Below are 56,156 nucleotides of genomic sequence, written 5' to 3'. Positions count from 1 at the left end.
GAGTCCGATGCCGTGCGTGCGGGCGATGTCCGCCAGGCGACGCCGGATGCTCGGAAGCGTTGCGAAATCCAACTCCGCGTGGAGCCTCAGCGGCGCGTACCCCACAGGGAAGAGCTCGGGGGTCAACAGCAAGGCAGCGCCGGCCGCGGCAGCGCGTTGCGCCGCCGCATCGACCGTCTTTAGATTGGCGTCGATGTCCAGGACAACAGCGTTGGCCTGCAGAACGGACAGCAGCATCATTACCACCTCGATAGAACCTTGCGTCCCCCGTCGGGCGTTCTTGGGAGACACGCCCGGGATTACTCGTGGTTCCAGCCTAGCCAGCCGCCGTCCGCTCCCACAGGACAAATGGACCTGCGGACGGCCCGCGGGGGATGGATCGTACAAATTGGCGGCACAGTCCATGACGAAGATGCAACTTCACGCCGTTGCGTTAACTTCTTGACTGCAACTGTGATTTGAGGCACGCTTCATGTCATGCCTGCAACATCCAGCTCGACGAAGAGCCACCGCAAGAACCCCGGCTCGCAATCAGCGCTGCGCCACCTGAACCAGCAGCGGCTCATCGAATGCCTGCTGAGCGGCCCATCCACCCAGGCCGAACTCGCCAGGCAGACGGGTCTTTCCACGGCAACGGTGTCCAACATCGTCAAGATCATGCAGGACGCGGGACTCGTCTCCACGGAACCGATCACGAGCTCCGGACGCAGGGCGCTGAACGTCAGGCTCAACAGCAACGGCGCGGTCGCCGTCGGGATCGATTTTGGCCGTCGCCACCTGCGGGTGGTCCTGGCCTCACTGGGTTATCACATCATCGTCGAGGAAACGGTGACGCTGCCCCTTGGCCACCACGCCGAACAAGGCATCAGCGCCGCCGTCGCACTCCTCAACAAACTCTTGCTCGAAAGCGGGGTTGACCGAAGCGCGGTAGTCGGCGCGGGCGCCGGCATAGCGGGCCCGATCGACCGCCGTTCCGGCACTGTGGCACAGGGAGCCATCCTCCCCGAATGGGTGGGGATCCAGATTCTCGAACGACTGGAGGAAGCCCTCGATCTCCCCGTATACGTTGACAACGACGCCAATCTGGGCGCCCTCTCCGAGGTCACATGGGGGCCCCACAGCGGGATCAATAACCTCATGTTCCTCAAGATCGGTTCCGGCATCGGAGCGGGCCTCATCATCAACGGGGCGCCCTACTACGGGGCGGTGGGAATCACAGGAGAAATCGGCCATGCGACCATCCACGAATACGGCGCCATCTGCCGCTGCGGCAACCGGGGCTGCCTGGAAACGATGGCTTCCACCACCACCATGATCGAGCTGCTCGGAAAGGGATCGGGACTGCACCTCGAGCCCGAGGACATTGTCCGGAACGCCCTGGCGAGGGACCCTGCAACCCTTCGCGTGGTGGACGACGCGGGGCTCGCTGTGGGGCGAGCACTGGGCAATGTGGCGAATCTCATCAACCCGGAAGTCATCGTGGTGGGCGGCCCCTTGGCCGGCCTCGGCGACATCCTCCTGGACCCGATCCGACGCGGCCTCGTCCGCCACGCAGTGCCCGTAATCGGCGAGACAACGCACTTGGCGATGTCTTCGCTCGGCGCCCGGGCGGAGGCCCTTGGGGCGGCCGCTTTGGTGTTCCAGCACGCCGGTATCAAGCAGTCCTGAACATTTCGTTACCACGCTGTTATCGCCGTCTTGCGTTAAAGTCTTGACGACAAGCGGTGTGATCCAGTTTACTTTCTCATCAGATAGGCTCGCCATCCCCGAGCCGACAACGACGTCAAACATTGGAGGCGCGAGGGTATGTCGACCCCCATAACGCACCAGGATCCGGTTCTCCTCGAGATGCGGTCCATCACCAAGGAATTCCCCGGAGTCAAGGCGCTCTCGGACGTTAGCCTCCGGGTCAAGGTGGGCGAAATCCACGCGATCTGCGGCGAAAACGGTGCAGGCAAGTCCACATTGATGAAGGTGCTCTCCGGGGTTTACCCCTACGGCAGCTACGACGGCGACATCGTGTACCAGGCGGAGGTCCAGCAGTTCAAGGACATCCGGGCCAGCGAACACGCGGGAATCGTGATCATCCACCAGGAACTGGCGCTGATCCCCGAGCTGTCCATCATGGAAAACATCTTCCTCGGCAACGAACCCGTCCGTCGCGGCATCATCGACTGGGCCGAAGCACGCAAGCGGTCAATCGAACTGCTCGCACGGGTTGGTTTGCGCGAGGACCCGGATACCCCCATCAAGGAAATCGGCGTCGGCAAGCAGCAATTGGTGGAAATCGCCAAGGCCCTGAACAAGTCCGTCAAGCTGCTCATCCTGGACGAGCCCACTGCCGCCCTCAACGAATCGGACTCCCAGCACTTGCTGGACCTGATCCTTGGCCTCAAGGGCCGGGGCATCACGTCCATCATCATTTCCCACAAGCTCAATGAGATCGAGCAGATCGCGGACGAGATCACCATCATCCGCGACGGCAAGTCCATCGAGACGCTCAACGTGGTGGAAGACGGCGTCGACGAGGACCGGATCATCAAGGGCATGGTCGGGCGGACGCTCGAGTCCCGCTTCCCCGACCACACGCCGAAGATCGGCGAGGTGTTCTTCGAGGTCAAGGATTGGACCGTCGGGCATCCCCAGATCCAGGACCGCTTGGTCTGCAAGAACTCCAGCTTCCATGTGCGCCGCGGTGAAATCGTCGGCTTTGCGGGCCTGATGGGCGCCGGACGCACCGAGCTCGCCCGCTCCGTCTTCGGCCACTCCTACGGCCGGTTCATCTCGGGACAGGTGTACAAGGACGGCAAGCCGATCACCATGCGCAGTGTCCGCCAGGCGATCGACGCGGGTCTCGGCTACGTCACGGAAGACCGCAAGAGCCTGGGACTGAACCTCCTGGACGACATCAAGACCACCACGGTGTCTGCCAACTTGAAGAAGATCAGCCGGGGAATCGTTGTGGACACCAACAAGGAATTCATGGTGGCCGAGCAATACCGGAAGTCACTGCGCACCAAGACCCCCTCGGTGGAGGAAGGCGTATCGAAGCTCTCCGGCGGAAACCAGCAGAAGGTGGTGCTCGCGAAATGGATGTTCACGGATCCGGACCTTCTCATCCTGGATGAACCCACCCGCGGAATCGACGTTGGGGCCAAGTACGAGATCTACGGAATCATCCAGCAGCTGGCCAACCAAGGGAAGGGCGTCATTGTGATTTCGTCCGAACTTCCCGAGCTGCTGGGCCTCTCCGACCGTATCTACACCATCTTCGAGGGCTCCATCACTGGCGTACTCAACAAGGACGAAGCCAGCCAGGAAAGCCTCATGAAGCTCATGACATCCAGCCGCAAAGCTGCCTGACCCCGGTCATCTCCAGAACCACACGGACACAAGGACCCAAAACAATGAACGCGCTCAAGAAGCTATTCGGTGGCAACACCCGCCAATTCGGCATGATCTTCGCCCTGGTTGCACTCGTCATCTTCTTCCAGATCTTCACCTCGGGCCGCACTCTCACCCCGGGCAACGTCATCAACCTCTTCAACGGCAACTCCTACATCCTGATCCTGGCCATCGGCATGGTCCTGGTCATCATCGCCGGCCACATCGACCTTTCCGTAGGTTCGGTAGCGGCCTTCGTCGGCATCTCGGTGGCCCTGGCCATCAGGGACTGGCACCTGCCCTGGTACGCAGCAGTCCTGTTCGGGCTCCTGCTCGGAGCCCTGATCGGAGCCTGGCAAGGATTCTGGACGGCATACGTCGGCATTCCGGCATTCATCGTGACCCTTGCGGGCATGCTGCTGTTCCGCGGTTTCAACCAGTTCGTCGGCAAGTCCAACACCGTTCCGGTCCCCGAAGACTTCCAGTACCTGGGCTCCGGGTACCTGCCCGAGATAGGGCCGAAGACGGGGTATAACAACCTGACAATCCTGCTGGGCCTTATCGCCGTCGCCTTCGTGATTATCAGTGCGATCCGTTCCCGCCGCACCGCCCAGGCACTGGGCGCCGAAGTACAAGAAGGCTGGGTCATGGTCACCAAGCTCGTGCTGGTGAACGCAGCCATCCTCTACGCCACGTACCTGTTCGCGACTGGCCGCCCCGGCACCTCGTTCCCCATCCCAGGCCTCATCCTGGCCGTGCTGGTCCTGATCTACGGTTTCATTTCCGCCAAGACTGTCATTGGCCGCCACATCTATGCAGTCGGCGGCAACCGCCACGCGGCCGAGCTCTCCGGAGTTCAGTCCAAGAAGGTCAACTTCATGGTCATGATGAACATGTCCATCCTTGCCGGCCTCGCCGGCATGATCTTCGTGGGCCGCTCCACCGCTTCGGGTCCGTTCGACGGCGTCGGCTGGGAACTGGATGCGATCGCTGCAGTATTCATCGGTGGCGCAGCGGTCACCGGCGGCGTGGGCACCGTGATCGGCTCCATCGTTGGTGGCCTCGTTATGGCTGTCCTCAACAACGGCCTCCAACTGCTCGGCGTCGGCGCGGACCTCACCCAGATCATCAAGGGCCTCGTTCTGCTGGCAGCAGTTGCCTTCGACGTCTACAACAAGACGCAGGGCAAGAAATCGATCATCGGAATGATGATGAAGAACTTCGGCCGGAGCAGCGAAAACGCCCCGGACGAGACAACCTCAACCAAGGAAGTCATCTCCAAGGAAGCCTGATCGGCTTCAAGACGACTTGTTCCATCCACAACAAAGAAAGCGAACCAAGATATGCGAATGTTTGGTAAAGCAGGAAAGGCAGCAGCAGTAGCTGCGATCGCGGCACTGGCGCTGACGGCCTGCGGCCGTACGGACAGCGGCAGCTCCGGTGGTTCATCCAGCGGCAGCGAGGCATTCCCCAAGGGATCCTCGATCGGCGTCGCACTCCCCCAGAAGACCAGTGAGAACTGGGTCCTGGCGGAGAAGCTCTTCAACGACGGGCTCACGAGCGCAGGTTTCAAGCCGGATGTGCAGTTCGCCAACGGTGGCGTTTCGGAGCAGCAGAACCAGATCAGCGCGATGATCACCAAGGGCGACAAGCTCATCATCGTCGGCGCCATTGACGGCGCCCAGCTGGGCACGCAGCTCAAGCAGGCCAAGGACGCCGGCGCAACGGTCATTGCATACGACCGCCTGCTCCTGAACACCTCCAACGTGGACTACTACGTGGCCTACGACAACTTCAAAGTCGGCGTACTGCAGGGCCAGGCCCTACTGGACGGACTCAAGGCCAAGAAGCCAAACGGCCCGTACAACATCGAGCTGTTTGCAGGTTCCCCCGATGACGCCAACGCGAAGGTCTTCTTCGACGGCGCCATGAGCATCCTGCAGCCGAAGATCGATGACGGAACCCTCAAGGTGGTTTCCGGCCAGAAGTCGTTCGAGCAGGCCGTCACCCAGGGCTGGAAGGCAGAGAACGCCCAGAAGCGCATGGATACCCTGCTCGCAGGTACCTACACCAGCGCTTCGCTGGACGGTGTGCTGTCCCCGAACGACACCCTGGCCCGCGCCATCCTGACCTCGGTTAAGGCGGCCGGCAAGCCGCTTCCGGTCGTGACCGGCCAGGACTCCGAAGTTGAGTCGGTCAAGTCCATCCTTGCAGGTGAGCAGTACTCCACCATCAACAAGGACACCCGCAAGCTCGTTGAGCACGCCATCACCATGGTCCAGGACGTCCAGTCCGGCAAGACCCCGGAGATCAACGACACCAAGTCCTACAACAATGGCGTCAAAACCGTGCCGGCCTACCTGCTGCCCCCGGTCATCGTGACTCTAGCCAACGTGAAGACGGCCTACGTGGACGATCCGGTCCTCGGCCCGATCACCAAGTAGTAGTTCTCATCTAGGCACCAGCGACGGCGGCCATCCCCACTCGAGGGGGTGGCCGCCGTCGTCGTGTCCGGTTCAAACCGCGGTGGCGCAACGCTTCACAGGCCCCGCATAGCTTCAACTGCGCAGCCGCACAGCCCCGGTGAGCACTGTTAGGTGAGCAGGCGCGCCGCTGGGGCGGGCCAGGTCCCTAAGGAGAATCGTGAGCGTCCTCGCCCGGAGTGTAGGCAATGCCTTCCGCAACAAGATAAGAACTGCGGCTGTAGTGGCAGTCCTGGCCGTCGCGATCGGGCTGGCGCTGGCCATGCTCGTGGCCAACCAAGCCGTTGGCGGCAAAGTCCAGGAGCTCAACGCCTCCGTGGGCACGGTTTTAACCGTAAACCCCGCCGGTGCTCAGGGCTTCGACGGCGGCGGCGAGCCGCTCACCACGGCCCAGACCGCGACGGCGGCTGCGGTACCAAACGTCGTTTCCGTGGTGGGCACCAAGGCGCTGCGGCTCGAGACCGCAACGGCGGCCTCCACGACCTCAACCACCGGCACGACGACGCAGCAGGCCGGACCAGGTGGCGGTCCCGGCGGCGGCACGAGCGTCACCACAAACCTTCAAGCAGCGATCGACGCCGGAACGCTCGGCAATCGCAACAACACCAGCGGCAGCACCGGCTCGGGAAATACGGGCACCGGCTCGGGTAGCACCGGAACCGCGCCGGCGTTCTCGCTGCCCATCACGGCTACCGGCGTCGGCGCCGAAGTGGACACTTCCGGCAAGGCACTGAACATCACGAGCGGCACGGGCTTGGGCGACTACACCGTGGCCAGCACCAAGGCCCTCGTCGGAACCACGCTCGCGACAAAGAACAACCTCAAGGCCGGCTCAACCTTCACCATCGCCGGCAAGACGTTCACGGTCGCAGGCATCTTCGACGCCGGCACCACCTTCGGCAACAACGCCGTGTACACGACACTCGCCGAGGCCCAGGCCCTCGCCGCGACTCCGGGCGAGCTCTCCAGCATGGTGGTCACCGTCAACAGCATGGAAAACGTGGACGCTGCCAAGACGGCGCTTCAAACTGCACTCGGCTCCAGCAAGGCCGACGTCACACAGGGCCAGCGGAACCTCGAAACCGCCGTCAGTTCCCTGGACAGCGTCAAGAACATCTCACTCGTCGCCTTCATCGCAGCCCTCGGCACCGCCGGCCTGATCATCCTGCTCATCATGGTCATGCTGGTCCGCGAGCGCCGCCGTGAGATCGGAGTCCTGAAGGCCATCGGAGCCCGCAACCGGACCATTGGCCTGCAGTTCGTGCTCGAAGCCCTCGTCCTCGTCGCGCTCGGCAGCGTCGTCGGCGCAGCCATTGCCTCCTTCGCCAGCGGCGGCATCGCATCGGCATTGATCAGTTCCAACACCTCGACGTCGGCCGCGAGCCAGCGCGGCCCCGGCGGCGGAGGCTTCGGCGGCGCTGGTCTTCCCGGCGGGGGCGGCCCCTTCGGCGGAGCCTCCCAGCTACTGACCTCGGTCACGGCGATCGCCTCCCCCGGCGTCATTGCGGCCGGCGTTGCCGCAGTTTTCGGCGTCGCCGTCGTGGGCGCCCTGGTACCAGCGCTGCTCACAGCCCGCATCCGTCCCATCGAAGTCCTCCGAGGAGAATAGCCATGATTGAAGTCAAAGACCTGGTCCGCCAGTTCAAGTCCGGCGACCGCACCATCAAGCCCGTCAATGGCGTGAGCTTCGAGCTCGAAAAGGGCACCCTCGCCTCGATCGTGGGTAAGAGCGGCAGCGGCAAGAGCACCCTGCTCTCCTTGCTCGGCGCCCTCGACAAGCCCACCAGCGGGGATGTCGTAGTGGATGGGGTCAGCCTGGCCGGTCTGCCCGCCGGCAAACTCACCGAATACCGACGCCGGGACATCGGCTTCGTTTTCCAGCAGTTCAACCTCATCCCCAACCTCTCCGCTGTGGACAACGTGATGCTGCCCATGGAGTTCGCCGGAATGCGGAAGGCTGCCCGCCTGGAGCGTGCGCGGTCCCTCCTGGAGCAGGTCCAGCTGGATCCTGACAAACAGTCCCGGCGCATCAACAAGCTCTCGGGCGGCGAGCAGCAGCGGGTTGCCATTGCCCGGGCGCTGGCCAACGAGCCGAAGCTCATCCTGGCAGACGAACCCACCGGCAACCTGGATGAGCAGACCGGCGAGCACATCATCGAACTGCTCAGTTCCTTGAGCCGGAACCACAACACCACCATTCTGGTGGTGACGCACGACCGGAGCCTGGCTCAGAAGACCGAGCGCCGCTTCAGGCTTCAACAGGGCAAACTGAGCGAGGAAACTGTGCGTCCACGGGTGGTTGCCGGGGCCTGATGCTATCTCTGACAAATCATTGAGGGACAGAAGGGCCGGGAATCGAATGGTTTCCGGCCCTTCCGTCTGGCCTGCTGGTGGCTGCCGAGGGCGCCCGGGCGACGCCGGGCTGCGAGCCCCGGGCAGCCCTCAGAAGCGAATCGCGTCAATAACCTTGACGCGCACGGCCACAAGGGCCGGGATGGCGCCGGCCAACGCGCCCACCAGTACGGCAGCTCCGAAACCGAGCATGGCCGCTTCGATGGGGAACGGCGGGTACTGGCTCAGGGCCGGGGCAACCTTTGATTGGATCCAGGGGTGCTTGACCACCGCCACGGCCACCATGACACCGGCGAGCCCGGCCACTGCGGTGGCAACGACGGACTCCATCATCACCCCCAGGAAGATCCGCCCCGAGGTAGCTCCGAAGCTCCTTCTGATACCGATTTCCCGCACCCGGTAGCGGACTGTGACCATCGAGATGTTCAACATCCCTACGGCGCCCAATAAGAGGACCAGGCCTGCGATACCGCCCACCACCAGCTGCACCGGGGCGAGCGGATCTCCGTGGGCGGCAAAGTCCATCCGCTGCGCCGTGATGTTCATTTCGGGGAACTGTTGCGCCAAATCGGCTTGGATGGCTGCTGAGAGCATTTCTGCTTGCCCGTCCTGTACCCATACACTGAACTGCCCACCAAGCTGGTTGACTCCCATCTGCTTGGCGGCGCCGGACAGGATGTACGCCGTCGGAGGCGCGTCCGGCCAGGTGTTCGGCACGACGCCGATGATCACCGTATTCGATTCCTGCTCGCCTGCCGTCTTGACACCGGGTTGCAATGCAAGATCGGGCCTGCCTGCCGCGTTGTAAAACGCTTCAGAGACGACAACGGCGGGCGCCAGCCGCTGTTCGTCGTCGCTGGCAAACCAAGACCCTTGCTGTAACTCCAGACGGTGGATGACGCCGTATCCGGGGTCCACCACAACCATTTGGACGGACTGGACGCCGCGGGGGAACTGGAACGGCTGTTCGGCGTGGCCCTCGTGGGAGGAGAAGGCAATACCGTAACGGTCAACGATGGACTGATAAGCCACATCCAGGCGCGCGGGATCCGGCTGGGTTGGACCGTTGACCCCGAGTGCGAGCGTGGCTGAGCGTCCGCCGGTGCGCTCGGACGAGGCTTTGAATCCCTCGCGGGCGAGGTTGCCGACGCCCACCACGGAAGTGAGTGCCGCGACGGACAACGCTACGCCCAGCAAAGCCAGCAGGATCCGGACTTTATTGATCCGCAATTCTTGCCAGGCTTCCACCATGGCTGACATGAAACCGATCATCGACGGACCTCCGACGATGTGGGTCCCAACGGAGCCGGTCCCGAGGAAACCAGTGCCGACAAGGCCGGTCCCGACAAAGCGATCCCCGGAGTCCCCTGGCCGTCAAGGGGATGGAGAACGCCCGAGTCCAGACGGAAGCTGGACCGTGCCAGTGCCGCCACATTGCTGTCGTGTGTGATGGTCACGAGTGCCGCGGCTGACTCCGCGGCCACTTGGTCCAGGAGTGCCATGACCGATTGCCCGGTCTCTACGTCGAGCGCGCCTGTGGGTTCGTCGGCAAGGATCAAACGGGGCCGCCGGACGAGGGCCCGCGCGATGGCCACCCTCTGCTGCTCACCACCTGAGAGCATGTTCGGCATGGTCCGGGCACGGCCAGCAAGTCCCACACGGTCCAACATGTCCATGGCCAGTTCACGTCGCCGCAAGAAATCGCGGCCGCGTGCGTAAAGAAGCGGCGTGATGACATTGTCCAGTGCGCTACGTCCGGGGAGCAGGTTGAATTGCTGGAACACGAACCCCACCGTGGAGCCGCGCAACCGGGCACGTGCGTTGCCACCGATTTGTAGCACAGGTGTGCCAAGAAACTGGATTTCGCCGTCCGTGGGTACGTCCAGCAGACCCAGGAGGTTCAGCAGTGTTGACTTCCCGCAACCGGAGCGGCCAATGATCGCGGTGTGGTCGCCTGCGGAAACCTCAAGGTCGATCCCACGGAGGATATGAAGCTTCTGATCATCAGGCAGCACCACGGTACGCGTGACGCCGCGCAGGCTCACGAGGCTTTCCATGCCTAGCCCCCCGCCGGACGGTACGCCGGGCCCGGCCCGTAACCTTGCTGGGAAGGAGCGGCCGGGGCGCCGGGGACGAATTCAAGCACCCGCTCCCCTTCGGCAAGGCCGGAGAGCACCTCCACCTTGTCGCCGTCGTTGAGGCCCAGCTTTACAGGCCGTTGTTCGGGTGCTTTACCCTCGGCTGCTGCAGCGGCCACCCAGACAATACCTTCTTTGACACTGCCCTTCACCGAGGTCAGGGGAACGGTCACCACGTCCTTGGCTTCGCCCGCGCTCACTGTCATGGTTGCTCCCAAGCCGGCGAAGACTTCCGTTCCGGCCGGCACAGGACAACCAAGCGTCCCCGTGCTCACGCTGTCACTTTGCGTTGCACCACCAGGTCCAGCCGCGGCCAACGGCAGCGCGCCGGCCGCCGCGGCCATTCCCGCGCCGCCGGTTCCGCTCCCGCCGACAGTAGCTCCGGCGTCGTTGGCGTTGTTCTTCAGCGTCACCGCAGGGCAGGTGAACGGAGCCGGACCACCCACCAGGGAGATCTGGGCTGAGCCCGGCTTGGCAAGAAGCCGATACTGTTGGGCGGCGTTGACCGGGCCGGAAACCGTGAATGTCCCAGGATCGACCTTGCCCACAGCCTGGCCCACGCTTAACTGCTGGTCAAGGAGGGCAGTCAGTTCATCGAGCTTTCCGGCGGCGGGAGCGAGCACGTCCGTGTATACGTAGACGGGTTCGGACGCGGTCTTCTCTCCCGGCGTTGTGGCAGCGCCGGCAGGCTTGACCCGCTCGGATTTGACCTGGAAGAGCTTGTCCCCCTTGGCCACTGTCACGCCCGGCTCCACGTGGATATGCACAACCGTTCCCGCCGCCGTGCTCCGGACACCGACAACGGCGTCGCTCTGAACGGTGGCTTTGATCTGCACAGTATTGGTGACCGTTGCGCGCGCGGCGGGCACAACGGGCGTCTCCACCCTGGCCATCGGGGCCGGTTCGGCACCCGCCGGCTTTAGCCCGTCCACGAAGGCGATCTTCACCAAGGCCACAGCGATCACTGCAAAAACCAGCAGCCATGCCACAGGCAAAATGACGCGTCGAAAAACACCCATCCCTACTCCATTCGGTAACTCCCCACAGAACCTCTCCGCGAGGGATGATGACCATCAGCTTAGGCGATGGCTCCGACGAAGTTCAGATGGCTCGTGACTTGAGCGTGTGCTGCATGACGCCTGCGGCGGAATGAGAAGATAGGCCGCATGAGTCTGCATATCGCCAAGCCGTGGTTGTTCAGCCAGCCGAACCAGGATCCCCGCGCAGCCACCGGCAAGGCCCTGAACTGGGGAATTGTCGCAACCGGAGGGATCGCCAAGACCGTGGCCGGCGACCTCGCGCAGCTCGAGGACGCAAACCTTTACGCCGTGAGTTCTCGGCGCCAGGAATCGGCGGACGCCTTTGCTGCCGGGCATGGGGTCACGAAGTCCTACGGGGACGACGGCGATGTGCCCGGCTACCAGCGGCTGCTCGCCGATGACGCCGTCGACGTCGTCTACGTGGCCACCCCGCACGCCCAGCACTTCGAGATTGTCAGGGATGCCCTCAACGCGGGCAAGCACGTCCTGTGCGAGAAATCCCTGACCATCAACGGCCGTGAAGCGGCAGAGCTCGTCGCTTTGGCCCGGGAACGGAAATTGTTCCTCATGGAAGCCGTGTGGAGTCGCTTCCTGCCCAGCATGCAGAGGGCCTTCGCCATTGCAGCGTCCGGCGAACTGGGCGACATCAAGTGGGTCAGCGCCGACCTTGGTTTCCCCGCCCCTTACGATCCTTCCGCCCGCATCTGGGCCCCGGCGGACGGCGGCGGAGCCCTTTTGGACCTCACGGTGTATGCCCTGCTGTGGCCCTTGGGCACCCTCGGTTTCCCGCAGTCGGTCAGCGCAATCGGCACTTTGACGGACGACGGCGTCGACTCCCAGAATGCGCTCACGCTGGCTTACGACGGCGGTGCTATCGCCCAGCTGACCTCTTCTCTGCTGGCCCATGGGCCACGATCGGCATCCGTTGCCGGCTCCAAGGGCTTCCTCCAGACGCAAGGGTCCATCAACAATCCGCGCGAGCTTCTGATTCGAACCGGCTGGGACGAACCCCGGATCGAACGCTTTGACGCGGTAGGGATCGGCTACACCTACGAGCTGCGTGAGGTGACCCGCTGTGTCCAGCAAGGACTGACCGAAAGTCCCGTGATGCCCTTGGACGATTCGCTGAACACCATGCGTCTCTTCGACGGGGTGCGATCCCAGCTCGGAGTCCGATACGCCAACGACGCCCGCTGAGCTCAATGACGAATCCGTCGTCCAACGTCTGGACTAGTTAACTAGGGAGGCCTAGGATGGGAGCGATCGTCGATCCAAGCTGACGCTGGGGGGTGTCGAGATGGAAGTCAAGCGAAATAAGCCGCGCGTTCTTCATATTCTCCGCTCCGTCATGCTCGCTGGTGCCGGCGCCGTTGTTTGGATGGCCCTCTCCTCCGCGGCAGCCAACGCCGATTCCGGAAGCACCAACAACCACACCCTTCTGGGCGGCGCGGGTTCCTCAGTGTCAAACGTCGTGCACAACGCTGCCAGGGACCTATCCGGGACCCTCGGCAACGCCGATCCGGCAGGTGTCGCGTCCGTACCTGCCCCGGCTGTGACGTCCGTTCCAGTCCCGGCGGTCCATCTGCCCTCGGTCCATCTGCCGGCGGTCCAGGGGCCGGCGGACCTTCCGCAGCTGGCTAGAAACGTCGACCAACTGGTGGCCAGCGCTCCCGTGGTCAGCGCAGTCCTTCCTGAGGGAACCGTTAGTGGCGTGACAACACCCGTTGTATCGCCAGCAGCCAGCGCGGTCGATGGGGTTGGGTCAAGCGTTGGCTCCGTGGTTGGCCGCGCCGTTACCCGTGCACTGGGAGTAGTCGGATCCACCGTGGAGACGCTTCCGGGTGGCAGCCTTCCAGTCATCATCCCCGAAATAGCCATAACGGTCCCTGCCATCCAGTTCCCCGATGACGTCGGAATTGCCGAAGCTCTTTCCGAGGGACCCCCTGTTCTTGGCACCGCTGGCGGGGTCCTCACAACGCCGGCTCGGGATGTCGCGGCCCAGTTGCTCGGCCTGGCTGGCGCCAGTGGCCCGCCGGGCCTGAATGGGACATCTTCGAAGGCGACAGTCTGGGCTAGCCGTACCGGGGATCCTTCCGCGCCTCCGTCCGACGGGACGTTCCCGCCCGGCACCCCGGGCGGCAGCGACACCGTGGGCGGCTCTGCAGTCCTTTCCAGCAATCCTTCGGGGGCTGCTGCTGCCTGGCTCCAAGGCACGAACCTGTTTTACCCCTTGGCCGGGACCCTCGTGTCCACGGCTGCTGCCGGCAGAGTTCCGGCTCCGGTGTCGTTTGACCCGGGTTCTTCCCCTGACTAGTTCCGAGCCCTGCCGCCTCCCCGAAAGACCGTTTCGGGCCGCGGCAAACGGCCGATCCGGGCGCTCCCGCAGTTTGCTGCGGACCGATGCGCCTTTGGGAACTACTCGTTCAGGAGAAAAACAAAATGCACAGCATGATTCGCAAGGGGCTGCTTGGCACCCTCTTTGCCGGTGGGTTGATAGCCCTCGGCGCAACTGCCGCGAACGCGGCAGACGCCACTATAAGTGCACAAGGCAATGCCTCGGGCACTCAAGTCGTTGCACCGGTGTCCATTCCGGTGAACCTCGGGTCGACGTCGCTCTCAATACTTGGAAATTCGGGCGCCACGACCACCACCCCTGCACTCGCCCCGGCTCCGGCCCCGGCGACCAATTCCGGCGGAGCAGCCGTCCCGTCCGGAACCCAGGTGGTGGCTCCGATATCGGTCCCTGTTAATATCGGAGCCACCTCACTGGCAGTTCTGAGCAATTCGGCCCCTGGAATAGCCTCCGGCACCCAGGCGACGGCTCCCGTCAGCGCGCCGGTCACCGTCGGCGACACCGCCGTCAACGTGCTTAGTACGACGCCGGCAGGCACCAGCGGAGGCACAGGCGTCACGGCACCGGTAACCGGGCTAGCGACGGTCGGCGACACCTCCGTCAACGTCCTCAGCACCACGCCTACAGGCACCAGCGGCGGAGGCACCGGCGTCACGGCACCGGTAACGGCTCCTGTCACCGTCGGCGACACCGCCGTCAACGTGCTTAGTACGACGCCGGCCGGCACCACCGGTGGCGGCACACCGGCAGGCACTGGCGTAGCGGCACCGGTAACCGGACTAGCGACGGTCGGTGACACCTCCGTCAACGTCCTCAGCACCACGCCTACAGGCACCAGCGTCACGGCACCGGTAACGGCCCCTGTCACCGTCGGTGACACCTCCGTCAACGTCCTCAGCACCACGCCTACAGGCACCAGCGTCACGGCACCGGTAACGGCCCCTGTCACCGTCGGCGACACCTCTGTCAACGTCCTCAGCACCGCCCCCGCAAGCGGCACCACCGGAGGCACTGGCGTCACGGCACCGGTAACGGCTCCTGTCACCGTCGGCGACACCTCCGTCAACCTGCTCGGCAGCACACCGATAGTCACCGGTTCGCTCTTGGGTGGGGGGCTCACCGCACCCTTGAATGTCCCGCTGACGGCCGGCACCGTCTCGATTGGCTTGGGCCTGCCTTCCGGCGTCGTAAACCCGTCGGTAGTCACCCCGTCCGTGGTCAATCCGCCAACCGTCACTCCGGGGATTGTCACCCCGCCGGTGGTGAACGCACCGAGCGATGCTCAAGGCTTCGTTGGCCCTGCCGCCGTTCCGTCAACCGGAACTGCGGTGCAAACCGGCGCCGCTTCAGTTCCTGCAGCGGTTGCTGGCGGAACTGGAGCAGCCGTTCTCGCAAGCACTGGCTTCAATGGCCTGTGGTTGCTGTTCGCGGCCGCTCTGGTGCTCCTCGGACTCATCGTGATGGTGGCCAGCCGGAAGATCCGGGCAACCATTCCCGCATAATCACCGGCTCGGGCTCCTCCACCGCACTGGATGTAGCCCGGTTCCCGGCTCCTCCGCAGGGCAACAGCCCCGCGGAGGAGCTCATGCGTGGTATCGCGGAATTGCGACCCTATGGCTCGCTAAATCGCAGTGACTTGGATCTGGGCAGCCGCCGGGGCATAGACCGGTGGAAACAGCTCGGAGGCATCGCGACGCCGGTAGTCGCGTTCGCCGTAGGCTTCCACCATCTGCCCAAAAAGTTGTTGACCCTCAGCGCGCAGTTCATCCAGGTCGATGCCGGGGAGTGAGCCGCCAACAACCACGGGGCGGCCCGCGACGTACGTGTCCGTGACGTTGCGTGCCGAGCCGTTGAGGATCAGCGTGCGCAGTGGATCTTCCACGACCCCGTCACGGAAGTCCCCCAGTGACGCGACCATGATGTCCGCTTGGGCGCCCGGACACAGGCGTCCCAGGTCGTCGCGCCCCAATGCCCTGGCACCACCCAGGGTGGCAGCGTCGAAAAACGCCGACACCCTGCCTGCGTCCCGGCGGCCCTCTGCAATGCGGGCCAGGTGGGTGCCGATGTCGATGCCCTTGATCAGATCCGGCGGGAACGAATCGGTTCCCAGGCACATGTTGACCCCCGCGGATGCGAAGGCGTCAAAGGACTTGAGCATGCCTGAGTAATGGAACGACGTCAGGGGGCAGTGGATGATGCTGACGTCATGCCAGGCGAGCACGTCCAACGGCCCGCCCTCTGCGCTGGAGGACGGGTCGGTGCCGTCAATGACAACCCCATGCGGAATGAGGAGCCGAGTGTCCAGCAGGCCTGAATCCGCAAGTTGTTCCAGGACGGTGCGCCCGCTGAGCTTGATGAGGAACCCGTCTTCATTGGTCCCCTGGAGGCAATGCAGGCGGACTAGTGCGTTGCGTTCGGTGGCCAGCTCGGCTGTCTGGCGCATCAGTTCGTCCGAGAGAGTCTCGATCCGGCACGGCAGCAGGACGCCGGTTAGCAACGGGTGTGCGAGTTCGTCGGTGTAGTCGAGGAACCGTTCGGCGTCGGCAAGTCCTCTGCGCCCCTCCTCCTCGTCGAAGAGGATCACGCGTTGACCATCGTCGTCGGTGACATTGATCCCTGAGCGGTACGCAGGGCCAAGGAACCCGCGCAGGCCGAGCCCGACGCTGGACTGCGCCATTCCTTTGAGTTCTTCGAAGGTTTCAGCCCATGAGCTGTGGATCTCCGAGGCGATCGGCATGTAGGTGGTCACGCCGTGCAAGGCCAGCTGCGCCAGTGCGAACTTACGCACGATCTGGCGCTGCGCCGCGGTGAAAACGTCGCGGCGGCGGTTGCGGAAGTAGTCCTCGGACCATTGCAATCCCGGAGCCGTCTCCTCCGTGGGCCAGGAGTCGAAGATCATGTGATCAATGTCCGTCAAGGCATCGAGATCGATGAGGCCAGGTGCGATCAGGCTCTGTCCAAAGTCCCGGCGTTCGTCCACTGGACCTGCGTAGTCGGTCCCGACGTAGATGATCTTGTCATCCCGCATCACGACGTGCCCGTCCGTGTGCATCACATGACTGGTCCCGTCATAGCCAAGGACGTACCGGGCAGAAAGCTGAGTGATCATAAAAACCCTCCAAGTTTGGTATCCCAGGTCAAATAGCCGCAGATCAAGCTCGAAGTCGACTGAGCGCATGGAAGCTCTCAGTTTCGGGACTTTTTGCAGCTTTTGTGACATGTCTTGCATTGCGATGTGATCCACCTTACCATTTTTGGTATACCAAATGGTGTGGGACACATCCGTCCTTCGCTTAGCAGCACACGAAGGGTGCACAACAATGAAGAACCAATCCACAACCACTCCGGAGGTGGATACGCCCGTAGTCAACGTCGACGACGGCCCGGCCCGCCTCTTCACCCCGACCGCGCGGCAATGGGCATCGATGATCCTGTTGTCGACAGCCGTCTGCGCCGTCGCCATCCTGGCCGGAACGCACAAGATTCCCCTGGGCAACGCCGCAATCGTACTTATGCCGGTCTTGTGGGCCGTGCTGATCGGCGCCGTCATCGGCGTGCAGAAGGTACGCCCCATGTCCGGCCAAAGCCGCGCCGTGGCCTCGGTGCTGCTAAACGTCAGCATCGTGATGTTCCTGGGGGCCTTGGGCACCCAGGTGGGGCCCTCCTTCGCCAAACTGACCTCCCTCGGCCCAGCCATCCTGCTCCAGGAAGTAGGCCACATTTTCGGAACGGTCATCATCGCGCTGCCGGTCGGCGTCGCACTGGGCATGGGCCGCACGGCTATCGGTGCCACGTGGGCAATCGACCGTGAATCCTACCTGGCCTACGCATTACAGCGTTTCGGGGTGAAGTCCCCGGTCTACCGTGGCGTGTTCTCCGTGTGGCTGTTGGGCAGCGTCTTCGGAGCAGTGTTCATCTCCCTGCTGGCCGGACTCCTCGGCGGGATGGGGATCTTCGACCCGCTTGCACTCGCGCTGGGCCTGGGTCTCGGCTCGGGATCCATGATGCTCGGCGGCGTGGCAGCCCTGTCCATCCTCCATCCGGGGCAGGCACCCGAGATCATGGCGTTGGCGGCCCTGTCGAACCTGGTGACGAACCTTGTCGGCTTCTACGCAGGGGCCTTCCTTTCGTTGCCGATGTCCCTGCGGCTCTACAAGTTCTGGTCGCGACTCTTCCGCCGCGATGACGAGGGCAAGCGCCTTGATCGCAACGGGAACGCCGTCGCGGCGAAGCTGCGCCGGCCACAGGCCCGAAACAAGGTGGACGTTTCAGCCGTGCTCCAGGACCCGGAGGTGCGCATGAAGCCTTCCACGTGGATCATCGCCTTCGTTGCAAGCATCGCGGCGGGCGTGGTCCTCAACGCCTTGGGTACCAAGTCCTTCAGTGTCAACGATGTGGTCGGCGTGGTGATCCTGGGCCTCCTTACCGCCCTGGCGTTCGTGCTCGCCAAGTGTGTGCCGGCTGTGCCGTCGAGCGTATGGGTCCTTGCCCTCGCCACCTTGGCAACGGCTCCGATCCTTCCTTTCAGTGGCATGATCGTCTCCTTCACCCACAACCTTGACCCCCTCTACGTGGGCCTTGGATCGATCGCCCTGCTCGGCATGAACGTGGGACGCGACGTCAACGCGCTGAAGAGCCTGAACTGGCGCACGGTGATTATGGCGACAATCACGTTCTCCGCGAGTTTCGTAGCGGCCGCAGCGCTTGCGCAATTCGTCATCCATGTCTGAGCGCTGACGCCGGACAACTGACGCCGGACAAGGGCGGTGGAATGGACTAGTCGTCCATTCCACCGCCCTCTCGCGTCTCTGCGCGCCCCCTCGTCGGCGCATTCAGGTGATATTCGACGCACCGCGATTCCTTCATGCCCCGAGGCGGCGCGACATACCGAGTCAGATGAACGACCGAAGGACACCAGACCATCTGTGGCTTGCTAAGATCTAAAGGCTCAACCGGTCCCCCGGAGAGCCTCCCCATCAAATGGCCCGGAAACGGACGCGTCCCCACGCGCCGGCACCGGCCCCTGCCCGACCCCAGGAGATCCCTGCTCTCATGACCGCATTGGCCGAACCAGACTATTTCGAGGTCCACGACGAGGATTACCGCAGCGAACTGGACTCGCGGTACGAAGAAGGTTTCGGGCACGGCCCCGAGCTCGACGACGACTACGGCAGCGGTTACGACGAGCTCGACAAACTCTTCGATGGTTTGTTCGACGACGATGATGACTTCGACGCCCCGGCCAAGGCCGAAAAGAAGGCTCCGGCCAGGAAAGTCGCTCCGAAGGCCGCTGCGGTAAAGACGGCGACGCCGAAGAAGGCTTCCTCAAAATCGATGCCCGAGGCCAGCCCTGTCATTACCCGCAGAGTGGTACCTGTGGCGGCTCCCGCGATTGAGGCACCGCGTGCCGACCCCGCCGAAGGTGGCCTTGTCGAGGTTCCCATTGCGGGAGAGCCGTCCGTAGCTCCCGCTCCAGCCGTCGAACCGACCGCCGTCGAACCTGCCGCCGTCGAAGAAGCCGAGGCTCCCGCGGTTCCGGACAGCCCCTTCTTCGCACCGCACATCGCCCCGGTCAACCAGCACGTGGAGTTCCTCCGCAAGCTCCGCCCGGGCTTCGAGGTCCCCTATGTGGACCCGATGCACTCAGTGGAGGATTGCCGGATTGTCACCCTGTTCTCCAACACCAGCGAGGCCTCCCCGCGGGGCGTTGTCTGGGCTGGCGACGACGCCGCCGCCACCCGGCTGCTGGGCCTGCAGTTCCAGCTCGGCCTGCGCCCGGAATGGATGATGCCGTGGAACACCCACCCGTGGTTCACTCCCGGCGAGGCGAACGGAAAGCTGACTCCTGAGCAGGTAAGCGCCGGCCTCAAGCCGCTCATCGCCTTCCTCAAACTCGTTCCGCGCGCTTCGGCGATCGTTGCCCACGGAACGGAAGCCAACCGCCTGGCGCAGATGCTCCTCAAGACTGACAACCAGCTGATCTGGCGCCGCGGCCTGAAGGTCTACAAGGCACGTTCGCTGCACGGGCGCGCGTTCGCCGGTTCCAAGGAACGCCAGACCGAATGGTTGATAGAAATGGGACGCTCCTACGCGGACGCAATGGCCCGCGCGGGTCTCCAGGCCGGTCGGCGGTAGGGCGCCTAGCGCCGTGACTTGCGGGCAGGCTTCCCGGAAAACAGTTTCCGGTCCAGCGAAAACGCCCCTGAACCGATGAAGGCAAACGCCAACGCCAACGCGATGTACAGGATGAGCAGCTCAGCGTTGATTCCGGGACTATCGCTCAGCAGCGGCTTGCCTGATTCGGTGACGAACCAGATCCCCGCGTACATGAGGGCTGCCAGGAAGCCGGCCACCCTGGTCAGGGCGCCGAGCACCAAAAGTGCGCCCAGCCCGGTTTCGCCCCAGATGACCAGCCAGGACATCAGCTCGGCTTTTTGAACACCCATCGCGGCGATGGTTGCCTCAAACGCAGGCTGCCCTGCGAGCAGTTTCTGGACTCCATGCAGCAGCAAAAGGCCACCGAACACTATCCTCAGAAACGCTGTGCCGCGCGAGGACGATGTCTGCGAAGGAAGGAGGAATTTCACCCGGTCCAATCTTCCATGCCGACGGCGCAGCTCAAAACGGCCGCTCCGAAGCAGCCCTCCGATGGATCGCGACGGCGGTCGCGCTTGCCGCCGTCTTAGTCCTCCACGAGCCGGCTATCCAGGGCACGGACAGTCAGGCCTGTTTCGGCTCGCCGAGCGGAAGAACGGCGAGCCGCGCGGCCAGGCCGGCGTCCCCCATGAGCTGCTTCACGACGTCGGGCCCTTCCGAGAAGTGCCGCCAACCTTCTGTGTGCACCGGGACCACAGTGGCAAGCGGGAAAAGTCGGGCCAGTTCCACAACGCCTTGCGAAGTGAGCGTCAACGGTGCGCCCCCGAAAAGCGGGGTTCGTGCGGCCCCTGCGAAAGCCACGGCAACGGCGGTGGCCGGAAACCGCAGGGAGATTTCGGCAACCAGTTCCAGCGATGCGTTGTCCCCGGAGACGTACATCGTCGGCCAGCCATCCGCCTCGAGCACGAACCCGGTGACTTCACCCGTGACAAGTTCGGCGCCACTAGGTCCGTGCAGCGCCGGCACGGCGGTGATCACCACGGGCGCGTCCCCCGCTACCGTCACCGGCTCCCAGGGCCGGAGTCCGCGGACCAGGGGCATCCGGCTCGCAGCTTCACCCGTACTCAGGACCATTTCGGCGTCCTTCAGTACCACCCTCCCGCTGTTGTCCAGATTGTCGGCATGCTGATCATGCGAAAGGAGGACGACGTCGATTCGGCCCAGGTCTTCTGCCGCCACAGCCGGACCGGTCAGTTTGTCCAGGGTCCGGCCCGCGCCTACCGGATACTGGCCTGGAGCATCGAAAGTGGGATCCGTGAGGAGGTTCAGTCCTGCATAGCGGATCAGGATGGTCGGTCCGCCAACATGCGTCAATACGGGCCGCTTGAAGTCTTGTGCAATGTTCATGAGGCAACTCTGCCCGTCCAGCTTGTGCTGAAAAAGTGGCCCGGAAGACAATTATCGCTAGGATCGGGCCATGATGGTTCACCGATCCCACAAGGTTGCAGTGCTTGCGATGCCAGGCATGAGCCCGTTCCACCTTGCAGTACCCCAGATGGTTTTCGAAGATCCCGACCCGTCCGGGGCTACCCCGCGCTACACGGTGCGGGTTTTCACGCCCCATCCGGGCCGCGTCCGGATGGGCCACGGCCCCGACATGGTGGTTGAACCCGGGTTGGAAACCATGGCGTGGGCAGACACTGTGGTCCTCCCGAGCTGGGATCCAGTGGTCGAGGTTTCGAGTGAACTCGTGGATGCAATCCGGATGGCTCATGGGAGTGGTAGCCGGGTTGTCTCACTGTGCCTCGGCGCATTCCTGCTGGCTGCTACGGGGCTACTGGATGGCCGCGAAGCAGTGACCCATTGGGGATACTCCGGGAAATTGCAGCAGCGTTATCCCGCCCTGCGGGTAGTGGAGAATGCGCTGTGGGCCGACCACGACGACGTCGTGTCCTCTGCGGGCGTTGCGGCCGGACTCGACTGCTGCATCCATCTGCTTCGAAAAGACTACGGCTCGGACGCAGCCGATCGCGTGGCGCGCGGGCTGGTCATGGCACCTCACCGCAGCGCCACTCAGGCGCAATTCATTCCGGCAAGGCTCCCCCGCGGCGCGGGCCACGACGGAATCGAACGCGCCATGACGCTAGCCCGCGAAAACCTCGGCCAGCCAATCGGCCTCGACGAGCTGGCGGCAGCTGCTTCGATGAGCCGCAGGACCTTCACAAGGCACTTTCGCAGCCGGACGGGAACAACCGTCCTTGATTGGCTCACCCAGCAGCGGCTGGACCAAGCACGAACCATGTTGGAATCAAGCAATGCTGGAATCGAAGAAATTGCCGGCTCCTGCGGGTTCGGCTCTTCGGCCGCCTTCCGGCAACATTTCCGTTCTGCTTTCGGTAACACACCAAGCCGCTACCGAGAGGAGTTCGCCTCCTGACCTCGGGGATCACCCGGCGGACGGCAGAATGGAAACCGCAGTAGGCCTCGCTGGGAGGCCCGCGGAACAGGATAGGTGAATCCGGGATGGATGTTGACGTCGTCGTAGTCGGCGGAGGCGCTATGGGATCGGCTGCAGCGTGGCAGCTCGCACTCAGAGGGCGATCGGTGGTCCTCCTTGAGCAGTTTGAGGAAGGGCACCATGTGGGCGCCTCCCACGGAGCGACGCGCAACTTCAACACGGCATACGCGGAGGACGACTATCTCGCCCTGGTCAGCGAAGCGAGGAACTTGTGGGACGGGCTCGCGGAGGAGACCGAAACGCAATTGTTGGATCTTGTGGGTTTGGCAAACCACGGAAATATTGCCCGGCTCCGGGAAGTCCGCACCGCGCACGCGGAGCGGGGCATCTCAAGCCATTTCATCTCCGCAAAGGAAGCGTCAGAGCGCTGGCCAGGCATGGTGTTCCGAAGCGATGTGCTCTTCGTTCCGGAATCGGGCAGGGTCCGGGCGGCCGAGGCTCTCAGGGCGCTCCGCTCATCGGCCGAGGCGCACGGCGCTCGCTTCACTTATTCCACCCCGGTTCGCGACATCCGCATCCTCGGTGACGATCGCGCCGTCGTCGTGACTGATTCGCTGGAGATCACCGCGCGCCGGGTAGTCATCACGGCGGGCGCCTGGACCAGCAAGCTTGTCGGGGCGCAGGTGCCACTCCCCCGTTTGGTGGTCACCCAGGAGCAACCTGCCCATTTCACGCCCGTCGATGATTCCCAGCCCTGGCCGAGCTTCAACCACGCGCCGGACCCCGGCGATCCCCGTGACGACTATTGGTACAGCCCTGTCTATGGCATGCTCACGCCGGGCGAGGGGGTCAAAGCGGGGTGGCATGGCGTAGGACCGGTCACCGATCCCGATGCCCGCACGTTCGAAGCCGAGCCGGTCCAACTGGAGGCCCTCCGCCGCTACGCCCGTGAATGGCTGCCTGGGGTCGACGCCGGATCGGCGGTGCCCATCAGCTGCACCTACACGAGCACGGCCAACGAAGACTTCGTGCTCGACCGTTTTGGACCGCTCGTTGTCGGGGCCGGGTTCTCCGGGCACGGATTCAAGTTCACGCCGGCTATTGGCCGCGTACTTGCCGATCTTGTCGACGGGATTGACGCGCCGCGCCGCTTCCGCCGCGCTTAAATGCAACTAGCTCGCAGTTGTTGTCGTTCTGAGCGCTCAAAACGACAACAACTGCGAGTTAGTTGGGTGGAGCGGGGCGCTTAGTTCAGCGTCGCGACAACCTCGTTGAGCTTTGCGGACGGACGCATCACGGCCTCTGCCTTCGCGGCGTCGGGGCGGTAGTAGCCGCCGATGTCGGCAGGCGAACCCTGGACTCCGAGCATCTCGGCAATGATGGTTTCCTCATTGGACGTCAAGGCCCCGGCGACGGCGGAGAACGCCGCGGCGAGCTCGGCGTCGTCGGTCTGCTGGGCCAGTTCCTGTGCCCAGTACTTCGCGAGGTAGTAGTGGCTGCCCCGGTTGTCGAGTTCGCCCACCCGGCGCTTCGGGGACTTGTTGTCCAGCAGGAACGTGCCGGTGGCGCGGTCGAGCGTGTCAGCGAGGACCTGTGCCCGTGCGTTGCCGGTGGTGGTGGCAAGGTGCTCGAAGCTGACGGCCAGGGCGAGGAATTCGCCCAGGCTGTCCCAGCGGAGGTGGTTTTCCTGCAGGAGCTGCTGGACGTGCTTCGGAGCCGAGCCGCCGGCACCGGTCTCGAAGAGTCCACCGCCATTGATCAGCGGGACCACGGAGAGCATCTTGGCGCTGGTGCCAAGTTCGAGGATCGGGAACAGGTCGGTGAGGTAGTCACGCAACACGTTGCCGGTCACCGAGATGGTGTCTTCGCCCTTGCGGATCCGTTCCAGGGTGAACGCGGTGGCCTTCTCCGGGGACATGATTTCGATCTGCAGGCCCTCGGTGTCGTGGTCCTTCAGGTATTCCTTGACCTTGGCGATCAGCTGGGCGTCGTGGGCGCGGGTTTCGTCGAGCCAGAAGACAGCCGGCATCTTGGAAGCGCGCGCACGGGTCACGGCCAGCTTGACCCAGTCGCGGATCGGCACGTCCTTGGTCTGGCAGGCGCGCCAGATGTCGCCCGGGGAGACCTGGTGTTCGATCAGCACGGTTCCGGAGGAATCCACAACCTGCATGGTTCCCGCGTACTCAACCTCGAAGGTCTTGTTGTGGCTGCCGTATTCTTCAGCCGCTTGTGCCATCAGGCCGACGTTCGGAACCGTACCCATGGTGGTGGGATCGAAGGCGCCGTGGGCACGGCAGTCATCGATGACCACTTGGTAGACATCCGCATAGCAGCTGTCCGGGATGACCGCGAGGGTATCGGATTCCTTGCCGTCCGGTCCCCACATGTGGCCGGAGCTGCGGATCATTGCCGGCATCGAAGCGTCAACAATGATGTCGCTCGGTACGTGCAGGTTGGTGATGCCCTTGTCGGAATCGACCATGGCCAGCGCCGGGCCGTCTTCCAGGCCCTTCTTGATGGCCGCCTTGATGCCTTCGCGGACGTCCTCCGGGAGTTCATCGAGGCCGTTGAGGATGGACGCGAGGCCGTTGTTGGCGCTCAGGCCGGCAGCAGCGATCTGCTTGCCGTAGGTGTCGAAAAGCTCGGAGAAGTACGCCTTGACGACGTGGCCGAAGATGATGGGGTCGGAGACCTTCATCATGGTGGCCTTCAGGTGCGCAGAGAACAGCACGCCTTCTTCCTTCGCGCGGACCACCTGGGCAGCCAGGAACTCGTCCAGGGCGGCGGCGCGCAGCACGGTGCCGTCCACTACTTCACCGGCGAGAACGGGGAAGGCCGGCTTGAGGACCTTGACGGTGCCGTCTTCGCGGACAATCTGGATCTTGATGGTGTCATCGGCGGGGATCACAACGGACTTCTCGTTGGAACGGAAGTCGTTCGCGGTCATGTGCGCAACATTGGTCTTGGAGTCAGCACTCCAGGCACCCATGGAGTGCGGATTCTGGCGGGCGTAGTTCTTCACCGACAGGGGCGCGCGGCGGTCCGAGTTGCCTTCACGCAGGACCGGGTTCACGGCCGAGCCCTTGATCTTGTCGTAACGCGAGCGGATGTCCGTCTCTTCGTCAGAGGAGGGGTTGTCCGGGTAGTCCGGAAGTGCGTAGCCCTGCCCCTGCAGCTCGGCAATGGCTGCCTTCAGCTGAGGAACGGATGCACTGATGTTGGGGAGCTTGATGATGTTCGCTTCGGGCTTCTTTGCCAGTTCGCCCAGTTCGGCCAGTGCGTCACTGATCCGCTGCTCTTCAGTCAGGTAGTCACCGAAGACTGCGATGATTCGGCCAGCCAGCGAAATGTCGCGGGTCTCGACCTCCACGCCGGCCGTCGAGGCGAAAGCTTCCACAATCGGCAGGAACGAGTACGTCGCCAGCATCGGCGCTTCGTCAGTGTGGGTATAGATAATCTTTGCCATTGGCGGGGCATCTCCCTGAAAGTCTGCAGATTTCAACATCTCTAACTTACCTGAGGGGGCCGGATTGGCGCGTACTGGGACGGCCCCAAGCGAGCTATTCAACGTCATACCCCATCGAACCTTATGTACCTCGGCGGCAAATCGGAGTAGGTTCATTGGGTCAAACTGTGGCCGACGACACGTGGCCGCCAAACGATTGGCAGGACAATCATGACAAAGAAATCACTCCCCATCACTGGTCTCCTGAGCCTCCTTACCTCCGCCGTTTTGACCCTCTGTGCCGCTGGAGGGGCGGCAGCCGCAACGCCTTCCAGTGCGGTTTCGAGCTTCGCAGCGCCTGGGACGCAGCAGCTCGTCAGCATGGCGACAACAAACACCGACCCAACGGGGTACTGGACTCCCGAACGGATGCAAGCAGCAATCCCTGGAGATGTCCTAGCAAGCAAAGCCCTCACTCGAGGCGGCGTCGCCGGCGGCACGGTCGAAACCGGCCCGCCCGTGAAGATCGCCGGCGCCAAGGGTGGCAGCGGGAGCCTGCATCAAGACGAAGACCCCATTGACCACGTCGGCAAGGTCTTCTTCACCATGGGTGCTTTCGCCTACGTCTGCTCCGGCAACGTCGTCGTGTCGGATAACGACAGCACTGTGGCGACCGCGGGCCACTGCGTCAACGAGGGTCCCGGAGCGTTTGTCCAGAACTTCGTATTCGTTCCGGCCTATCTCAACGGCACGGCCCCCTACGGCATCTGGCCTGCTAAAGCCCTCTACACCACACCCCAGTGGCGCACGGCGGGCGACATCCGCTATGACACCGGCTTCGCTGTCACTGCAACGGTGAAAGGCAAGCACTTGGCCGACGTCGTTGGCGCGTCCGGCGTAGAGTTCAACCAGGACCGGGGGCTCAGCTACCAAGCCTTTGGTTACCCTGCCGCCCCGCCGTTCGACGGACAATCGCTGAAGAGCTGTTCGGGTGACGCCACCAAGGATCCCATCAATCCACAGTTCAAGGCGCAGGGCATTCCCTGCGATATGACCGGTGGATCATCGGGCGGGCCCTGGATGGTCGACTCCGGCCGGGATTCCTACCAAAACTCCATTACGAGCTACGGCTACCCCGGCGGCCCGGCTGTGATCTACGGGCCTTATTGGGGCTCCGTCATCCGGGATGCCTACGATATGGCGTCCACTTCCTAGGTCTTTCGGCCACTCGGAAATAGGGCAGAATTCGCTTCTTGTCAAAACGAAAGTCAAATCTCACAAAACTCTTTACATACTTGTCACGGCTTGGGTAGTTTCGGTTCCGTCAATCGGCGGCCACCACAAACCGGCCGCCTTCCCCCGATATCTAGGACAACTGTGACGAGAACCAAAACCCTGGCCACAAGCCTGTTCAGCCTGACTGCGGCCGCCTTACTTGCGCTAGGCTCCGGCGGCGGGGCCACTGCGGCTCCGTCGATGGGCAACGGCACCGATGCGTCGACCGTCAGCAGCAATTCGGCGTCGGACGGCAACACCGCTGACTATTGGACTCCTGAGCGGATGAAGAACGCCGTCTCTGGCGACGTTCTGGCGAGCAAGGCACTTAGCCGGGCACGGGCTGCGGTTGGCCTTTCGGAGGTACCAATTTCTCCCGAGCAGGTTTTTCCCGAACTTGGCCACACCCTGACCGTCGAAGGCCAGCAGGCCAGCAGCACCGCGGCGCCGTCCCCCGCCCTGGACCGTAAAGCCAATGCCGGCGAGTCTCCCGTTTCGCACATCGGGAAGGTGTTCTTCACCCTCGGCGGGGTGAACTATGTCTGCTCCGGCAACTCCGTCACCTCGGCCAACCAGAGCACGGTGTCCACCGCCGGCCACTGCCTCAACGAAGGCCCCGGGGCATTCGCGAGCAACTTCACGTTCGTTCCTGCCTACCTGAACGGGGCTGCGCCCTACGGCAAGTGGACGGCCAAGGCGCTCTACACCACCAGCCAGTGGTCCTCGAGCGGAGCCATGCAGTACGACACCGGATTCGCCGTCATGAACACCCTCAATGGCCAGAAGCTTTCAGACGTGGTGGGTGCCTCCGGAGTCCAGTTCAATGCGGCCCGCGGACTGGCATACAAGTCGTTCGGCTATCCTGCGGCACCCCCGTTTAACGGCGAGTCGCTCAAGAGTTGTTCCGGCACGGCCGCCAACGATCCCTACAACCCCCAGTACAACACCCAAGGGATCCCCTGCAACATGACGGGTGGCTCCTCCGGTGGTCCGTGGTTCATTGGAACCAGCGCCAGCGGATACCAGAACTCGGTGAACAGCTACGGCTACGGCAGCAACTCCACCAAGATGTACGGCCCGTACTGGGGCACGGTCATCCAGGGCACCTACCAGACCGCGTCCACGGCCCCGTAACCTGCCCGGCACGTGAAAGCCCAGCGCGGAAGCAAGGGACATGCCCCCTGCTAGCTCCCAGGGCCGGACATATTGCGAATACGCCCAGTCCTGACCACAAAAAATGGACATGCCCCCGGGAAGGGAGGACATGTCCATTTCTTGGTGGAGCGCCCGGACTTGGTGGAGCGCCCGGAGCCAGTGGAAGCCCGGACTTAGTGGAAGAAGTGCCGTGCTCCCGTGAAGTACATCGTGATGCCGGCGGCGTTAGCCGCGGCAATGACTTCCTCGTCGCGCACTGAACCGCCAGGCTGGACGACAGCGCGTACACCGGCGTCGATCAGGATCTGCAGGCCATCGGCGAACGGGAAGAACGCGTCGGAAGCGGCCACGGCACCGCGGGCACGCTCGGGCGCACCGCTGGAATCGGTGTTTGAGGCACCGCCGGCGCCATCGACGTCGGACTCCACCTGAACGCCCAAGGTGTTGGCGCGCTCAACGGCCAGTTTGCAGGAGTCCAGGCGGTTGACCTGGCCCATGCCGATGCCCACTGCCGCCCCGTTGTTGGCGAGGAGGATCGCGTTGGACTTGGCGGCGCGGCAAGCGGTCCACGCGAACGCGAGATCGGCCAGCGTGGCGTCGTCGGCGGCTTCGCCGGCGGCGAGGGTCCAGTTGGCGGGGTTGTCGCCGTCGGCGTCCACCTTGTCGGCTTGCTGGACGAGGACGCCGCCCGAGACCTGGCGGATCTCCGTCGGGTAGCGGCCATAACCGTCGGGCAGTGCCAGGAGGCGGATGTTCTTCTTCTTGGACAGGATTTCAACGGCTTCCGGCTCGAAGCCCGGGGCGATGACAACCTCTGTGAAGATCCCTGCCACGGTCTTGGCCATACCGGCTGTGACAATGCTGTTGGCCGCGATGACGCCGCCGAAAGCGGACACCGGATCGCAAGCGTGGGCCTTGGCGTGGGCGTCGGCAATGGGGTCGGCGGCATCGGCCGAACCAACGGCCACGCCACAGGGGTTGGCGTGCTTGATGATGGCGACGGCCGGCTCGGAGAAGTCGAATGCGGCACGGAGGGCGGCGTCGGCGTCGACGAAGTTGTTGTAGCTCATGGCCTTGCCGTGCAGCTGGTCAGCCTGGGCGATGCCGGCGGGGGCTGCCTTGTCCACGTAAAGGGCGGCCTGCTGGTGCGGGTTTTCGCCGTAGCGCAGGACCTCGGAGCGCTCAAGGGCGAGGCCGGCGTAAGCGGGCCAGTCGATGACGCCGTCGCCGTCTTCGTCGAGGAACTGGCTGGCGGTCCAGGTGGCAACGGCGGTGTCGTAGGTTGCGGTGTGGGCGAAAGCCTTGGCGGCCAAGCGGCGGCGGGTCTTCAGGTCGAAGCCACCCGCGGCGGCGGCTTCCACCACAGCGCCGTAGAAGTTCGGGTCAACAACGATCGCGACGGCGGCATGGTTCTTGGCGGCCGAACGCACCATGGCGGGGCCTCCGATGTCGATCTGCTCGACGACGTCGTCCTGGGCCGCGCCGGAGCGGACAGTCTCCACGAACGGGTAGAGGTTGACCACTACGAGGTCGAAGGGCTCGATCTCCATCTTGGCCAGCGTTTCCATGTGGGCAGGAACGCGGCGGTCGGCCAGGATGCCGCCGTGCACACGCGGGTGCAGGGTCTTGACCCGGCCATCGAGCATCTCCGGGGAACCGGTGACTTCTTCGACTTCCTTGACCGGAATACCGGCTGCGGCGATCTTCTTCGCGGTGGAACCGGTGGAGACGATCGCGACTCCTGCTGCATGCAGGCCCTTCGCGAGCTCCTCCAGCCCCGTCTTGTCGTAAACCGAGATCAGTGCACGGCGGATGGGAACACGGTCAAGCTGCGTCAAGCTCACAAAAGTCTCCGTCTTATATCGCGGGATTCCGCGGTTGCTGGGGATACGGACGAGTTTATCGTGTTGTGGGTCGTCTTCGTTTTTCGAGACGCGGCGGCGCACGCAACATATGGTTGGGCCATGGATTCCGCTGATGTGATTTTGGTAGCCGATGTCGGGAAGAGCCGCTGCAGGGTTGAACTCAGGCAAGGCGATGAGGTGTTGGGCTCGGCGGACCAGCAGGGCTTCCCCGGCCTGGGCATGGACAACGGCGCCCGGCTCGCCTTCGAGCTGCTCGCGGACACCGCGGCCATGCTGCCGCGCGAGCTATCGGCAGCATTCCCGGAAGGTTCGTTGCGGGGAATCGGCGCCGCCGTCGCCGGGGTCGAGGCCTCGGCGGCGAACTCACACGAACTCGCCGCCCTGCTTTCCGAACGCTTCAAGGTCCCGGCCGCGGTCCTCTCGGATGCCACCGCGGCCCAGCTCGGCGCCCTGGACGGCGCACCCGGAACGGTGCTGATTGTTGGCACGGGGGCTGTTGCCTTCCGCTTCGACGACGCCGGGACCCTCCACCGCGCCGACGGTTGGGGACCGCTGTTGGGCGATCGCGGGAGCGGCCGCTGGATCGGCCAGCAGGGTCTTCAGGCCGCGTTGCAAGCCCACGACGGCGGAGCGGCCACGTCGTTGCTCGGCGCGGCCGCCGCGCTGCTCGGCTCGCCCGCGCAGCTTCCGGCGTGGCTCGCCGAATCCGACAACCCGGCCCGGACGATGGCGCGTTTCGCCCCCGTGGTGCTCGAAGACGCGGAGGCGGGAGACGCCGTCGCACGCTGCATTGTGGACGAAGCGTGCAGGCTCCTCGTGGACACCGTGGCCCTTGCTTCCGGCGACACGAAGCAGGTGGCTCTCCTTGGCGGCGTCGTGAAATCGGAGTTCTTCGGCGGGCTCTTGCACAACGCCCTCGCTTCGGCTGGGATTGAGGTGGTTGCGGCACTCGGCGATGGCATGGACGGGGCCGCCCTCGCAGCGAACCGCCGCGGGCTCCTCCAGGAAAGGTACATTCACCGTGACGGAACAGCCTGACCCATCTTCCCCCGGTACCCCTGATGGGCTCGCGGAACTCCGTTCCGAGCTCGCGGGCCTGCAAACAGAAGCGGCATCGCCCGCGCTCAGTGAGTTGGACACCATGGGTACGGCCGAGCTCGTCGCCGCCATGAACGAGCAGAATCGCGGCGTCCCGGCCGCCGTCGAACAAGCCAGCGGGGAGATCGCCGCAGTGGTCGATGCCGTTGCGGAGCGCCTCGCCCGCGGCGGCCGGCTGCTCTACGTCGGAGCTGGAACGGCCGGGCGGCTCGGGGTATTGGACGCGAGCGAATGCCCGCCAACCTTCGGCACTCCCCCGGGTCTCGTCGTCGGGATCATCGCGGGCGGCAACCAGGCCATCCAGAAACCGGTGGAGTACGCCGAGGACAACGCCACGGCCGGAGCCCGGGACCTGCACGACATCAGCGTGACCGAGGCGGACGCCGTCGTCGGAATTTCGGCTTCGGGACGAACGCCATACGTGATCGGGGCGCTCGAGGAGGCCCGCAGCCGGGGCGCCTTCACGGCGTCGCTCGCCTGCAACCACGATTCGCCCATCAGCAAATTGGCGGACGTAGCGATCGACGTCGTGGTCGGTCCCGAATTCGTTGCCGGTTCAACGCGGCTGAAGGCGGGGACCGCACAGAAACTCGTCCTCAACATGATCAGCACGCTCGCCATGGTCAAGCTCGGGAAGACCTACGGAAACCTGATGGTCGATCTGCGCGCCACCAACAACAAACTCCTCGCAAGGTCCCAACGGACCATCCAACACGCCACCGGCGTGGACGCGGAGACGGCGATTCAAGCGCTGGATTCCGTGGGCGGCTCGGTCAAGGCGGCCATCCTGGTGGTGTTGACTGGCATCGATCCGGGCCAGGCGAAGAGCGCTTTGGATGAGGCTGGCGGCTTCCTGCGAAAGGCGATCCAGAAGCACGGATAGAGTTTCCCCAGGAGGGGAAATGAATACTTACACAACCGTCCCGAGCGGCGAGCAGGTTGTCCAGGAGCTGCCGTGGAGGTGGAAGGTCCAGGGCAGGATTTTCCTGATTGGCGGCCTCGGCTTCATGTTCGACGCGTGGGACGTCACCCTCAACGGCATCCTCATTCCGCTGCTTTCCAAGCATTGGTCCCTCCAGCCCGCCGACGCCGGATGGATCGGCACCGCAAACCTCATCGGCATGGCCTTGGGCGCCTTCGCTTGGGGCACCATCGCGGACACGATCGGGCGTAAGAAGGCATTCACCGCTACCCTCCTGATCTTCTCCGTCTTTACTGTGTTGGGAGCTTTCGCCCCGGACATCGTGTGGTTCTGCATCTTCCGCTTCATGGCCGGTTTCGGGCTAGGCGGCTGCATTCCCGTGGACTATGCCCTGGTGGGGGAATTCACTCCGCGGAAGCAACGCGGCAAAGTGCTCACCGCCATGGATGGTTGGTGGCCCGTCGGCGCCGCCCTGTGCGGCTTCATTTCGGCCGGACTTGTTGCGGCTTTCGCGGACTGGCGCCTGACGATGCTCGTGATGGTCTTGCCTGCCCTGCTGGTGTTCTGGGTCAGGCGGAGCGTACCGGAATCCCCGCTCTTCCTCATCCGCAAGGGACGCCGCCAAGAAGCCGCCGAGGTCATCGACAGCCTCGTCTTGGCCACCGGAGCCGAGCCGCGCGCTTACAGCCTTCCCGCCCCGCAAGACGCGCCGCGCCTCTCGGCCGGCAGCGCATGGCAACAGTTGCGCCGCCTTTGGCAGTTCAATTGGAAGATCACGACGGCGGCCTGGGCCCTGTTTTTCAGCATCCTCCTGGTCTACTACTTGAGCTTGACGTGGATGCCGCGGATTCTGATCGGCGCCGGATTCGAGGAGTACAAGGCCTTCGTGACGACAGCCGGGATGGCCGGCGTCGGGCTCCTGGGCGTGGCGGTCGCGGCAGTGCTGGTGGAGCGCGTGGGCCGCAAATGGATCCTGGCCATCACCGGGCCGCTGTCGGCTTTGACCTTGGTGATCGTTTCGTTGGTGGTGGACATTCCCGACGCGGCGGTGTTCTGGCTCCTGGCGTTTGGCTTCGTCATCCAGGTGGCCATCCCGGTGCTCTATGCCTACGTGTCGGAGCTCTACCCCACCGAGCTTCGGGGCTCCGGCTTTGGCTGGGCGTCCACTTTCTCACGGGTTGGCGCAGGGATAGGGCCGCTCGTGTTCGCCTCGTATTTCTGGCCCGAGTTTGGCTTGGCCACGTCCTTCGCCTTGGCTGGCGGGCTGATCGTGGTGGCGGTGCTGTGGATGGCGTTGTTCGCGCCGGAGACCAAGCAACTCGAGCTCGACTGAGCCTGCCCCTTTCCGCACCCCCAACTAGTCCCCGCCGCCACCCTCGCCTGCCCAACTAGCTCGCATTAGTTGTCGTTTTGAGCCGTCATAACGACAACAAATGCGAGTCAGTTGGGTTGGGCGCCCTGGACTTAGGCGTGCTTTCCCGCCGCGAGCTCTGCGAGGGTCCGGACCAGAAGCTTGCGCTCCACCACCTTGATGCGTTCGTGCAGGGTGTCTTCGGTGTCGTCCGGGGCGATGTCGACGGCCTCCTGGGCGATGATGGGTCCGGTGTCCACGCCGGCGTCGGCCCAGTGGACCGTGCATCCAGTCACTTTCACGCCATAGGCCATGGCATCGCGGACTCCGTGGGCTCCCGGGAAAGCGGGCAGCAGTGCGGGGTGGGTGTTGAGATACTTGCCGCCAAAGGCATCGATGAATTCCGGGCTGACGATCCGCATGAACCCGGAGGAAACCACTACGTCCGGATCGAAGGAGGCAACGGCCTTGGTAAGCGCGGCGTTCCAATCGGCCCGGTCCGCGTAGTCCTTGAAGTCCACCACGAAGGTGTCCAGTCCGGCTTCGGCGGAGCGTTCCACTCCGTAGGTACCCGGCCGATCTGCTCCCACGGCTGCGATCTCAACATCCAGCTCGCCCGCCTTCACGGCGTCGATTACTGCTTGGAGGTTGGAACCGGTGCCGGAGACGAGGACAACAATGCGCATTGCACTAGCTTATGGCTGGCTCGCGTAGGCTGGAAAACATGAATTCCGGCGTTGGACCCACTCCGCAGCATCAGCCACAGAGCGAGGCTGCCAAATCAGCGCTTGCCGTTACCCAAACACTGTTCAGGACATTCCTGCTGACGGTGCTTGGCGCCCTCTTCGTCTACATCCTGAACATCAGCTACGTCTGGCTCAGCGCGATCCTCACCGTCATCGCGGGGGTGCTCGGAGTGGTGGTCCTCGTGCGGGCCATCAGGTTCAAGCAGCCGCGCATCGTACTGTTTGGCACCATTTCCGGACTGGTTGTCACGGCCATCATGTGCCTGCTGGTGCTCACCGCCGTCGTCTTCTTCCAGCAGATCCGCACCTTGCAGGACTGCGCACGAGGCGCGCTGACGCTCCACGCCCAGAACTCGTGCCAGGTGGATTTCCAGAACTCCATTCCCTCCGGATTGCGCTAGCCGGGCGCAATCCAAGGCGAGGCGGGCACCTTAGCGGTGGTCGCCGTCGTACACGGAATCGTCGAGGTCCGCTTCGCGGAGCTTCTGCCGCCTCTCGAGCCATGGCCCCACCCAGTAACCGATCACGACGCCGATCCCCACCTCCGCGGCGATCCAGACTGCCGTCCACCGCGGGTCCGGTCCGATCTCGGTGAGGCGACCGATTCCGGCGGAACCGCGTGCCAGCCACGCGAGGCCTCCGGCCAATGCCCCTGCCACCGCACCGACGAGCGCGCCAAGGAACAGCGTGGAAACAGGGGCCGTGAACCAGCGCGCCTTGATCTTGATGGAGAGCCATTCGTCGAAATGGTTCTCCCCCGCACGCAGGAACCACCAGCCAGCCAGCAGACCGGCGATCACCGGAAGGGCGAGGGCCGCGGCTCCGAATTCGAGCTGGCCGGTGGGAAGCGCGCCGAAGACAGGAATCGCAGGCAGGGGCCCGACGGCGGTGCCCAGCGGCCCGGCGTGTGAGCCGACACCGAGGGAGAACCCTGCGCCGGAGGACCAGGCCAGGGTGAATACCGCCAGATTGGGCAGGTAGCCGAGCTGGGCGATGGTCAGGACGCCACCGCCGAGGGCCCCGGCTTTCAGGCCTTCGTAGACGGCGATGATGTCCGTCCAGTGGATGACGAGGTCGACGGCGAGCAGCGTCGCTGAGAGTGTCATGGCCGCCATGATCGCCACGAATCCCGCCTTGATGGCGGAGCCAAAGTAGGAACCGGCCCAACGCGAATGTTGGCTTGTGCGCGCGAGCCAATCGACGGCGTCGACGCCAATGAGCCTGCTCCACGAGCCGGACTCACGCCGGGCGCCCACCACCATGCCGAGGCCGAACGGGATAAGCGGAAGTAATGCGGCAAACCAGATGTTGATCACTACGTCCTGCGTGCGGCACACGAATCCGGTAGCCGCGCCGAACGCCCCATAAACAAGCAACGCCCCGAAGAAGGCCTGCCACAGCTGGTCCGTGTACGAAGCCCTGGCCAGCCGGCGGCCAGCGCGCCACGCCAGGAGGAACGGGACCAGAGTCAGTCCGAGCGGGATAAGGGACAGCATGCCGGAACCGGGTAGACCCGCGGTTCCCAGGTTGACGGTGGCAAGCTGCAGCGGCACACCGTGGACCAAGAGCCAGGTTTGGCCGGCCAGGCGTGCCAGGAAATCGATGGTGTGGTTCTGGAATCCGTCAGTTGCCCAGACGCCGACCAGCGGCAAGACCACCACGAGCGCGGAGATGATGGCGGCCTGCGCCGACTCAAGGGCACCCTGCAGCCACAAAGGCATGGGCAGGCCACGGTTACCGGTCTGATCAGCGCGCAGTTTCATCGTGTCCTATCGTGCCACGGCGTGCCCCGCTCCCCCGGCAGGCGCCCGCACGGCCCGCCAATCCTCCAACCGTCGCTCACCAACAACCCCCTCCCGACCAACCCTCGCTCACCAACAACCCCCTCCCGACCAACCCTCGCTCACCAACAACCCCCTCCCGACCAACCCTCGCTCACCAACAACCCCCTAAAGCCAAACGCTCCTGCATGTCCGCCGCGCCGCCGTCGTCGTTTATGTGAGCGAGCATCAGCAGGAAACCCGACATACGTGAGCGCGCGTCAGCAGGAAACCCGACATATGTGAGCGCGCGTGAGCAGGAAACCCGACATAGGTGAGCGAGCGTCGGGGCCGCACCGGGGCAAGCCGCAGGCCGCACCGGGGCAGGCCGGGGGCCGCCGGGGGGGCGCCGGGACGCCCACGCTCCCAGCGCTTTTTGCATAAGTCAGACGTAAAATTGGAGTGTTCGCAATAGGTGGATGGAGGGCATAAATGACTACCGCAACCCCACATGCACACGGTGTTCACTTTGGACGGACGGACATCCAGAACATCGGCATGGGTGTAGGTATTCTGATGGCGCTGGTGGGCCTTCTCGGATTCATTCCGGGCATCACCATGCGGTACGGGGAATTGCAGTTCTTCGGGCCAAATTCGCACGCAATGCTCCTGGGTGTGTTCCAAGTGTCGCTGCTGCTCAACATTGTGCAGCTCCTCATCGGCGGAACCAGCTGGGCGATGTCCCGCTCGGGCGGCCATAGCGCACGCAATATCCTGATGAGCTTCGGTGCCTTGTACATCGTGTTCAGTGTGTACGGACTAAGTGTCGGGGTTGATTCGGCGGCCAACTTCCTGTCGCTGAACACGCTCGACAACTGGACGTTCATGGTCTTGGGCATCCTGATGGTCGCCGCGGGCTGGATGTTTTCACGGCATCTGGCTGACGACGCAAAGTAGCCCTATTCACAAGCCCGGATTGAGTTAGCCCGGGATTATAGGAGCCGCCAATGGGTAGGATCTACAGCCAAATCTGAATAGTCATACAAGCGGTTGGTGCAGTTCCTGCGGTGAAGAAGCCGGGAGCTGTGCCAACCTTCTTTGTGCCCGACGCCGTCAGATCCACTTGGGTGCCACCGGCACCTGCCCAGCGCCCGCGGTCACACCGTCGGTTCCGCGCCCGGTGGCCCATTGCACGACGCCGGCAAGAGGCCCGGCCACCACGACGGCGGCGTCCGGATCGCCGAACGTGAGGTTCGTGCCGGTGACCCGGACCAACAACCCGGCGTCGGTGCCGCGGGTGGCCCACGAACCGGTGATATCGCGTAGCAACCGTTCCAGCACAGACGGCGGGATGTCACCAAACGATGCTCCATTGTCGAGGTCAACGGCATGGACCCAGACTTCGCGGGTGCGCATCCAGACCGTTTCCGACGCCGGAACTTCCCTGCCCTGGATGGTCCGGACGGTGTGGTGCCAGGCGTCCTCGGGAAGGTCGCGCCATTCCACGCTTAAGTGCACGGCGGAGTGGTCGAAGAGGTTCCGCAACGCAATGGGCGACAGGGTGGCACCGAAGTTGATCTCCTCATCCCGCACCGAGACAGAGGGATACATCGGAGTCTCCACACCGGTCGAAGCCCACTCCACCAAGCGGGCGATGGCCCGGGCGTTGTAGCCGATGTGTGCTACAACGTGGCGGCGGCTCCAGCCGGGAAGCAGCGAATCGCCGTCGAGCTCGGCATCGGAGAGTTCGTTGAGCTTGCGGGCGAAGAACGCGGTCCCCCGCCGGGCCTGCAGGAGCTGTTCCTGCAGGCCCGGATCGGTGGTGAGGTCGTGGCGGGCGACCATCAGGCTTCCTTGACCACGCGATTGTTCAGCTGGCCCAGCCCCTCGATGGTGGTGACCAGGAGCTGGCCTTCCTGGAGGTACCGCTTGGGGTTCTGGGCGTGGCCCACTCCGCCGGGCGTTCCGGTCGCGATGACGTCGCCCGGGTTCAGCGTGATGATGGTGGAGATATAGGAGACCAGGAATTCGGGCGTGAACACGAGGTCCCCGGTGGGGGTGCTTTGCTGGATCTCGCCGTCGACGGCGGAAGTCATGAGCGGCCCGGCCCTGAACTCGTCCTTCGTGACCAAGGCGGGCCCGAACGGCGTGGACTTTTCCCAGGTCTTGCCTTGCAGCCACTGGATGGTGCGGAATTGATAGTCGCGCATGCTGATGTCGTTCAGCACCGAGTACCCGGCGATGTGATCGGCCGCGTCGGCTTCGCTGATGCGCCGCCCCTTCTTGCCGATCACGACGGCAAGCTCGGCCTCCCAGTCAACCGAGTCCGATTCCTGCGGCAACGCAAGATCGTCGTTGGGACCAATCAGCGATTCCTGGTACTTCGCGAACAAGGTGGGGTACTCGGGGATTTCCCGGCCCATCTCCTTGATGTGGTTACGGTAGTTGTGCCCGACGCAGATGATCTTGCCCGGTGAGGGCACGACGGCGGCGAGGTCGGCGCCGTCGTACGCGTGCGTTGCGCCGCTGGCCGCCTCCGCGATGGCCGCCCAGGCGGGTTCCTGCAGGAGGGCACCGACGTCGGAGAACCCGTCGATCTCGGTCAGGGTGTCGCCGTCTTGGCGTACGGCCACCGTGCCTGCAGCGGTGCGGAGGGTGAGGAGTCTCATTTGTTGCGTCCTTCGATGTACGTGCGGTTGAAATTCAGTCGTTCGAAAATGGGGGCGTCGCTGAAGCGGAAGAGATCGAACTCGCTCTCTGCCGCGATGGACCATTCCTGCCAGGACGGGACCACGAAGAGGTCGCCTTTCTCGAGGACCTTGGACTCTCCGTTCAGCACCACGGTGCCGCGTCCTTCAAAGACCTGCCAGACACTCGAGTCGACTTCACGCACGGCCTTGGTGGAAGCGCCTGCGCGCAGGCGGTGGAATTCGGCGCGGATGGTGGGCATCACGTCCCCGCCGGTGGTCGGGTTGGTGTAGCGCACAGCGGCGTGGCCCTGGGACACCGTGGCCGGGTGGCCCTCATCCTCAAGGAGCAGCTGCTCGCGAAGGGCGGCGTCGGTGTGCTCCCAACGGTAAGCCGCGATGGGCGAGTTCGTGGTGTCATCCAGCCCGGACAGTGGACGGAGACCCGGGTGAGCCCAGAGCCGCTCAGATCGCGAAACGTCCGGAGTGGCCTCATCCGTGACCCGCTCGGTGCCGAACTCGAAGAATCCGGCGTCGGCGTAGTGCACGAACGGGATGTCCAGTCCGTCGATCCACGCCATCGGCTGATCGGTGTCGTTGTGGTGGCCGTGGAAGTTCCAGCCCGGCGTCAGCAGGAAGTCCCCGCGGCGCATCGCCACCGGATCCCCGTTGACGACCGTCCAGACTCCTTCGCCCTCGACGACGAAACGGAAGGCGTTCTGCGAGTGGCGGTGCTCCGGGGCAGTTTCGTGCGCGCCCAGATACTGGATCGCCGCCCACAACGTCGGCGTCGCATACGGCGTGCCGGCCAGGCCAGGGTTGGCCAGCGCGATGGCCCGGCGTTCCCCGCCCCGGCCCACCGGCACAAGGTCACCGGCGCGGGCTGCCAAAGGGTACAGATCGTTCCAGCGCCACACATACGGCACAGCCTTCGGGGAAGGAACCATCGGCATCAGGTCCGCGATCTCGGTCCAGAGCGGAATCAGGTTCCCGGCCTCGAAATCCTGATACAGCTGCTCCAGCTGGGCAGCTTCTTCGGGGGTCGGCTCCGGAACCGCGTGCGCTGTGCCAACGGAATGATCAGTGGCAACTGATTTGTGGGTTGTGCTATCGGCGCTGATGGACACAGGGGCCTCCTCGGGGGTACGGGACAGTTTTGGCGTACTCCAGACCCTAGGGAAGCCCTCGAGTGATCTCCAGCATATTCTGCTAGACAGAATCCGCTGGCCCAACTGACCAGCAGGCGGCCCCAACTAGCTCGCAGTAGTTGTCGTTATGGGGCCTCAAAACGACAACAAATGCGAGTCAGTTGGGTGTGTCACGGCTTGGGTAGGTCAGGGCTGGGACTCGGCCGGATTGGCTGCGATATCGATCTCCAATTGGCGCTGGGTTTCCCGCATGATACCCACGAGTCCAGCATCGAAGAGCCTGCGGAACCTTGCCACCGGAGTCGCGACGCTCAGCGCGCCCACGGCAACGCCCTGACCGTTGTGGAGGGCCACCCCCAAGGCGCTGATCCCTTCCTCGGTGCCCTCGAAATTCGCGGCGAATCCATTGCCCCGGATTGTCTCGAGCTCGCGGAGGAAAGCCGGATATTCGGAGTCGGGAATGTTGTCGCCGCCGATCTCCGCATTGTGGCTGCGGAACAATTGCTCGATCATGGCGGGCTCTAGTTCGGCCAACAGCGCTTTGCCGCCCGAGGCCTTGTTGGCGGGCAGTACGGTTCCCTGCCTGTCGCCCACCCGCAGCGCGTTGGTCCCCTCCACGGTGGCCAGGAACCTCACCTTGGTACCCACGCGGACCATGAGGTTGACGGTCTCGTTGATCCGGCCACTCAGGAGTTCCATGTGCGGCTGCGCCACGGTGCGCAGCAAACGGCTCCAACTGAGTCCTGCTGGGCCAACCCCCATGGCCGGCCCGGGCACATAGCGGCGGGTCTCGTCCTGGACCGCGAACCCCCGGTAGACCAGCATGGCCAACAGCCGGTGGGCGGTGGAGGGGGCAACACCCAACTCCGCGGCGGCGTCCTTGAGGCGCAGGCTGCCGCCGTCGCGCAAGAGCTGAAGGAGTTGCAGGGCGTTGTCCACGGCCTCAATGGAATAGGCGGGTTTCTTGCGGGCCGGAAGATTCTGCACGACAGAATTCTATTGGTGCAAACGAGCGGCGGCCACACAGTGGTGGGATGAATCACACACCATCCGCTGCAGCGCCGGAGCGGACCCAAGACGGCGTTCACCACTTCCCCGGGGCCTCTGCCCGGTTCTCCAAGCGTTCCGCCGCCGCTGTCCTTGTCTGCTGGTTGCTGGTGGTTTTCGACGGCTACGACCTCATCGTCTACGGCACCGTCCAGAGCTCCCTCATCACCGACACCGGCTGGGGCCTCACCAAGGCAACAGCCGGAACGGTCGGCTCGATGGCTTTCCTGGGCATGATGATCGGAGCGATCTTCGCCGGCCGGATGTCGGACAGCTGGGGCCGCCGCCGGACCATCATTGCCTGCGCCGCACTGTTTTCGCTCTTCACTATCCTGTGCGCGTTCTCCCCAAACGCAGCAGTCTTCGGGGGTCTGCGCTTGCTGGCGGGCATCGGCTTGGGCGGACTTGTTCCCTCGGCAAACGCCTTGGTCGCGGAACTGGTCCCCGCCAAATGGCGGTCCACCATCGCCACGCTGATGATGTCCGGAGTGCCGATCGGCGGCTCGATCGCCGCTTTGGCAGGCATTCCGCTGATTCCCGCTTTCGGCTGGCCGGTCATGTTCCTGGTGGCCGCTGTGGCCCTGCTCGTGGTTGTTCCGCTGGGCATGCGCTTCCTCCCGGAAACCCTCCCGGAGACGCTTCCGGGAACACCTCCCACCGCAAAGGATGCGAAACAAGCAGCGGGTTTCAAGTCCTTGCTCCGTGCCCCGTACCTCGGCATGAGTCTCCTGTTCGCGATCTCCACCCTCGTCACGCTCTTTGCCTGGTACGGCCTGGGCACCTGGCTGCCGAACCTGATGCAACTGGCCGGCTACAACCTCGGGTCAGCCCTGACCTTCGCGCTGGCACTCAACCTCGGTGCCGTCGTCGGCTCGGTGGCCACGGCTTGGGCGGGAACCCGATTCGGTCCCATCCCGACGGCGATCGCGGCAGCCGCCGTCGCCGCCGTCGCGCTGGCCGTACTTGTGGCGGGTCGGCCCGTGGGGCTTGTCTATGTCATGTTGGTGCTGGCCGGGGTCGGCACCCACGGAACCCAATGCCTCATCATCGCGGCAGTGGCGAGCCATTACCCGGCGCATTTGCGGGGCACAGCGCTCGGCTGGGCACTCGGCGTCGGCCGCATTGGTGCGGTCGCCGCTCCCCAGGTCGGCGGGCTGCTGCTCGCGGCCGGGCTGGGCGTCAACTCGAACTTCCTGGCATTTGCCGGGGCCGCCGCCGTCGCGGCCATCCTGCTCGGCGCCATCGGCACGAAAATCAAGACCGCGAAGATCAACACCGCCAACATCCAATCCAAAAACACCACCTCTGTAGGAGCAAGCAATGTCTGACCGCAAACCATCCACTGAAGTCCTCGTTGTCGGCGGAGGAATGGCCGGCCTTGCCGGCGCCCTGGCCCTCCGCGCGAACGGCGCCGAGGTGACGTTGGTAGAGCGGGCCCCCGAGTTCGGCGAGGTTGGGGCGGGACTGCAGATGGCACCCAACGCCTCCCGCGTCCTGAAGCGTTGGGGCCTCCTCGAGAAGGCGCTCGAGATCGGGGTCCGGCCCAAGCACTTGGTGTTCCGCGACGCCCTGACCGGCGAGGAACTCACCCGTCAGACCCTCGGAGGCGAGTTCGAAGAGCGCTACGGCGCTCCGTACGTGGTGATCCACCGCAGCGACTTGCACCGGATCCTTTTGGAAGCCTGCCAGGACGCCGGCGTCCGGCTGGTGAACGACGTCTTCGTCGAAAGGGTCGAGACCGTGAACGCACGCGGCCTGGCGCACACCTCGAGTGGGGACGTTTACGAGGCCGACGTCGTGATCGGCGCCGACGGCCTCAAGTCCACGCTCCGCGCCGCCGTCGCACAGGACGGGCCGGTGTCGTCGTCGTACGTCGCCTATCGCGGAACGGTGCCCATCACGCCTGAAACCCCGGCGACCGACCTTGAGGACGTCGTCGTCTACCTCGGGCCGGACTGCCACCTCGTGCAATACCCGCTGCGCAAAGGCGAACTGCTCAACACGGTGGCTGTTTTCAAGTCGCCCTCGTTCGAGCGCGGCGAGGAGCAGTACGGCGGCGTCGACGAACTCGAGGCCGCTTACAAGGACTGCGTTCCGGCCGTACAGCTGGCACTGCGGAACCTTGCGACCGGCATCCGCTGGCCCATGTACGATCGCGATCCCATCGAGAACTGGATCGACGGGCGCCTGGTTTTGATGGGCGACGCCGCGCACCCCATGCTCCAGTACTTGGCCCAGGGAGCCTGCCAGGCGCTTGAAGACGCCGCGGTCCTCCAGGATTCCACCGTGGGTTCCGTGTTCAACGACGACGGCGTGGACACCGGTGCGTGGGACCGCGCCATCGGCGATTTCAACTCAGCCCGCGCAGCGCGCACGGCCCGGGTCCAGCGCACCGCGCGTGTCTGGGGAGAGTCGTGGCACGTGTCCGGCGTCGCACGCGTCTTACGGAACCTGCTGTTCAAGAGCCGCAAGGATGGCGACTTCCAGTACAACGACTGGCTGTACGGCCAAGATGGCGACGGCGTCCCGGCGGACGGTACCGCCGAGGTGAAAACCGAGTCGCTGGCGGGAACGCACGCCTAGGAGCATCCGTTGTGTCAATTGTAGGTAAACAAATTGCTGGACTCCTGGAGCAGACCGAAGCAGACTGACTACACGAGCCGCTTGGGTGCTTGCCGTTGAAAGGACAGTCATGTTCGACCTCGTTGCTTATCTCCCGATTCTTGTCACCGTATTGGGGGTAGTTGTCGCCGTTGCCGTCATTCGGCTGCTCATTAAATTGATGTGGAAGGTGGCTGAACCAAACGAGGCATTGATCATTTCCGGCCTGACTCGGGGAAGTTTGGACACCAGGGACGGAATGGATTTCAAAATCGTCACCGGGAAAGGCGCCTTGGTGGTTCCCGGGCTCCAAACCGTGAGGACTTTGTCCCTCACGCTGAATGAAACAGAACTCCAGGTCAACTGCGTGACCTCGCAAGGTATCCAGGTGATCGTGGAGGGTGTGGTTATTTACAAAATCGGTGACGCCGCTCCTTTCATTGCGAATGCCGCGAGGAGGTTTCTCGGCCAGCAGCCCAAAATGCAAAGCCAGGTCTACAACGTTTTTGAGGGGCATTTGCGCTCGATCATTGGCAGCATGACCATGGAAGAAATCATCCGTGAGCGCGACAAACTTGCGTCGTTGGTCCGCAGCGCCAGCGGCATAGAAATGGAAAAGCTTGGCCTAGTGGTTGATTCCCTGCAGATCAAGGATCTCCAAGACCCCACGGGCTATATCCAAAACCTGGCCAAACCGCACATTGCGCAGGTCAAAATGGAAGCCCGCATCGCTGAAGCCACCCGGAACCGCGAGGCCGCGGAACGGGAAGCCGAGGCAGCTGCGCAGATCGCGGATGCCCAGAGCATCTCGGCGATCAAGCAATCAGCGGCCCAAGCCAACGCCGAAACCGCCCGGGCCAATGCCGCGCAGGCGGGACCGTTGGCCGATGCCACGGCGCGCCAGCAAGTGGTGGTCCAGGAAACCGAGGTGGCCAAACTGGAGGCGGACCGCGAGGAGCAGAAGCTCCAGACGTCCATCCGAAAGCCTGCCGATGCAAAGGCGTACGCCCAGCGCACCGAGGCGGAAGCCCAAAAGGCTGCCGACATCAGCGCGTCCGAGGCGCGGGCACGGCGAACGGAACTCGAGGCCCAGGCGAACGCCCGCAAAGTGGAAGTCGAAGCGCAGGCCAACGCCACGGCGGCGGCCGCCATTGCGGGGGCAACGAAGATCACCGGTGAAGCCGAAGCGGCAGCCACCAAGGCGCGGGGTGACGCTGCAGCCTCGGCCATCAAGGCCAAATCCTTGGCGGAAGCGGACGGCATCAAGGCCCGTGCCGAGGCTCTCGGAACCAACCAAGAGGCCGTTATCTCCCAGCAGCTCGCGGAGAACATGCCTGCGATCGTGGCAGCCGCGGCTGAACCCTTTGCCCACGTGGGTAACCTGACGGTTCTGAACGGCGGCGAGGGCCTCAACAGCATGGTGGGTGGGATCCTGTCCCAGGTGGGCAACTACCTGCCATCGATCACAGCTGCGCTCAAGAACGGCAAGGAAGCGCCTAAGCGGCCGAGCAAAACTCCTGATGCGTAGGGACACCGATGCACAAAGAGGTTGATCGGAGCCTGACGGGCAAAATCGGCAGGGTCACGGGCCGTATTGGGCCAGGCACCGTGGGGGAAGTGATGCTGCCGTTCCACGGTGGCACAAGCGCCTTCCACGCGCATCCTTTCGACAAAAGCAGTGTTTTCAACGTGGGTGATGAGGTGCTTGTCATCTACTACGAACCGCCCGGAACTGTGTTCGTTGATGAGCTGCCGGACGTTCTGAAAGCTGCCAGATAAAACGACTGAGGGCGGCTAGTTAGCCGCCCTCAGCTTTTTGTCGCTGATGGATTGCTCACCCCAGCGGCGGGGCTCCCACGGTGTCATACATCGCATAGTCGTCCGTCGTGACCGATCCGTTGCTGAACAAGCTCAACCCGAAACTGATCGCAGTGGCCCCGGCAGGAAGTGCCGGCGTCGTGAAGCTTGCCTGGGTATAGGTGCTGGCGGCGGCCAGCCACGGTCCGGAGGTCCAATACACCCAGTTGTTTGAGGCGTCACGGTAATACAAGGCGAACTGTGTGACGGCTGTGGAGGTGTACCAAACACGCACCGAGTAGGTGTGTCCTGCGACCGCCGCAGGTGGGCAGGTACTGGCGTCCAGCGTCGGAAGCAGTTTCGCGTCACCGCTGGAGTAACCCGTGATGGTGAGTTTCTCCGCTTTGGTACCGGTGTGTGCGGTAGCCACCGTGCTGAACGTGGCGGTGTTGGTGCCGTATCCACCGGCCTGCCAGCACTGTGGGAACGGGCCCGTACCGGCCGTTTCAAGGCTGGGGTTTTGTACCAGGTTGCCGCCGGCTGGTGGTGGCGGCGGAGGCGGGGGCGGCGTGCCGACGTCGAACATCTCGTAGTCATCCGTGGTCAGGGTGCCGTTGCTGAACAGGTTGAGTCCGAAGCTGATGCCGCTCGCACCGGTAGGCAGTGGAGGCGTTGTCCACGTGGCCTTTTGAAAGGTCGTGGCCGCTGAGAACCAGGGACTTGATGTCCAGTACTTCCACGTGCCAAGGCCTGTCCGGTAATAGAGCTCGAACTGGGTATTTGTGGTCGATTTATACCAGGCACCTATGGAATAGGCGTTCCCGGGTGTGGCTGTGGGTGAGCACCCTCCCAGGTCAAGGGTGGGCAACAGCTTGGCGTCGCCGTCGACATATCCGCTCACCACGAGCTGTTCAGCGACTTTCCCCGTGTGTGCCTGCCTGACGGTGGAGAAGGTCGCCGTGTTGGTGCCGTAACCGGCTCCGGCCCAGCATTGGGGAGCTCCGCTGACCAAGGTTTCAAGGCTTGGGTTCTTGATGAGGTTGCCGGTACCTTCTGGCGGGGCCGGCGGTCCCGAGACGACCGGCTTGACGGTTCCGCCGATGACTTGGCGCACTGTCTTGACGCTTGTGGTTGCAGGACGGGACTTGAGCCACGTGGCGAACTGGTTGAACAGAGTTGGCGTGACGTTCAGCGGATCCGTGCTGGTAGCCGAAATGTGGTGGAAGGTGAGCTGGACCCACCCGCCTGCCGGCTCCGCCTGGGTGACGGACTTTTGCAGGTCCGCCAGGGTCCAGGTGTTGTCCACTTCATCCGGGGCCGCGGTGTTGTACGGGTTCGCAGGAGGGATGGTCTCGGCCAGCGGGCAGCCGGCGCAGCTGAACCGCGTCTTGATGTCGCCAAGGCCACGGGCGCTGTTCAAACCACAGTTCTTCACAATGGTTTCGATCGATGCGTTCTCGGCAGCGAAGGGATACGCGAAGTCGGTGATCGTGAATCCAAGGTTGCTGAGGTTCACCCTGTCGTTGCAAATCTGGCGAGTTGCCTCATCCGCCGTCACGGTGGTCAGATCCGGGTGGGTGACGGTGTGGCCGGCAATCTCATTGCCGTTCGCCACAAGGCCCTGCATGTCGCTTGTCGTCAAGTAATTGGGATTGTTAATGAATCCGGACGGAGTGAAGAAGGTACCCACCAAACCGAGGCTCTGCATGGTCTGCGCGGCGGTGAGCTGATCGGCATTTGCGTCGTCAAAGGTCAGGGTTACCACGGTGGGGTTGGCAGCTTGGGCTGCCGGCGCGGTGATGCCGGCGGTGACGCCAGTAAAGGCGAGTACCACCACGACGGTGGAGAACCAGGTAAACCATTTCCCGGGGATCATCCCTTTGAACGCCCGGTGCCGGTCAACCTGGTCAGTACGGTTGAAGAGTTTCATAGGGTCTGGCTCGATTCTTGGCAACAGCCTGGCCTGACATAGGGGCAGGCGCGGGGCGAAAACACCCTGCGCTGTTCAGCGCGTGAGGGCGCGCCGCCCAGTCAACGCCCTCTTGCCGAAATACCCCGGTGCCCGGGACAAGCCCCAGTCATGGCCACGAGGTTCACTATGGTGTCACCGTAAGTCGGGCGCATGGTGACGAATAAGAGTAAGTTGTACCCGTTTTTCAGTTCCGTAATTACTTAGATCGGCGCATTTTCCGTCGCTCGGGATCTTCCACTCGAGAATAAGCATCGATTTGTTAACCAAACCTTCCCCCTACCGTCACGCCCATTCCCCCGCTTCGCCAACCTCCGCGCACACCGTGGAGGGGTGAGGATCGCTATCGTTGCCGAATCATTCCTGCCGCTCATGAACGGGGTAACCCACTCCATCCTGCGGGTGCTGGAGCATCTGCAAGATCGCGGCGACGAAGTGATGGTGATTGCGCCGTCGACGTCGGACACTGCTGTCTCGGACGTCGTGAACGGTGCTTTTGTCCACCGCCTCCCCTCCGTGCCCCTGGCCGGGTACACAAACGTGCGGGTGGCGTTGGGCGGTGTGAGCCGGGTCAAGAGAATCCTTGCCGACTACGCACCGGACGTCGTCCACCTCGCATCCCCTTTTGTCCTCGGGTGGCGGGCTGTGCAGGCTGCGCACCAGCTCGGCATCCCGACGGTTGCCATCTACCAAACCGAGGTCCCCAGTTACGCGGCCCGGTATGGCGTCCCCTTGCTGGAGAACTGGGCATGGAACCGGGTGGACAACATCCATCTTCGGGCTAACCGGACGCTGGTCCCGTCCACGTTCGCGCTCAACCAGTTGCGCGGCCGCGGGATCTTAAGGGTGGGCATGTGGCGGCGCGGTGTGGATACCGCGCGGTTCTCCCCCGCCAAGCGCTCGACGGCGTGGCGCACCTCCGTGGCACCCCACGGCGAGCGCATCATCGGCTACGTCGGCCGCCTCGCGGTGGAGAAGCAACTGGAGGACCTCGCCGTGCTTGCGGATCTGCCAGGAACCAGGCTTGTCATTGTGGGCGACGGTCCACAACGCGCTGCCCTCGAAGCAGCATTGCCCAACGCCTTCTTCACCGGGTTCCTCGGCGGCGACGAATTGGCCCAAGTCGTGGCGGGGTTTGACCTCTTCGTTCATCCTGGCGAGTTCGAAACGTTTTGCCAGACGATCCAGGAGGCCATGGCGTCCGGTGTTCCCGTCGTGGCCACCGGCCGGGGCGGGCCCCTCGATCTCGTGGAAAACTCGCGTACCGGCTGGCTTTACGAGCCGGGAGACCTTGCGCAGTTGCGGGGCTACGTGCAGGACCTGGTGGGCGACGACGCCAAGCGCCGTGCGTTCGGAACGGCGGCACTCGCTTCCGTCCAGGGACGGACGTGGCCGGTGCTGAGTGCCCAACTCGTCGAGCACTACGAGGCAGTGATCGCCGGCGAAGCACTCGTGGAGCCGGCCGCGGCACCCAGCCACACGGTTCAGGCAGCCGAACTTCAGGCGGCTGAGCCCGCCACCATTTCCGTGACTTCCAGCAAAGGACTCCCAGCATGAAAATCTCCGTTGTAGGCTGCGGCTATCTTGGCGCGGTGCACGCCGCCACGCTCGCATCGATGGGCCACACCGTGGTGGGCATCGACGTCGACGCCCAGAAGGTGGCCCACCTGAACAAGGGCTTCGCCCCCTTCCACGAACCCGGCCTGGATGAACTTCTCCGGGACGGATTCGCCACGAAGCGGCTCACATTCTCCACTGATTTCGCGGATGCCGCCGACGCCCAGACGCACTTCCTCTGCGTGGGCACCCCGCAGTCCAAGACGTCGGATACCGCGGACCTCTCCTACGTGATCGCGGCCACGAAGAGCCTCCTCCCGCACCTGGCGAGGGGCGCCGCCGTCGTCGGCAAATCCACCGTGCCCGTGGGAACAGTGGACATGCTCCGCGGCATCCTTGCCCGCAGGCCGGATGTCCTGCTCGGCTGGAACCCCGAGTTCCTGCGCCAAGGCACGGCCGTGAAGGATTCATTGGTGCCGGACCGTTTGGTGTACGGCGTGCCGGGCGGCAAGGATTCTGCCGCCGGCGCCCCGATCACGGCAGCGCTCGACACCGTCTACGAACCGCTGATTTCCGCAGGGATCCCGCGGCTGGTCTGCAACTTCGCGACCGCAGAGCTCATCAAGTCCGCCTCCAATGCGTACCTCGCCACGAAGCTCAGCTTCATCAACGCGATAGCCGAACTTTGCGATGCCTCAGGGGCCGACGTCACTGAGCTCAGTGAGGCGATGGGCCTGGATCCGCGCATCGGCAACAGGTACCTACACGCCGGCCTGGGTTTCGGCGGCGGCTGCTTGCCGAAGGACATCCGCTCGTTCCGCGCACAGGCACAAGCACTGTCCGTGCCTTCCCTTGATGAGTGGATGGGCGTGGTCGACTCCATCAACCTGGGCCAGCGAGCCCGCGCCGTGGACGTCGCCCGTGAAATGTGCAAAGGCTTCCTGTCCGGACGCACCGTCACCGTGCTGGGCGCAGCCTTCAAACCGGACACCGACGACATCCGTGACTCCCCCGCCCTGGACGTCGCACTCCAACTGGCGGCGGCCGGCGCCCACGTTACCGTGACCGATCCCAAGGCCATCAACAATGCGTGGATGCGCTACCCCCAGCTCCGCTTCGAAGCGTCCACAACGCGCGCTCTCGAAGACGCTGAGTTGGTGCTGCTGCTCACCGAATGGGACGAATACCGCGCCCTCTCACCCGCCGCCGTAGGCTCTCTCGTACGACGCCGGATGGTGCTGGACGCGCGGAACGTCCTGGACGCTGGAGCATGGCAGGCGCAAGGCTGGACGGTTCGCGGGCTCGGAACCGGCTCTCAGTCTGAGCCTTCAGCGCCGATTGCTGACGTCAAGCCTGCTGTCCTTCCCGTCGAACCGGTCAACACACGGCCGTTCATTGTCGGTTCGCAGGCCAAGGCACCCTCGACCCGACGTTAGCGTTGCTTGCCCGCGGCCGCCGCACCTAGCTGTATGAGGCCGTGACGGCGGTGACGACGAGGGAGACGTTCTGCCCGCCGAAGCCGAAAGAGTTGCTGAGCACAGCGTGCTGAGGGAGGTTGCGTCGTTGGGTGACGACGTCGAGGTTGATGTCGGGATCCACGTCGGTCGGTGTGAGGTTGCGGGTCGGCGGAACGACGTCGTGCTTCACGCTGAGGACCGCTATGAGAGCCTCGATCGCCCCCGCAGCCCCGAAGAGGTGGCCGAGCGCCGCCTTGGGCGCCGTCACGGTCGCGTGCCCGAAAACCTCCCTGATCGCACGGGACTCGGCAGCATCTCCCACCGGCGTCCCAGTAGCGTGTGCATTGATGTGCCCGATCTGCTCGGGAGAAAGTCCAGCTTGCGCGAGAGCCTTCCGCATTGCCGAGATCTGACCGCTGCCATCGGGAGCGGGGGCGGTGATGTGGTGCGCGTCGGCCGCGATGCCGGCTCCGGCGAGCACTGCGTGGACCCGTGCACCACGCGCAGCGGCGTGTTCGGCACTCTCGAGCACCAAGACCGCGGCACCTTCTGCCAGGACGAATCCGCTGCGGTCCGCGGCGAACGGTCGAGACGCTGAGGCCGGCTCCGCCGTGTGACGCGACAGCGCCTGGGTCTGCTTGAAACCGGCGACCGTGATCGGGGTAATCGCTGCCTCGGTTCCGCCAGCAATGACCACGTCTGCTTCGCCAGCGCGGATGAGCCTGGCCCCTAGCGCGATCGCCTCGGCACCGGATGAGCAGGCCGAGACTGGTGTGTATACCCCGGCGCGCGCACCATAGGCGATGCTGATCAGCGCGGCGGCGGCGTTGGGCATGAGCATCGGGACGGTTCGTGGCGACACACGGCGGGCACCCGACAGCTCAAGAACGTCGTCTTCCCCCAACAGGGTCTGCACGCCGCCGATTCCGGTGCCGATCGCCGCGGCAAGTCGCTCCGGGTCGACCTCAGGGGCACCGGCGTCAGCCCAAGCCTCGGCGGCCGCGACGAGGGCTGCCTGCTGCGAGCGGTCCAGACGCCTGGCTTGCACCGGGGAAAGGCGCTCGGCCGGGTCGATCGCCATCGTCCCGGCCACGGTGCCGGCCAGTTCGCCGTCCTCATGGCCGGGTAGAACCTTGCCCCTAATGCCGGACTCACCGGCCAGCAGGGCTTCCCACGTCGATCTGACGTCGCCTCCGAGTGGCGTGATCGCGCCGAGTCCGGTCACGACAACCTCATTCCGTCCCATGCCCTTCAACCACCTCTCTTGTATGCCATACAACTAACACTACTTTTGTATCACATACAATCGAGAGGTGATTCAGAAGCGAACCGAACCCGAGGCGCAGACCTCGACGCTAGAGCGCGGACGCGCGACCCGGAGGCGACTCATCGAGACCACGGCCCGGCTCGGCAAGGAGCGCCACGGAGCCCAGCTGAGCGTCGCGGAGATCGCAGACGCGGCAGGGGTGTTCCCCAACCAGATCACCTACTACTTCGGTTCCAAGGACTCACTACTCGTGCACGCCGCGTTCCTGGGTCTGCTCCACGACACCCGGCGGATCGAGCGGATTGGCCGCCAGGCCCCCGACGCGGCGACCTTCCGGCGCAACATCGCCCGCGCGGTCCTCGCCCTGCCCTCGCTCCCTTCGGTCGCGGGAGCACTCGCGACCGGAATCGCCAAAGCCGAGCTCGCCCCGGTAGTCGACCAGCACCTCCAACTGCTGTTCCGCCAATCGGAGCGCTTCATGAGCCAGCTCATCGACAGCCGCGGTTGGAGCCTCAGGCGACCCATCGACGTCGAAGCCAAGACATTCTGGAGCACCGCACTCGGTGCCGCACTTCTCGCACACGCTGGGGCACACGGCACCGGCGCAGACCTCGACCTCGCCGGGACATTGACGGTCCACGACCAGACCGACCACGCCTAAGTTCCTCACCGTTCCCAGGGCCACTAGCGGATCTCAGTGTTTTCGCCCTGTTAACACGTAGACGGGCCTCCGGGCACACGGAGATCCGGCTTGTTCACACTGAGAAACGGCCTTTTGCACACGGATTTTTCCGTTTTTTACACGTAGACGCCAATTTCACCGAGAGAATCTGAATCGTGGATGGCCTTCCTTTTGGAGGGGCACCACTATTCAAGGCCAGCGATACCCGTTGGCCGTTCTACTCGAGAAATGGGGTTGTAGTGGAATCAACAATGACGAAAAGGACCGGGCTTCAGGCTGCGGCAGCCGCGGCGCTGGCTGTGGTTGGGATCTTCGGTGCGAGCCTGGCCGTTTCATGGATCGCGGGGTCCCTTGGCATCTCTGCCGCGGCGGCGTCCCAGATCATGCACGCCATCGAGGTCGGAGGCTGGGCTCTCGTTGTCATCGGCACAATATTCGGGGCAGGAATCACGGGTGCCCTGATCGCAACGGCTCGAAGCATCCTCTTCCGCATCGGCCGGGCGCAAGCGGTCGCCTAACTCGATGCTTGCTAAGACAGCACGCGTGCTTGGGAGCATCCCTGGATGGTTGCTCCCAAGCACGGGCTTGGCCATGGCGGCCATAGCCGTCTTCGGCTACTCGGCCGTGGACTTGTCCTGGATTCGGGACGCGAGGGATATGGGTGGGAGCCCCCTCTACAGCAAAGATTTCCTCCAGATCCTCGGGCGGAACGTCGGCGCGGCCTTGGTGCTGTATTCCGGAGTCGCGACCCTTGGGCTCACTACGCTCATCGGAGCCGGAATCCTGGCGCTGTATGTCGGGGCGACGGTGTCCCTCGGAGTGCATTCCGTCGGCGGTGCCGGCCTGGTTGCCGACGTCATTTGGTATGTCCCGTTCGAATTCTTCGGCCTGGTGATGGCGGCGACCGCTGGATTCCAGCCCGCCGCCGGCCTGGCTCGCAGGCTGCTGATGAAGAACGAGCCTCCAACCCTGAGGTCGTTCATCGACGACATGGCCCGTTCCCTCGGCACTTTGCTCATTGCCATCGCCCTGATAGTCCTCGGTGCCGCCATTGAGGCCATCGTGATTCAGCTAAAGACCTGAGGAGGATTTCATGACCAGCACGGAAGACGGCCGGGAGTCCGAGACCGTCATCAGCGTCGCGAAGGTCGGAAGTTTGCGGCCCGAGCCAACTGCAGCCAAGGAATGGGTTTCCACGTCCCGCGGTCTGTGGATCGCGAGCTACATTCTGCTCATGGCTTTGGTAGCCCTCCGGCTTCCCCTGACCAGAAAGTATCTCAACGCAAACGTCCCGGCGGACGTGCGTTCGGAAATCGGCGACGATCGCCTGCTTAGTCTCTCCATGACCGTCGGCACCGTTTTGTTCTTCCTTGTCTACGCGGTGATCATCGCTTTGTACTTCTCCCTCGCCGCGTTCCTGGACAAACGGGTGATTCCGGGAAAATCGGTACTCGCGGGCCGCGTCAATATCGGGGCGTTCTTTGTGATCGCCATTCTCGCCACGATCCCCGTGAACCTATTCAGCGTGGTGTTCGGCGTCATCCAACCGCGGGAAGTCCCCGGATATTGGGCCTATTTCCCCTCGATGGCCGTACTTGCCCTGGCGATCTTCTACCGACATTGGCGGGGGTTTTCCACAGGCAGGAAGATCCTCGTTGTGCTTTCGGCCATTGGTCTGTCAACAATAGTCGCCATCGGCTGACCTTCCTCAACCACCACCCACGGACAGAAATTATCAATGACTACTCAGCTCTACAGCCTTCTTCTACGAATTGTGGGCCTCATGGTCGCCGCATTCTCCTGCATTTCCCTCGGCCTGATTTGGGCTTCTCCTGCCCCGGAAGGCCTCAAGAACATAGATCCCCTCGCCCTGAAGAACACGACCGTCACCGTACTTCTCGTCCTCGGCGTGTCCGTACCGCTGATTGCGGCCTTCAGCCCGGCCGGGAAATGGCTACCGCTCAAAGCGGCCGTTTTCGCCGTCGCCGGTTTCGCCAACGCGGCTGCTCTCAGTCCCGTAATAGTCGTCCCGTTCCAGGGAACGACGTCGGCCGTCGCCGCCGTCTGTGCGCTCGGGCTTGCGGTCCTCACCATTGTGGCCTTCATGGACTCGGTCCAGAAGAAGAGTCCGCGGAGCAAGTTCTAGGCGCTGATGGGGACCAAAGTCTCTCCCGTCGCCGTCACAGGCCAGATGTCGAACGCCAAGACCCCTGCCGGCTCGGTCCGGGGGTCCGATTACCGAACCCTGCGGGACTTCCGCGCGTTCGAAATCGTCAACGCGATGCGTTTGCCGCTCACGCTGGATGGCTTCAGGGCCCTCGCGATCTTCGGATCGATAGCCATGATCGTGCTCGGAACCCTCGTGTTCGCGTCCACGATGGCTGTTCTCCGCGACGGCCCGCTCCGCCATGACACGGCCACCGTACTCAATTGGGGATTCCTCTTGATCCTCTACTCCGCTGGCGCGACAGTGCTCACCGAGGTCGTTTCAAGCCGACGGCTGGCGGTGTCCGGCAGTCCGCACTTGGAGCTCTTCCGTGCGATGGAACTTCCTCTCCCGCAGGTTGTGGTGAGATACGGCCTGCTCCCGACGCTCCGCCGCACAGGCATCCTTTGGTATTCAGCTGCGGTATTCCTCTTAGTCTTTTTCGAGGAATCGTCGAGCTACCTCAACGTCGTGGTTGCTTCGGTCACCGTCCTGGCTTTCGCCACCTGTGCGTGCGTCTACTGCGTCCTCCATTTCGCTTCAACACCTGCACGACGGATAGGCCTCCGTTGGCTGTACTGCCTCTTGGCTCTCATCCTCGGGCTGTTGCTCGGGGCTGCCACCGGATTCCTCGTGCCTCAGCTCTCCCGGCTGGACGGCCTCGACCAGGACCCCTCTGGCTTCCTTCCTGCCTTGTGCTTGCTAGCGGTCGTTGCATCCGCGATATTGATCCTCCTCAGCCTCCACGCGTGGCGCCGCCTCAGCTACCGCAGGATTTCCTTCAGCACCGAACGGCGGACCGGTCAACGAGCGGTGAAGAGCTTCGGGCTTTTCGTTGTCACCGATCTGTTGAGCAGCAAACAGGGCTCGGTGATCACCACCATCGTCCTCGCCTGGATCGCCGTCGTTGGCATCCTTCTGGGAGCTAGGGGCATCCTCCACCTCGACTCGACTCTCGGCGGTGGGGATCTGCACAAATCCTTGGTTGGTATTGCCGTGCTCCTGGGCCTTGGGGTCACGGAACCGACGCTCTATCGGATCGGGCCCACAGCGAAGCTGTACCACTACCGTTTCGCGTGGGAGAACGGCTTCTCCGCCACTGCGATCGTCGTCCGGCTCGTTGGAATCTACGTCATGGCAGGGGCGGCGACTGGTGGATTTGTTTTCCTGGGGGCACTTCTCGCGCTGGACATTCCGGCTCCTGGTGCTGTCCTCGCGGGCTTGATCGTCGCAGCGTCCGGAGTCGTCGCGGAATCCGTCTCCCGTCCGCCAACCACCACTGACGGCACCAAGTCCAATGATGTGATGGACGGTCTCTTCACACTCCTCCTGATTTCTCCTTGCTCGCTCATCCTTATTGTCAGCCCCGAGTTCAGCACCGTGCTGTTGTTGGGCTATTCCATCCTCTTGATCCTGGGAGCCGCCGCATGCCTGCACCAACGTCTTTTGAGGCTTCGATCGAAATTGATTCTGTAACCGCCGGCTACCGGCAAGGCTCACCCGTCCTGGACGGACTCAGTCTCAGCATGAACGGGCCGGGGCTCTACCGGGTGGCCGGCAGCAATGGCAGCGGGAAGTCGACTCTCCTGGAGCTCATCAGCGGCTTCCTCCAACCTTGGGCCGGAAGCGTAAGTCTTTGCGGCATCGACGCCGGCTCTCCCGATGCGCGCCACGTACGGAGCGTCTGCCGTACGACGCCGGCGCTCTACCCCTCCATGACCGTTCACGATCATCTGGCTCTTGCCGCCCGCAGCCGTCAGCTCGGCCCGGAGGCCGGACTCGCCCGACTGGCCAGATACGGATTGGAGGACTGGGCG

The 56,156-nt window shown here is 63.9% G+C and carries 50 protein-coding genes (2 of these 50 only partly in view); 33 read left to right on the top strand and 17 right to left on the bottom strand.

All coding sequences use genetic code 11. The features are described 5' to 3' along the window. Window positions 1-237: the 5' portion of a carbon-nitrogen hydrolase family protein gene (locus AC1DJW_RS03880; protein WP_476900859.1), read on the bottom strand. Its footprint begins 573 nt before the window's first position; only the first 237 of its 810 coding nucleotides appear in the window; it begins with the start codon at window positions 235-237; its stop codon lies off the left edge, out of view. Between the two features lie 240 nt (window positions 238-477). Here AC1DJW_RS03880 and AC1DJW_RS03875 point away from each other — a divergent pair, with 240 nt between their 5' ends. From AC1DJW_RS03875 to AC1DJW_RS03850, 6 genes are all read left to right on the top strand, one after another. Continuing rightward, window positions 478-1,668, top strand: coding sequence for an ROK family transcriptional regulator (locus AC1DJW_RS03875; protein WP_390279511.1), 1,191 nt, complete (start codon window positions 478-480; stop codon window positions 1,666-1,668). Window positions 1,669-1,806: 138 nt separating this feature from the next. Continuing rightward, window positions 1,807-3,363: a multiple monosaccharide ABC transporter ATP-binding protein gene (mmsA, locus tag AC1DJW_RS03870; protein ID WP_284992025.1), complete on the top strand. Its 1,557-nt coding sequence runs from the start codon at window positions 1,807-1,809 to the stop codon at window positions 3,361-3,363. 44 nt (window positions 3,364-3,407) lie between these two features. After that, window positions 3,408-4,676, top strand: a complete 1,269-nt coding sequence (gene mmsB, locus AC1DJW_RS03865) for a multiple monosaccharide ABC transporter permease (protein ID WP_390279509.1) — start codon at window positions 3,408-3,410, stop codon at window positions 4,674-4,676. Between the two features lie 51 nt (window positions 4,677-4,727). After that, complete coding sequence (locus AC1DJW_RS03860) at window positions 4,728-5,828, top strand: substrate-binding domain-containing protein (protein WP_284751888.1); 1,101 nt, start codon at window positions 4,728-4,730, stop codon at window positions 5,826-5,828. 199 nt (window positions 5,829-6,027) lie between these two features. After that, complete coding sequence (locus tag AC1DJW_RS03855) at window positions 6,028-7,476, top strand: ABC transporter permease (RefSeq protein ID WP_476900785.1); 1,449 nt, start codon at window positions 6,028-6,030, stop codon at window positions 7,474-7,476. A 2-nt stretch (window positions 7,477-7,478) separates the two neighbouring features. Next, window positions 7,479-8,180, top strand: a complete 702-nt coding sequence (locus tag AC1DJW_RS03850) for an ABC transporter ATP-binding protein (protein ID WP_476900784.1) — start codon at window positions 7,479-7,481, stop codon at window positions 8,178-8,180. Window positions 8,181-8,309: 129 nt separating this feature from the next. Here AC1DJW_RS03850 and AC1DJW_RS03845 read toward each other — a convergent pair whose 3' ends face one another. Genes AC1DJW_RS03845 through AC1DJW_RS03835 form a run of 3 tightly spaced genes read right to left on the bottom strand, consistent with a single transcriptional unit; the run spans window position 8,310 to window position 11,376 of the window. Beyond that, the gene (locus tag AC1DJW_RS03845; RefSeq protein WP_476900783.1) at window positions 8,310-9,479 is read right to left on the bottom strand and encodes an ABC transporter permease; all 1,170 of its coding nucleotides are present in this window, start codon (window positions 9,477-9,479) and stop codon (window positions 8,310-8,312) included. Window positions 9,480-9,487: 8 nt separating this feature from the next. After that, window positions 9,488-10,276 carry an ABC transporter ATP-binding protein gene (locus AC1DJW_RS03840; RefSeq protein ID WP_476900782.1) on the bottom strand — a complete coding sequence of 263 codons (789 nt, stop codon included), beginning with the start codon at window positions 10,274-10,276 and terminating at the stop codon, window positions 9,488-9,490. A 2-nt stretch (window positions 10,277-10,278) separates the two neighbouring features. Beyond that, complete coding sequence (locus AC1DJW_RS03835) at window positions 10,279-11,376, bottom strand: efflux RND transporter periplasmic adaptor subunit (RefSeq protein WP_476900781.1); 1,098 nt, start codon at window positions 11,374-11,376, stop codon at window positions 10,279-10,281. Window positions 11,377-11,523: 147 nt separating this feature from the next. Between AC1DJW_RS03835 and AC1DJW_RS03830 the strand changes: the two genes are divergently transcribed. From AC1DJW_RS03830 to AC1DJW_RS03820, 3 genes are all read left to right on the top strand, one after another. Then, window positions 11,524-12,594 carry a Gfo/Idh/MocA family protein gene (locus AC1DJW_RS03830; protein ID WP_390279499.1) on the top strand — a complete coding sequence of 357 codons (1,071 nt, stop codon included), beginning with the start codon at window positions 11,524-11,526 and terminating at the stop codon, window positions 12,592-12,594. Window positions 12,595-12,694: 100 nt separating this feature from the next. After that, the gene (locus tag AC1DJW_RS03825; RefSeq protein WP_476900780.1) at window positions 12,695-13,711 is read left to right on the top strand and encodes a hypothetical protein; all 1,017 of its coding nucleotides are present in this window, start codon (window positions 12,695-12,697) and stop codon (window positions 13,709-13,711) included. A 125-nt stretch (window positions 13,712-13,836) separates the two neighbouring features. Beyond that, window positions 13,837-15,252 (top strand): hypothetical protein, encoded by a 1,416-nt coding sequence (locus tag AC1DJW_RS03820; RefSeq protein ID WP_476900779.1) that lies wholly within the window; start codon window positions 13,837-13,839, stop codon window positions 15,250-15,252. A gap of 119 nt (window positions 15,253-15,371) precedes the next feature. Here AC1DJW_RS03820 and AC1DJW_RS03815 read toward each other — a convergent pair whose 3' ends face one another. After that, the gene (locus tag AC1DJW_RS03815; RefSeq protein WP_476900778.1) at window positions 15,372-16,859 is read right to left on the bottom strand and encodes a chlorohydrolase family protein; all 1,488 of its coding nucleotides are present in this window, start codon (window positions 16,857-16,859) and stop codon (window positions 15,372-15,374) included. A gap of 211 nt (window positions 16,860-17,070) precedes the next feature. On the opposite strand from AC1DJW_RS03815, the gene AC1DJW_RS03810 reads away from it, so the two are divergent. Beyond that, window positions 17,071-18,480, top strand: a complete 1,410-nt coding sequence (locus tag AC1DJW_RS03810) for a DUF3100 domain-containing protein (protein ID WP_476900777.1) — start codon at window positions 17,071-17,073, stop codon at window positions 18,478-18,480. Between the two features lie 907 nt (window positions 18,481-19,387). Beyond that, the gene (locus AC1DJW_RS03805) at window positions 19,388-19,885 is read left to right on the top strand and encodes a uracil-DNA glycosylase family protein (protein ID WP_284751918.1); all 498 of its coding nucleotides are present in this window, start codon (window positions 19,388-19,390) and stop codon (window positions 19,883-19,885) included. 5 nt (window positions 19,886-19,890) lie between these two features. On the opposite strand, the gene AC1DJW_RS03800 is transcribed toward AC1DJW_RS03805, so the two are convergent. Further along, window positions 19,891-20,337 carry a DoxX family protein gene (locus AC1DJW_RS03800; RefSeq protein WP_284751877.1) on the bottom strand — a complete coding sequence of 149 codons (447 nt, stop codon included), beginning with the start codon at window positions 20,335-20,337 and terminating at the stop codon, window positions 19,891-19,893. Between the two features lie 133 nt (window positions 20,338-20,470). Beyond that, on the bottom strand, window positions 20,471-21,253 hold the full coding sequence (locus AC1DJW_RS03795; RefSeq protein WP_476900776.1) for an MBL fold metallo-hydrolase: 783 nt from the start codon (window positions 21,251-21,253) through the stop codon (window positions 20,471-20,473). A gap of 70 nt (window positions 21,254-21,323) precedes the next feature. Between AC1DJW_RS03795 and AC1DJW_RS03790 the strand changes: the two genes are divergently transcribed. Both AC1DJW_RS03790 and AC1DJW_RS03785 read left to right on the top strand, forming a co-directional pair. Beyond that, the gene (locus AC1DJW_RS03790; RefSeq protein ID WP_476900775.1) at window positions 21,324-22,283 is read left to right on the top strand and encodes a GlxA family transcriptional regulator; all 960 of its coding nucleotides are present in this window, start codon (window positions 21,324-21,326) and stop codon (window positions 22,281-22,283) included. Between the two features lie 86 nt (window positions 22,284-22,369). Next, window positions 22,370-23,470: an FAD-dependent oxidoreductase gene (locus AC1DJW_RS03785; protein ID WP_476900774.1), complete on the top strand. Its 1,101-nt coding sequence runs from the start codon at window positions 22,370-22,372 to the stop codon at window positions 23,468-23,470. Window positions 23,471-23,550: 80 nt separating this feature from the next. On the opposite strand, the gene AC1DJW_RS03780 is transcribed toward AC1DJW_RS03785, so the two are convergent. Beyond that, on the bottom strand, window positions 23,551-25,770 hold the full coding sequence (locus AC1DJW_RS03780) for an NADP-dependent isocitrate dehydrogenase (protein ID WP_476900773.1): 2,220 nt from the start codon (window positions 25,768-25,770) through the stop codon (window positions 23,551-23,553). A gap of 210 nt (window positions 25,771-25,980) precedes the next feature. Between AC1DJW_RS03780 and AC1DJW_RS03775 the strand changes: the two genes are divergently transcribed. Next, window positions 25,981-26,964 carry a trypsin-like serine peptidase gene (locus tag AC1DJW_RS03775; protein WP_284751872.1) on the top strand — a complete coding sequence of 328 codons (984 nt, stop codon included), beginning with the start codon at window positions 25,981-25,983 and terminating at the stop codon, window positions 26,962-26,964. A gap of 162 nt (window positions 26,965-27,126) precedes the next feature. After that, on the top strand, window positions 27,127-28,158 hold the full coding sequence (locus AC1DJW_RS03770) for a trypsin-like serine peptidase (protein ID WP_476900772.1): 1,032 nt from the start codon (window positions 27,127-27,129) through the stop codon (window positions 28,156-28,158). A gap of 194 nt (window positions 28,159-28,352) precedes the next feature. Here AC1DJW_RS03770 and purH read toward each other — a convergent pair whose 3' ends face one another. Then, the gene (purH, locus tag AC1DJW_RS03765) at window positions 28,353-30,023 is read right to left on the bottom strand and encodes a bifunctional phosphoribosylaminoimidazolecarboxamide formyltransferase/IMP cyclohydrolase (RefSeq protein ID WP_390279479.1); all 1,671 of its coding nucleotides are present in this window, start codon (window positions 30,021-30,023) and stop codon (window positions 28,353-28,355) included. A gap of 120 nt (window positions 30,024-30,143) precedes the next feature. Here purH and AC1DJW_RS03760 point away from each other — a divergent pair, with 120 nt between their 5' ends. The 3 genes from AC1DJW_RS03760 to AC1DJW_RS03750 are packed head-to-tail and all read left to right on the top strand — an operon-like array spanning window position 30,144 to window position 33,397. Further along, window positions 30,144-31,082 (top strand): N-acetylglucosamine kinase, encoded by a 939-nt coding sequence (locus AC1DJW_RS03760; protein WP_476900771.1) that lies wholly within the window; start codon window positions 30,144-30,146, stop codon window positions 31,080-31,082. Next, window positions 31,066-32,025, top strand: a complete 960-nt coding sequence (gene murQ / locus AC1DJW_RS03755) for an N-acetylmuramic acid 6-phosphate etherase (RefSeq protein WP_459340669.1) — start codon at window positions 31,066-31,068, stop codon at window positions 32,023-32,025. Before AC1DJW_RS03760 ends, murQ begins: the two co-directional genes overlap by 17 nt. 19 nt (window positions 32,026-32,044) lie before the next feature. Next, on the top strand, window positions 32,045-33,397 hold the full coding sequence (locus AC1DJW_RS03750) for an MFS transporter (RefSeq protein WP_459340670.1): 1,353 nt from the start codon (window positions 32,045-32,047) through the stop codon (window positions 33,395-33,397). A gap of 131 nt (window positions 33,398-33,528) precedes the next feature. On the opposite strand, the gene purN is transcribed toward AC1DJW_RS03750, so the two are convergent. Continuing rightward, window positions 33,529-34,101: a phosphoribosylglycinamide formyltransferase gene (gene purN / locus AC1DJW_RS03745; protein ID WP_390279471.1), complete on the bottom strand. Its 573-nt coding sequence runs from the start codon at window positions 34,099-34,101 to the stop codon at window positions 33,529-33,531. A gap of 38 nt (window positions 34,102-34,139) precedes the next feature. On the opposite strand from purN, the gene AC1DJW_RS03740 reads away from it, so the two are divergent. Further along, complete coding sequence (locus AC1DJW_RS03740; RefSeq protein WP_390279469.1) at window positions 34,140-34,562, top strand: hypothetical protein; 423 nt, start codon at window positions 34,140-34,142, stop codon at window positions 34,560-34,562. A gap of 30 nt (window positions 34,563-34,592) precedes the next feature. On the opposite strand, the gene AC1DJW_RS03735 is transcribed toward AC1DJW_RS03740, so the two are convergent. Continuing rightward, window positions 34,593-35,924, bottom strand: coding sequence for a cell division protein PerM (locus AC1DJW_RS03735; RefSeq protein WP_476900770.1), 1,332 nt, complete (start codon window positions 35,922-35,924; stop codon window positions 34,593-34,595). A gap of 489 nt (window positions 35,925-36,413) precedes the next feature. On the opposite strand from AC1DJW_RS03735, the gene AC1DJW_RS03730 reads away from it, so the two are divergent. After that, a complete protein-coding gene (locus AC1DJW_RS03730) occupies window positions 36,414-36,878 on the top strand; it encodes a DUF4383 domain-containing protein (RefSeq protein ID WP_390279465.1) in 465 nt (154 codons plus the stop codon). Window positions 36,879-37,034: 156 nt separating this feature from the next. On the opposite strand, the gene AC1DJW_RS03725 is transcribed toward AC1DJW_RS03730, so the two are convergent. The 4 genes from AC1DJW_RS03725 to AC1DJW_RS03710 all read right to left on the bottom strand — a co-directional run bounded on the left by AC1DJW_RS03725 (window position 37,035) and on the right by AC1DJW_RS03710 (window position 40,743). Continuing rightward, window positions 37,035-37,766 carry a maleylpyruvate isomerase family mycothiol-dependent enzyme gene (locus AC1DJW_RS03725; protein WP_476900769.1) on the bottom strand — a complete coding sequence of 244 codons (732 nt, stop codon included), beginning with the start codon at window positions 37,764-37,766 and terminating at the stop codon, window positions 37,035-37,037. Next, window positions 37,766-38,590 carry a fumarylacetoacetate hydrolase family protein gene (locus tag AC1DJW_RS03720; protein WP_476900768.1) on the bottom strand — a complete coding sequence of 275 codons (825 nt, stop codon included), beginning with the start codon at window positions 38,588-38,590 and terminating at the stop codon, window positions 37,766-37,768. The genes AC1DJW_RS03725 and AC1DJW_RS03720 overlap by 1 nt, the downstream gene beginning before the upstream one ends. Next, window positions 38,587-39,735: a cupin domain-containing protein gene (locus AC1DJW_RS03715; RefSeq protein ID WP_476900767.1), complete on the bottom strand. Its 1,149-nt coding sequence runs from the start codon at window positions 39,733-39,735 to the stop codon at window positions 38,587-38,589. The genes AC1DJW_RS03720 and AC1DJW_RS03715 overlap by 4 nt, the downstream gene beginning before the upstream one ends. Before the next feature lie 207 nt (window positions 39,736-39,942). Continuing rightward, on the bottom strand, window positions 39,943-40,743 hold the full coding sequence (locus AC1DJW_RS03710) for an IclR family transcriptional regulator (RefSeq protein WP_476900766.1): 801 nt from the start codon (window positions 40,741-40,743) through the stop codon (window positions 39,943-39,945). Window positions 40,744-40,790: 47 nt separating this feature from the next. Here AC1DJW_RS03710 and AC1DJW_RS03705 point away from each other — a divergent pair, with 47 nt between their 5' ends. The 4 genes from AC1DJW_RS03705 (at window position 40,791) to AC1DJW_RS03690 (ending at window position 45,183) form a co-directional block, all read left to right on the top strand. Beyond that, window positions 40,791-42,131 (top strand): MFS transporter, encoded by a 1,341-nt coding sequence (locus tag AC1DJW_RS03705; protein ID WP_476900765.1) that lies wholly within the window; start codon window positions 40,791-40,793, stop codon window positions 42,129-42,131. After that, on the top strand, window positions 42,124-43,386 hold the full coding sequence (locus AC1DJW_RS03700) for an FAD-dependent oxidoreductase (protein ID WP_476900764.1): 1,263 nt from the start codon (window positions 42,124-42,126) through the stop codon (window positions 43,384-43,386). Before AC1DJW_RS03705 ends, AC1DJW_RS03700 begins: the two co-directional genes overlap by 8 nt. 109 nt (window positions 43,387-43,495) lie before the next feature. Next, window positions 43,496-44,932: a flotillin family protein gene (locus AC1DJW_RS03695; RefSeq protein WP_284751856.1), complete on the top strand. Its 1,437-nt coding sequence runs from the start codon at window positions 43,496-43,498 to the stop codon at window positions 44,930-44,932. 89 nt (window positions 44,933-45,021) lie between these two features. Beyond that, window positions 45,022-45,183: a hypothetical protein gene (locus AC1DJW_RS03690; RefSeq protein ID WP_284751855.1), complete on the top strand. Its 162-nt coding sequence runs from the start codon at window positions 45,022-45,024 to the stop codon at window positions 45,181-45,183. Window positions 45,184-45,238: 55 nt separating this feature from the next. Here AC1DJW_RS03690 and AC1DJW_RS03685 read toward each other — a convergent pair whose 3' ends face one another. After that, a complete protein-coding gene (locus AC1DJW_RS03685; RefSeq protein WP_284751854.1) occupies window positions 45,239-47,131 on the bottom strand; it encodes a polysaccharide deacetylase family protein in 1,893 nt (630 codons plus the stop codon). A gap of 372 nt (window positions 47,132-47,503) precedes the next feature. Between AC1DJW_RS03685 and AC1DJW_RS03680 the strand changes: the two genes are divergently transcribed. After that, a complete protein-coding gene (locus AC1DJW_RS03680; RefSeq protein ID WP_476900763.1) occupies window positions 47,504-48,727 on the top strand; it encodes a glycosyltransferase family 4 protein in 1,224 nt (407 codons plus the stop codon). Further along, entirely contained in the window at window positions 48,724-50,163 is a 1,440-nt protein-coding gene (locus AC1DJW_RS03675; protein WP_476900762.1) for a UDP-glucose dehydrogenase family protein, read from the top strand. Before AC1DJW_RS03680 ends, AC1DJW_RS03675 begins: the two co-directional genes overlap by 4 nt. A gap of 25 nt (window positions 50,164-50,188) precedes the next feature. Here the strand turns inward: AC1DJW_RS03675 and AC1DJW_RS03670 are convergent, their stop codons facing one another. Next, on the bottom strand, window positions 50,189-51,430 hold the full coding sequence (locus tag AC1DJW_RS03670) for a beta-ketoacyl-[acyl-carrier-protein] synthase family protein (RefSeq protein ID WP_390279446.1): 1,242 nt from the start codon (window positions 51,428-51,430) through the stop codon (window positions 50,189-50,191). 67 nt (window positions 51,431-51,497) lie between these two features. Here AC1DJW_RS03670 and AC1DJW_RS03665 point away from each other — a divergent pair, with 67 nt between their 5' ends. From AC1DJW_RS03665 to AC1DJW_RS03635, 7 genes are all read left to right on the top strand, one after another. Further along, window positions 51,498-52,112 (top strand): TetR/AcrR family transcriptional regulator, encoded by a 615-nt coding sequence (locus tag AC1DJW_RS03665; RefSeq protein WP_390279444.1) that lies wholly within the window; start codon window positions 51,498-51,500, stop codon window positions 52,110-52,112. Between the two features lie 272 nt (window positions 52,113-52,384). Further along, window positions 52,385-52,651: an uberolysin/carnocyclin family circular bacteriocin gene (locus AC1DJW_RS03660; protein ID WP_236816065.1), complete on the top strand. Its 267-nt coding sequence runs from the start codon at window positions 52,385-52,387 to the stop codon at window positions 52,649-52,651. Window positions 52,652-52,655: 4 nt separating this feature from the next. Further along, the gene (locus AC1DJW_RS03655; RefSeq protein WP_390279441.1) at window positions 52,656-53,216 is read left to right on the top strand and encodes a stage II sporulation protein M; all 561 of its coding nucleotides are present in this window, start codon (window positions 52,656-52,658) and stop codon (window positions 53,214-53,216) included. A gap of 10 nt (window positions 53,217-53,226) precedes the next feature. Further along, on the top strand, window positions 53,227-53,835 hold the full coding sequence (locus AC1DJW_RS03650; protein ID WP_284751848.1) for a hypothetical protein: 609 nt from the start codon (window positions 53,227-53,229) through the stop codon (window positions 53,833-53,835). Window positions 53,836-53,871: 36 nt separating this feature from the next. Then, window positions 53,872-54,279: a hypothetical protein gene (locus tag AC1DJW_RS03645; protein WP_284751847.1), complete on the top strand. Its 408-nt coding sequence runs from the start codon at window positions 53,872-53,874 to the stop codon at window positions 54,277-54,279. Window positions 54,280-54,285: 6 nt separating this feature from the next. Beyond that, window positions 54,286-55,815 (top strand): hypothetical protein, encoded by a 1,530-nt coding sequence (locus AC1DJW_RS03640; RefSeq protein ID WP_476900761.1) that lies wholly within the window; start codon window positions 54,286-54,288, stop codon window positions 55,813-55,815. Further along, window positions 55,767-56,156, top strand: partial view of an ABC transporter ATP-binding protein gene (locus tag AC1DJW_RS03635; RefSeq protein WP_284751845.1) — the 5' portion only. 243 nt of this gene lie beyond the right edge of the window; only the first 390 of its 633 coding nucleotides appear in the window; the start codon lies at window positions 55,767-55,769; its stop codon lies off the right edge, out of view. Before AC1DJW_RS03640 ends, AC1DJW_RS03635 begins: the two co-directional genes overlap by 49 nt.

It is taken from the genome of Arthrobacter sp. 05L417, assembly GCF_056397865.1.
Note: the sequence above shows the minus strand (reverse complement) of the source record. Positions and strands in the feature narration are given on the sequence as shown.

Excerpts from the sequence above, each read along its gene's own strand:
- AC1DJW_RS03750 (WP_459340670.1), top strand. The coding sequence starts at position 32,045 with ATGAATACTTACACAACCGTCCCGAGCGGCGAGCAGGTTGTCCAGGAG.
- AC1DJW_RS03825 (WP_476900780.1), top strand. The coding sequence starts at position 12,695 with ATGGAAGTCAAGCGAAATAAGCCGCGCGTTCTTCATATTCTCCGCTCC.
- AC1DJW_RS03775 (WP_284751872.1), top strand. The coding sequence starts at position 25,981 with ATGACAAAGAAATCACTCCCCATCACTGGTCTCCTGAGCCTCCTTACC.
- AC1DJW_RS03795 (WP_476900776.1), bottom strand. The coding sequence starts at position 21,253 with ATGAACATTGCACAAGACTTCAAGCGGCCCGTATTGACGCATGTTGGC.
- AC1DJW_RS03705 (WP_476900765.1), top strand. The coding sequence starts at position 40,791 with ATGAATCACACACCATCCGCTGCAGCGCCGGAGCGGACCCAAGACGGC.
- AC1DJW_RS03810 (WP_476900777.1), top strand. The coding sequence starts at position 17,071 with ATGAAGAACCAATCCACAACCACTCCGGAGGTGGATACGCCCGTAGTC.
- AC1DJW_RS03650 (WP_284751848.1), top strand. The coding sequence starts at position 53,227 with ATGACCAGCACGGAAGACGGCCGGGAGTCCGAGACCGTCATCAGCGTC.
- AC1DJW_RS03720 (WP_476900768.1), bottom strand. The coding sequence starts at position 38,590 with ATGAGACTCCTCACCCTCCGCACCGCTGCAGGCACGGTGGCCGTACGC.
- AC1DJW_RS03820 (WP_476900779.1), top strand. The coding sequence starts at position 13,837 with ATGCACAGCATGATTCGCAAGGGGCTGCTTGGCACCCTCTTTGCCGGT.
- AC1DJW_RS03840 (WP_476900782.1), bottom strand. The coding sequence starts at position 10,276 with ATGGAAAGCCTCGTGAGCCTGCGCGGCGTCACGCGTACCGTGGTGCTG.
- AC1DJW_RS03655 (WP_390279441.1), top strand. The coding sequence starts at position 52,656 with ATGCTTGCTAAGACAGCACGCGTGCTTGGGAGCATCCCTGGATGGTTG.
- purN (WP_390279471.1), bottom strand. The coding sequence starts at position 34,101 with ATGCGCATTGTTGTCCTCGTCTCCGGCACCGGTTCCAACCTCCAAGCA.
- AC1DJW_RS03850 (WP_476900784.1), top strand. The coding sequence starts at position 7,479 with ATGATTGAAGTCAAAGACCTGGTCCGCCAGTTCAAGTCCGGCGACCGC.
- AC1DJW_RS03760 (WP_476900771.1), top strand. The coding sequence starts at position 30,144 with ATGGATTCCGCTGATGTGATTTTGGTAGCCGATGTCGGGAAGAGCCGC.
- AC1DJW_RS03640 (WP_476900761.1), top strand. The coding sequence starts at position 54,286 with ATGGGGACCAAAGTCTCTCCCGTCGCCGTCACAGGCCAGATGTCGAAC.
- AC1DJW_RS03695 (WP_284751856.1), top strand. The coding sequence starts at position 43,496 with ATGTTCGACCTCGTTGCTTATCTCCCGATTCTTGTCACCGTATTGGGG.
- AC1DJW_RS03670 (WP_390279446.1), bottom strand. The coding sequence starts at position 51,430 with ATGGGACGGAATGAGGTTGTCGTGACCGGACTCGGCGCGATCACGCCA.
- AC1DJW_RS03700 (WP_476900764.1), top strand. The coding sequence starts at position 42,124 with ATGTCTGACCGCAAACCATCCACTGAAGTCCTCGTTGTCGGCGGAGGA.
- AC1DJW_RS03785 (WP_476900774.1), top strand. The coding sequence starts at position 22,370 with ATGGATGTTGACGTCGTCGTAGTCGGCGGAGGCGCTATGGGATCGGCT.
- AC1DJW_RS03725 (WP_476900769.1), bottom strand. The coding sequence starts at position 37,766 with ATGGTCGCCCGCCACGACCTCACCACCGATCCGGGCCTGCAGGAACAG.
- AC1DJW_RS03645 (WP_284751847.1), top strand. The coding sequence starts at position 53,872 with ATGACTACTCAGCTCTACAGCCTTCTTCTACGAATTGTGGGCCTCATG.
- AC1DJW_RS03875 (WP_390279511.1), top strand. The coding sequence starts at position 478 with ATGCCTGCAACATCCAGCTCGACGAAGAGCCACCGCAAGAACCCCGGC.
- mmsB (WP_390279509.1), top strand. The coding sequence starts at position 3,408 with ATGAACGCGCTCAAGAAGCTATTCGGTGGCAACACCCGCCAATTCGGC.
- AC1DJW_RS03780 (WP_476900773.1), bottom strand. The coding sequence starts at position 25,770 with ATGGCAAAGATTATCTATACCCACACTGACGAAGCGCCGATGCTGGCG.
- AC1DJW_RS03830 (WP_390279499.1), top strand. The coding sequence starts at position 11,524 with ATGAGTCTGCATATCGCCAAGCCGTGGTTGTTCAGCCAGCCGAACCAG.
- AC1DJW_RS03735 (WP_476900770.1), bottom strand. The coding sequence starts at position 35,924 with ATGAAACTGCGCGCTGATCAGACCGGTAACCGTGGCCTGCCCATGCCT.
- AC1DJW_RS03685 (WP_284751854.1), bottom strand. The coding sequence starts at position 47,131 with ATGAAACTCTTCAACCGTACTGACCAGGTTGACCGGCACCGGGCGTTC.
- AC1DJW_RS03815 (WP_476900778.1), bottom strand. The coding sequence starts at position 16,859 with ATGATCACTCAGCTTTCTGCCCGGTACGTCCTTGGCTATGACGGGACC.
- AC1DJW_RS03660 (WP_236816065.1), top strand. The coding sequence starts at position 52,385 with ATGACGAAAAGGACCGGGCTTCAGGCTGCGGCAGCCGCGGCGCTGGCT.
- AC1DJW_RS03805 (WP_284751918.1), top strand. The coding sequence starts at position 19,388 with ATGCACTCAGTGGAGGATTGCCGGATTGTCACCCTGTTCTCCAACACC.
- mmsA (WP_284992025.1), top strand. The coding sequence starts at position 1,807 with ATGTCGACCCCCATAACGCACCAGGATCCGGTTCTCCTCGAGATGCGG.
- AC1DJW_RS03730 (WP_390279465.1), top strand. The coding sequence starts at position 36,414 with ATGACTACCGCAACCCCACATGCACACGGTGTTCACTTTGGACGGACG.
- AC1DJW_RS03860 (WP_284751888.1), top strand. The coding sequence starts at position 4,728 with ATGCGAATGTTTGGTAAAGCAGGAAAGGCAGCAGCAGTAGCTGCGATC.
- AC1DJW_RS03675 (WP_476900762.1), top strand. The coding sequence starts at position 48,724 with ATGAAAATCTCCGTTGTAGGCTGCGGCTATCTTGGCGCGGTGCACGCC.
- AC1DJW_RS03740 (WP_390279469.1), top strand. The coding sequence starts at position 34,140 with ATGAATTCCGGCGTTGGACCCACTCCGCAGCATCAGCCACAGAGCGAG.
- AC1DJW_RS03835 (WP_476900781.1), bottom strand. The coding sequence starts at position 11,376 with ATGGGTGTTTTTCGACGCGTCATTTTGCCTGTGGCATGGCTGCTGGTT.
- AC1DJW_RS03845 (WP_476900783.1), bottom strand. The coding sequence starts at position 9,479 with ATGTCAGCCATGGTGGAAGCCTGGCAAGAATTGCGGATCAATAAAGTC.
- AC1DJW_RS03790 (WP_476900775.1), top strand. The coding sequence starts at position 21,324 with ATGATGGTTCACCGATCCCACAAGGTTGCAGTGCTTGCGATGCCAGGC.